The 57671-nt window shown below is 58.1% G+C and carries 40 protein-coding genes, 8 tRNA genes and 7 rRNA genes (2 of these 55 cut by a window edge); 37 read left to right on the forward strand and 18 right to left on the reverse strand.

Features of this window, described 5'->3' with window-relative positions; all coding sequences use genetic code 11:
* The 3 genes from D3791_RS10870 to D3791_RS10880 form a co-directional block, all read left to right on the forward strand.
* Nucleotides 1–192, forward strand: the 3' end of a protein-coding gene (locus D3791_RS10870) for a carbohydrate ABC transporter permease (RefSeq protein WP_172512210.1). The gene continues 696 nt to the left of window position 1, outside the view; the window shows 192 of its 888 coding nt (coding positions 697–888); the start codon falls outside the window, past its left edge; the stop codon is at nt 190–192.
* Entirely contained in the window at nt 192–1610 is a 1419-nt protein-coding gene (locus D3791_RS10875; protein ID WP_172512211.1) for a GH1 family beta-glucosidase, read from the forward strand. Before D3791_RS10870 ends, D3791_RS10875 begins: the two co-directional genes overlap by 1 nt.
* Before the next feature lie 98 nt (nt 1611–1708).
* Entirely contained in the window at nt 1709–2728 is a 1020-nt protein-coding gene (locus D3791_RS10880) for a LacI family DNA-binding transcriptional regulator (protein ID WP_022875572.1), read from the forward strand.
* A gap of 66 nt (nt 2729–2794) precedes the next feature.
* Here the strand turns inward: D3791_RS10880 and D3791_RS10885 are convergent.
* The 3 genes from D3791_RS10885 to D3791_RS10895 all read right to left on the reverse strand — a co-directional run bounded on the left by D3791_RS10885 (nt 2795) and on the right by D3791_RS10895 (nt 3702).
* Nucleotides 2795–2868, reverse strand: a tRNA-Arg gene (locus D3791_RS10885).
* Between the two features lie 163 nt (nt 2869–3031).
* Nucleotides 3032–3571, reverse strand: coding sequence for a GNAT family N-acetyltransferase (locus tag D3791_RS10890; protein ID WP_172512212.1), 540 nt, complete (start codon nt 3569–3571; stop codon nt 3032–3034).
* Nucleotides 3572–3628: 57 nt separating this feature from the next.
* A tRNA-Arg gene (locus D3791_RS10895) sits at nt 3629–3702 on the reverse strand.
* A 316-nt stretch (nt 3703–4018) separates the two neighbouring features.
* Between D3791_RS10895 and D3791_RS10900 the strand changes: the two genes are divergently transcribed.
* The 3 genes from D3791_RS10900 (at nt 4019) to D3791_RS10910 (ending at nt 7626) form a co-directional block, all read left to right on the forward strand.
* Nucleotides 4019–5851, forward strand: a complete 1833-nt coding sequence (locus tag D3791_RS10900) for a phosphoenolpyruvate carboxykinase (GTP) (protein WP_172512213.1) — start codon at nt 4019–4021, stop codon at nt 5849–5851.
* A 168-nt stretch (nt 5852–6019) separates the two neighbouring features.
* Nucleotides 6020–6547, forward strand: coding sequence for a PadR family transcriptional regulator (locus D3791_RS10905; RefSeq protein ID WP_172512214.1), 528 nt, complete (start codon nt 6020–6022; stop codon nt 6545–6547).
* A complete protein-coding gene (locus tag D3791_RS10910) occupies nt 6544–7626 on the forward strand; it encodes an alpha/beta fold hydrolase (protein ID WP_172512215.1) in 1083 nt (360 codons plus the stop codon). The genes D3791_RS10905 and D3791_RS10910 overlap by 4 nt, the downstream gene beginning before the upstream one ends.
* A 67-nt stretch (nt 7627–7693) precedes the next feature.
* Here the strand turns inward: D3791_RS10910 and D3791_RS10915 are convergent, their stop codons facing one another.
* The 4 genes from D3791_RS10915 to D3791_RS10930 form a co-directional block, all read right to left on the reverse strand.
* Nucleotides 7694–8869, reverse strand: coding sequence for a globin domain-containing protein (locus D3791_RS10915; protein ID WP_172512216.1), 1176 nt, complete (start codon nt 8867–8869; stop codon nt 7694–7696).
* 144 nt (nt 8870–9013) lie between these two features.
* On the reverse strand, nt 9014–9472 hold the full coding sequence (locus D3791_RS10920) for an RrF2 family transcriptional regulator (protein WP_172512217.1): 459 nt from the start codon (nt 9470–9472) through the stop codon (nt 9014–9016).
* Nucleotides 9473–9549: 77 nt separating this feature from the next.
* Nucleotides 9550–10020, reverse strand: a complete 471-nt coding sequence (locus D3791_RS10925; protein WP_022877112.1) for a hypothetical protein — start codon at nt 10018–10020, stop codon at nt 9550–9552.
* Between the two features lie 12 nt (nt 10021–10032).
* The gene (locus tag D3791_RS10930) at nt 10033–11466 is read right to left on the reverse strand and encodes a phosphomannomutase/phosphoglucomutase (protein WP_425483162.1); all 1434 of its coding nucleotides are present in this window, start codon (nt 11464–11466) and stop codon (nt 10033–10035) included.
* Nucleotides 11467–11632: 166 nt separating this feature from the next.
* Here D3791_RS10930 and D3791_RS10935 point away from each other — a divergent pair, with 166 nt between their 5' ends.
* Both D3791_RS10935 and D3791_RS10940 read left to right on the forward strand, forming a co-directional pair.
* Nucleotides 11633–13753: a RecQ family ATP-dependent DNA helicase gene (locus D3791_RS10935; RefSeq protein ID WP_172512219.1), complete on the forward strand. Its 2121-nt coding sequence runs from the start codon at nt 11633–11635 to the stop codon at nt 13751–13753.
* Nucleotides 13754–13783: 30 nt separating this feature from the next.
* A complete protein-coding gene (locus D3791_RS10940) occupies nt 13784–14698 on the forward strand; it encodes a hypothetical protein (protein WP_022877109.1) in 915 nt (304 codons plus the stop codon).
* 217 nt (nt 14699–14915) lie between these two features.
* Here the strand turns inward: D3791_RS10940 and D3791_RS10945 are convergent.
* Nucleotides 14916–15007, reverse strand: a tRNA-Ser gene (locus D3791_RS10945).
* Nucleotides 15008–15070: 63 nt separating this feature from the next.
* A complete protein-coding gene (locus D3791_RS10950; RefSeq protein WP_172512220.1) occupies nt 15071–17158 on the reverse strand; it encodes a prolyl oligopeptidase family serine peptidase in 2088 nt (695 codons plus the stop codon).
* 57 nt (nt 17159–17215) lie between these two features.
* On the opposite strand from D3791_RS10950, the gene D3791_RS10955 reads away from it, so the two are divergent.
* A complete protein-coding gene (locus tag D3791_RS10955) occupies nt 17216–19231 on the forward strand; it encodes an FAD/NAD(P)-binding protein (RefSeq protein ID WP_172512221.1) in 2016 nt (671 codons plus the stop codon).
* A gap of 47 nt (nt 19232–19278) precedes the next feature.
* Here D3791_RS10955 and D3791_RS10960 read toward each other — a convergent pair.
* Nucleotides 19279–19366: transfer RNA gene (locus tag D3791_RS10960), tRNA-Ser, on the reverse strand.
* A 62-nt stretch (nt 19367–19428) separates the two neighbouring features.
* Here D3791_RS10960 and D3791_RS10965 point away from each other — a divergent pair.
* The 6 genes from D3791_RS10965 to D3791_RS10990 all read left to right on the forward strand — a co-directional run bounded on the left by D3791_RS10965 (nt 19429) and on the right by D3791_RS10990 (nt 24867).
* Nucleotides 19429–20406, forward strand: a complete 978-nt coding sequence (locus D3791_RS10965; RefSeq protein ID WP_022877106.1) for an NAD(P)H-quinone oxidoreductase — start codon at nt 19429–19431, stop codon at nt 20404–20406.
* A gap of 101 nt (nt 20407–20507) precedes the next feature.
* Nucleotides 20508–22751 carry a carbon starvation CstA family protein gene (locus D3791_RS10970; RefSeq protein ID WP_172512222.1) on the forward strand — a complete coding sequence of 748 codons (2244 nt, stop codon included), beginning with the start codon at nt 20508–20510 and terminating at the stop codon, nt 22749–22751.
* 2 nt (nt 22752–22753) lie between these two features.
* Nucleotides 22754–22945, forward strand: a complete 192-nt coding sequence (locus tag D3791_RS10975) for a YbdD/YjiX family protein (RefSeq protein ID WP_028268910.1) — start codon at nt 22754–22756, stop codon at nt 22943–22945.
* Between the two features lie 149 nt (nt 22946–23094).
* A complete protein-coding gene (locus D3791_RS10980; protein WP_022877103.1) occupies nt 23095–23544 on the forward strand; it encodes a hypothetical protein in 450 nt (149 codons plus the stop codon).
* A gap of 68 nt (nt 23545–23612) precedes the next feature.
* Entirely contained in the window at nt 23613–24455 is an 843-nt protein-coding gene (locus tag D3791_RS10985; protein ID WP_022877102.1) for an aldo/keto reductase, read from the forward strand.
* Between the two features lie 91 nt (nt 24456–24546).
* Complete coding sequence (locus D3791_RS10990; RefSeq protein ID WP_172512223.1) at nt 24547–24867, forward strand: EthD family reductase; 321 nt, start codon at nt 24547–24549, stop codon at nt 24865–24867.
* Nucleotides 24868–24924: 57 nt separating this feature from the next.
* Here the strand turns inward: D3791_RS10990 and D3791_RS10995 are convergent.
* From D3791_RS10995 to tmk, 4 genes are all read right to left on the reverse strand, one after another.
* Nucleotides 24925–24996 (reverse strand) — tRNA-Thr (locus D3791_RS10995).
* Nucleotides 24997–25078: 82 nt separating this feature from the next.
* On the reverse strand, nt 25079–26617 hold the full coding sequence (locus tag D3791_RS11000) for an alpha/beta hydrolase (RefSeq protein WP_172512224.1): 1539 nt from the start codon (nt 26615–26617) through the stop codon (nt 25079–25081).
* Between the two features lie 22 nt (nt 26618–26639).
* On the reverse strand, nt 26640–27794 hold the full coding sequence (locus D3791_RS11005; RefSeq protein WP_172512225.1) for a DNA polymerase III subunit delta': 1155 nt from the start codon (nt 27792–27794) through the stop codon (nt 26640–26642).
* Entirely contained in the window at nt 27791–28444 is a 654-nt protein-coding gene (gene tmk, locus D3791_RS11010) for a dTMP kinase (RefSeq protein ID WP_172512226.1), read from the reverse strand. The genes D3791_RS11005 and tmk overlap by 4 nt, the downstream gene beginning before the upstream one ends.
* Nucleotides 28445–28590: 146 nt before the next feature.
* Between tmk and D3791_RS11015 the strand changes: the two genes are divergently transcribed.
* The 4 genes from D3791_RS11015 to D3791_RS11030 all read left to right on the forward strand — a co-directional run bounded on the left by D3791_RS11015 (nt 28591) and on the right by D3791_RS11030 (nt 31491).
* Nucleotides 28591–29748 (forward strand): trans-sulfuration enzyme family protein, encoded by a 1158-nt coding sequence (locus tag D3791_RS11015; protein ID WP_246242027.1) that lies wholly within the window; start codon nt 28591–28593, stop codon nt 29746–29748.
* 53 nt (nt 29749–29801) lie between these two features.
* Nucleotides 29802–30113 (forward strand): DUF2516 family protein, encoded by a 312-nt coding sequence (locus D3791_RS11020; protein ID WP_319019213.1) that lies wholly within the window; start codon nt 29802–29804, stop codon nt 30111–30113.
* Between the two features lie 130 nt (nt 30114–30243).
* Nucleotides 30244–30990: a phosphoglyceromutase gene (locus D3791_RS11025; RefSeq protein WP_022877095.1), complete on the forward strand. Its 747-nt coding sequence runs from the start codon at nt 30244–30246 to the stop codon at nt 30988–30990.
* 198 nt (nt 30991–31188) lie between these two features.
* A complete protein-coding gene (locus D3791_RS11030) occupies nt 31189–31491 on the forward strand; it encodes a DUF4193 domain-containing protein (protein ID WP_022877094.1) in 303 nt (100 codons plus the stop codon).
* Nucleotides 31492–31668: 177 nt separating this feature from the next.
* Here D3791_RS11030 and phoU read toward each other — a convergent pair whose 3' ends face one another.
* Complete coding sequence (gene phoU / locus D3791_RS11035) at nt 31669–32322, reverse strand: phosphate signaling complex protein PhoU (RefSeq protein ID WP_172512227.1); 654 nt, start codon at nt 32320–32322, stop codon at nt 31669–31671.
* A 226-nt stretch (nt 32323–32548) separates the two neighbouring features.
* On the opposite strand from phoU, the gene D3791_RS11040 reads away from it, so the two are divergent.
* Both D3791_RS11040 and D3791_RS11045 read left to right on the forward strand, forming a co-directional pair.
* Nucleotides 32549–33763 carry a sensor histidine kinase gene (locus D3791_RS11040; protein ID WP_246242031.1) on the forward strand — a complete coding sequence of 405 codons (1215 nt, stop codon included), beginning with the start codon at nt 32549–32551 and terminating at the stop codon, nt 33761–33763.
* Nucleotides 33760–34440, forward strand: a complete 681-nt coding sequence (locus D3791_RS11045; protein WP_058256319.1) for a response regulator transcription factor — start codon at nt 33760–33762, stop codon at nt 34438–34440. The genes D3791_RS11040 and D3791_RS11045 overlap by 4 nt, the downstream gene beginning before the upstream one ends.
* A 74-nt stretch (nt 34441–34514) precedes the next feature.
* Here D3791_RS11045 and D3791_RS11050 read toward each other — a convergent pair whose 3' ends face one another.
* Complete coding sequence (locus tag D3791_RS11050; RefSeq protein ID WP_022877090.1) at nt 34515–35054, reverse strand: hypothetical protein; 540 nt, start codon at nt 35052–35054, stop codon at nt 34515–34517.
* A 353-nt stretch (nt 35055–35407) separates the two neighbouring features.
* Between D3791_RS11050 and D3791_RS11055 the strand changes: the two genes are divergently transcribed.
* From D3791_RS11055 to rrf (D3791_RS11120), 14 genes are all read left to right on the forward strand, one after another.
* On the forward strand, nt 35408–35893 hold the full coding sequence (locus tag D3791_RS11055) for a CarD family transcriptional regulator (protein WP_022877089.1): 486 nt from the start codon (nt 35408–35410) through the stop codon (nt 35891–35893).
* 105 nt (nt 35894–35998) lie between these two features.
* On the forward strand, nt 35999–37237 hold the full coding sequence (gene ispD / locus D3791_RS11060; RefSeq protein WP_172512229.1) for a 2-C-methyl-D-erythritol 4-phosphate cytidylyltransferase: 1239 nt from the start codon (nt 35999–36001) through the stop codon (nt 37235–37237).
* Nucleotides 37238–37324: 87 nt separating this feature from the next.
* Nucleotides 37325–38776: a cysteine--tRNA ligase gene (gene cysS, locus D3791_RS11065; RefSeq protein ID WP_172512230.1), complete on the forward strand. Its 1452-nt coding sequence runs from the start codon at nt 37325–37327 to the stop codon at nt 38774–38776.
* 43 nt (nt 38777–38819) lie between these two features.
* Nucleotides 38820–39767: a 23S rRNA (guanosine(2251)-2'-O)-methyltransferase RlmB gene (gene rlmB / locus D3791_RS11070; protein ID WP_022877086.1), complete on the forward strand. Its 948-nt coding sequence runs from the start codon at nt 38820–38822 to the stop codon at nt 39765–39767.
* Nucleotides 39768–40327: 560 nt separating this feature from the next.
* Nucleotides 40328–41853, forward strand: a 16S ribosomal RNA gene (locus D3791_RS11075).
* A gap of 620 nt (nt 41854–42473) precedes the next feature.
* Nucleotides 42474–45610, forward strand: a 23S ribosomal RNA gene (locus tag D3791_RS11080).
* Between the two features lie 155 nt (nt 45611–45765).
* Nucleotides 45766–45882, forward strand: a 5S ribosomal RNA gene (rrf, locus tag D3791_RS11085).
* Together the 16S, 23S and 5S rRNA genes form the textbook arrangement of a ribosomal RNA operon.
* Before the next feature lie 358 nt (nt 45883–46240).
* On the forward strand, nt 46241–47617 hold the full coding sequence (locus D3791_RS11090) for an FAD-binding oxidoreductase (protein ID WP_172512231.1): 1377 nt from the start codon (nt 46241–46243) through the stop codon (nt 47615–47617).
* A 103-nt stretch (nt 47618–47720) separates the two neighbouring features.
* Nucleotides 47721–47797: transfer RNA gene (locus tag D3791_RS11095), tRNA-Pro, on the forward strand.
* A 278-nt stretch (nt 47798–48075) separates the two neighbouring features.
* Nucleotides 48076–48147: transfer RNA gene (locus D3791_RS11100), tRNA-Gln, on the forward strand.
* 48 nt (nt 48148–48195) lie between these two features.
* Nucleotides 48196–48268, forward strand: a tRNA-Glu gene (locus D3791_RS11105).
* A 1991-nt stretch (nt 48269–50259) separates the two neighbouring features.
* Nucleotides 50260–51785: ribosomal RNA gene (locus D3791_RS11110) — 16S ribosomal RNA — on the forward strand.
* Nucleotides 51786–52405: 620 nt separating this feature from the next.
* Nucleotides 52406–55542 (forward strand): 23S ribosomal RNA (locus D3791_RS11115).
* 155 nt (nt 55543–55697) lie between these two features.
* A 5S ribosomal RNA gene (gene rrf / locus D3791_RS11120) occupies nt 55698–55814 on the forward strand.
* Between the two features lie 147 nt (nt 55815–55961).
* On the opposite strand, the gene D3791_RS11125 is transcribed toward rrf (D3791_RS11120), so the two are convergent.
* The gene (locus tag D3791_RS11125; RefSeq protein WP_172512232.1) at nt 55962–56123 is read right to left on the reverse strand and encodes a hypothetical protein; all 162 of its coding nucleotides are present in this window, start codon (nt 56121–56123) and stop codon (nt 55962–55964) included.
* A 134-nt stretch (nt 56124–56257) separates the two neighbouring features.
* Here D3791_RS11125 and D3791_RS11130 point away from each other — a divergent pair, with 134 nt between their 5' ends.
* Together D3791_RS11130 and rrf (D3791_RS11135) are read left to right on the forward strand one after the other, a co-directional pair.
* A complete protein-coding gene (locus D3791_RS11130; RefSeq protein ID WP_172512233.1) occupies nt 56258–57043 on the forward strand; it encodes an SDR family oxidoreductase in 786 nt (261 codons plus the stop codon).
* 143 nt (nt 57044–57186) lie between these two features.
* Nucleotides 57187–57303 (forward strand): 5S ribosomal RNA (rrf, locus tag D3791_RS11135).
* A 116-nt stretch (nt 57304–57419) separates the two neighbouring features.
* On the opposite strand, the gene D3791_RS11140 is transcribed toward rrf (D3791_RS11135), so the two are convergent.
* Nucleotides 57420–57671, reverse strand: the end of a protein-coding gene (locus tag D3791_RS11140) for an ABC transporter ATP-binding protein (protein ID WP_022874745.1). Its footprint extends 816 nt past the window's final position; 252 of the gene's 1068 nt are visible here — the last part of the coding sequence; its start codon lies off the right edge, out of view; it ends in the stop codon at nt 57420–57422.

The raw sequence follows: 57671 nt of genomic DNA on the forward strand, positions 1-57671 counted from the left end.
TGGCCGATGCTCGTCGCCCCGCAAACACCTACCCTGCAGGTGGCATTGAGCCAGCTGCAATCTGCTCGATATGTCGACTACACCATCGTGATGACTGGCGCCCTGATGGCCACGATCCCGCTGCTGTTACTCTTCGTCATAGCAGGCAAACAACTTGTATCCGGAATTATGGCAGGAGCTGTAAAGGGTTAATGACTCACCATCTATCTCAAGAATTCGCCTGGCCCAAGCATTTCCTATTCGGCTCGGCCACCGCGGCGGCGCAAATTGAAGGCGCCGGCCACCTCTACGGCAAGGAAGACTCCGTCTGGGACGCCTTCGCCCGCAAGCAAGGGGCCATCGCCGGGGGAGAAAATCTCGAAGTCGCGGTAGACCACTACCACCGCTATCGCGAAGATGTTCAGCTGATGCGCGAACTGGGCCTGGACTCCTACCGCTTCTCCACCAGCTGGGCCCGCGTCGTGCCCGGCGGGCGCACCGTCAACGAGCAAGGCCTGGATTTCTATTCGCGCCTGGTCGATGAACTGCTCGAGAACGGCATCCTGCCCTGGCTGACCCTGTACCACTGGGATCTGCCGCAGGCGTTGGAAGAACGCGGCGGATGGACCAATCGCGAGACGGCCTACAAGTTTGTCGAGTATGCCGAGGCTGTATACGCAAAGCTCGGCGACCGGGTGCAGCATTGGACCACCTTTAATGAGCCGCTGTGCTCGTCGCTGATCGGATATGCCTCCGGCGAGCATGCGCCGGGCCGGCAAGAACCCGAGGCGGCCTTGGCCGCGATGCACCATCAGCACTTGGCCCACGGCCTGGCGACCCAGCGGCTGCGGGAGCTTGGCGCCAAGGAATTGGGAATTACACTCAACCTGACTAACGCTGTGCCCAACGACCCCACCGATCCGGTGGATCTGGAAGCCGCCCGCCGCATCGATGCACTGTGGAATCGCATGTACCTGGATCCGATCCTCAAGGGCAGCTATCCGCAGGACCTTTTGGAAGACGTAAGCCACTTGGGACTGGCCGAGGTGATCCAGCCAGGGGATCTGCAGATCATTCACCAGCCCATCGATTTCCTGGGTGTGAACCACTACCATGATGACAATGTCTCGGGCCATCCGCTGCCTGGACGACAGCCACCTGCGGTGGTTCCCACCGACTCCGCGAAGTCATCGCCATTCGTTGGCAGCGAGTACGTGAGCTTCCCAGCGCGAGACCTGCCCCGAACCGCAATGGGCTGGGAAGTGAATCCCCAGGGCTTGCGCGTGCTGTTGAACCGCTTGAAGAAGGACTACGAGAATCTCCCGGCGCTGTACATCACCGAAAACGGCGCGTCCTACACGGACGTGCTCAGCGAAGAGGGAACCATCGAGGATGAGGAGCGCAGCGAATACATCTTGAACCATCTTGATGAAGTTGCCCGATCCCTCGAAGATGGCGTGGATGTGCGCGGCTATTTCGTCTGGTCGCTGCTGGATAACTTCGAGTGGGCCTGGGGCTATGACAAGCGCTTTGGCATCATCTACGTGGATTACCAGACCCAAGAGCGAATCATTAAGAATAGTGGTCGCGCTTACGCAGGCCTGATCGCCTCCAATCGTACAATGGCTTAACACCTGAGCATGATGGTCCGCAGACCCATAGGGGGTAGCTGCGGGCCATCTTGCTTGCTTGGCTGATCTACAAACCCCCAGGACCTAGGCGCAGACGAATGAGCACGCAAGAACCACGCAAGCCGCAGGCAACACTGGAATTGGTGGCGCAGAGGGCTGGCGTCTCGCGCGCCACGGTCTCGCGAGTGGTCAATGGCTCGGATCGCGTCAAAGCGGATGCCAGGAAAGCGGTGGAACAGGCGATCCGGGAACTCAATTATGTGCCCAATCGGGCTGCTCGTTCCTTGGCTCAGGGGAGAACCAACTCGATTGCGCTTGTGGTCCCGGAAAACACCGCGAAGTTTTTCGCTGACCCCTATTTCGCCAAGGTCGTCCAGGGCGCAGCGCAATATGTCGCTGGCACCGAATTCATGTTGACCTTGCTGCTTTCTACCGAATCCGACCCGGCAAAAACCACTCGTTATCTCCAAGGCGGAAACGTTGACGGCGCCCTGGTCCTGTCGCACCATGCGGCCGACAGGTCTTATGCAGATCTGGGCTCCCTGCTCCCGATGGTTTACGGCGGGCGCACCATGAGTACCGACCAGAATGAAATCTACGTTGTCGACATCGACAATATTGCGGCTGCGCGCCAGGCGACCGAGGTCATCATTGCCCAAGGCCGGACCAAGCTGGCGATGATTGCCGGCCCCCAGGATATGGGTGCCGGGTTGGACCGTCTAACTGGATTCCAGCAAGCCGTTCGAAACGCGGGCCTGGAACCCGCGGCAGTCGAAATCGGAGATTTCACGCCAGCGAGCGGGCATCAGATCATGCAGCGGCTGATCGGGAACAACGTTGACTTTGACGGGCTGTTTACCGCCAGCGCCCAGATGGGCTTTGGTGCGTTGCAGGCCCTGGCCGAGGCAGGAATCAAAGTGCCCGAGGACGTGTCGGTGACAGCGGTGGATGACGATTCATTTGCGCGCAGCTCCACTCCACCGCTAACCACCATTGCGCAATTCCCCGAACGCCAGGGGGAGATCATGGCTGAATTGCTGATCAAGCGGATTCAAGGCGAGCAGGTTCCTGAATGGAGCATTATGGACACCCAGCTGGTGCTGCGCGACTCGCATTAACGAGCACATTGGTGCCGGAGAGAACATAAAAAATTCCCACTCATCTGAGTGGGAATTTTCAATTTGTGCGCCCAAAGGGATTCGAACCCCTGACCTTCTGTTCCGTAGACAGACGCTCTATCCAGCTGAGCTATGGGCGCATATTTATTTGTTGTCGCCTTGACGACTTGAATAACTTTACACGAGTTTGAGGCGGAGCAAAAACCAAAATAGACAAAAGTGCCGTGATTCACAAAATATCTAGTGGAACGTGCATTGCTGTCGTGATCCAAGCCGAATTTTGGGGCGGGCAGCGGCCAAGGCTCAGCCATGCAAGATGGCTTGGTAGAGGTTGTGGTCCTGCCAGCGGCCGGCGATCTTGAGGTATTTCGGTGCCATGCCGATCTGGGTGAAGCCGTTGTTGAGCAGTACTTGCTGCGAGGCGTGATTATCAACCAGGGTGCTTGCTTCGATCCGGTGCAGACCGAGATGCTCAGCTGCTTCAACAAGTATTGCAGCCACCGCGCGTGAAGCCAATCCTTGGCCAGTGCATTCATGATCGACCCAATAGCCGAGGCTCGCGCTTTGGAAGGCACCGCGAACCACGGAAACGATACTAAAGCGTCCAATTAATACGTCGTCGCGGAACAGTCCGTAGGGGTAGGCGAGACCTTGGGAGTTTGCGGCCAAGACCTGTGAAATATTCTGGGCCTGCCAAGCTTCGGTGAAAAACTCCTCGGCGCGTTCTGGTTCCCACCGCTTCAGATGCTCCCTGTTGCGCTGGTAGGAATGCGCGAGGTGCGTGGCGTCGCTGATGGCGAGCAGTCGAAGGGCGGTGTTCGAGTCAACGGGTAGCTGGCGCATAAACTTCTCCTGGGAAACAAAAAATTCCCACTCAAGTGAGTGGGAATTTTCAATTTGTGCGCCCAAAGGGATTCGAACCCCTGACCTTCTGTTCCGTAGACAGACGCTCTATCCAGCTGAGCTATGGGCGCATATTCTTTTGTTGATCCGTTCTCACGAACCTCGAATTACTATACAGGTCGTTTTGGGCATGTACAAATCGACGGGCAAAGCTACCGCGCCCAGGTGAACAAAAGGTTATGTGAAGCAAGTGAAAGGGTACCGGTATACGTGACCTTCATCACATATTTCAGTATTTGATTCCATCTTATCCCGCGGAATTTCGGGAATTTTGAACAAGCTGCTTTCGGGGAGCAGGAATTCTGAGGTCTCAATCACACCGAAGTGGCACGGTGCTCCGCCTAGCCTTGATTCATTGCTAGTTGAGCCCAATGGAGGGAACAAATAATGAGCACGAGCTCGGATCAGACCGTAATCGACGCAGCGGCGACTTCGCACAAGGAGTTGGCAAGCTGGGTCGAAGAAGTGGCCGCCCTGACGAAGCCGGATCGTGTTTATTGGGTAGACGGTTCAGCTGAAGAAGCCGATCGACTGACTGCAGAGTTGGTAGAGGCCGGAACGCTCGTTAAGCTGACTGATCCAAACTTCCCTAATTCCTACGCTGGCTTCTCGGACCCCAAGGACGTTGCGCGTGTAGAAGAGCGCACCTTCATCTGCTCGAAGAAGAAGGAAGACGCCGGCTTCACCAATAACTGGGAAGACCCGGACAAGATGAAGTCCATGCTCAATGGGCTGTTCGACGGCTCGATGCGCGGACGCACGATGTACGTGATCCCGTTTGTCATGGGACCACTGGACGCGGAAACTCCTGCCTACGGTGTGGAAATCACCGACTCCGCCTACGTGGTCGCATCCATGCGCATCATGGCCAGGATCGGCACCGAGGTCCTGCGCAAGATGGAAGCGGAGAACGCCTTCTTCGTGCCAGCCTTGCACTCGGTGGGCGCACCGCTCAAGCCGGGCCAGGAAGACGTTGCATGGCCATGCAATGAGAACAAGTGGATCGTACACTTCCCAGAAGAGCGCTCCATCATGTCCTACGGTTCGGGCTACGGCGGCAACGCGCTGCTGGGCAAGAAGTGCTACTCGCTGCGTATCGCTTCGGCGATGGCCCGCGATGAGGGCTGGCTTGCAGAGCACATGCTCATCTTGAAGCTGACCAGCCCGCAGAACAAGGCGTACCACATTGCCGCGGCCTTCCCATCGGCCTGCGGCAAGACCAACCTCGCGCTGCTGGATCCGACCATCGAAGGCTGGAAGGCCGAGACCCTGGGCGATGACATCAACTGGATGCGCATCGGCAAGGACGGCGAGCTGCGCGGCGTCAACCCTGAGTACGGCCTGTTCGGCGTGGCTCCAGGCACCGGCTGGTCCACCAATCCGAACGCCATGCGCGCCATCTCCAAGGGCAACAACATCTTCACCAACGTTGCGCTGACCGATGAGGGCGGCGTCTGGTGGGAAGGCATGACCGACGAGGCTCCAGCGCACCTGACCGACTGGCTGGGCAACGACTGGACCCCTGAGTCCGGCCGTCCCGCTGCGCACCCGAACTCGCGCTTCTGCACCCCGATCGATCAGGTCGACATGCTCTCCGAGGACTACTACTCGCCAAATGGCGTGAAGATCGACGCGATCCTGTTCGGCGGCCGCCGCAAGACCACCATCCCGCTGGTGACCGAAGCACGCAGCTGGACCAACGGCATCTTCATGGGTTCGACCCTGTCCTCGGAGACCACCGCGGCCGCTGCCGGCGCAACCGGCGTGATCCGCCGCGACCCAATGGCGATGCTGCCATTCATCGGCTACAACGCAGGCGACTACCTGAACCACTGGGACAAGATCTCGGACAAGCTCAACCCGGAGCAGATGCCGAAGATCTTCCTGGTCAACTGGTTCCGCCGCACCGCTGACGGCGGTTTCGCATGGCCAGGGTTCGGCGACAACTCGCGCGTGCTCAAGTGGGCCATCGAGCGCATTGAAGGCACCGCTGACGCCAAGGAGACCATCATCGGCAACGTGCCAACCGGCGAATCGTTGGACCTGACCGGTCTGGAAGGCTTCACCCCGGCCGACGTCGAGGTCGCAGTGGCCGTCAACAAGGATGAATGGGCCACCGAAGTCGAGGGCATCGAAGAATGGTACGCCAACTTCGGCGATGCTTTGCCAGCCTCGCTGCGTGCCGAGCTCGACGGCCTCAAGGAACGACTGGGCGCCTAGCAAAACTGGATCTCCCGCAGATCCGCGAATGGGAATGCCCCGGCCACTGGACTTCCAGTGGCCGGGGCATTCCCATGCCCAGCCAAGTAATTGTCACAATCTGGGTACAGTTTCCACACACCGGGTTGAAGTGGGTGCAAAATCAACTATGTGTGAAAAGATTGCCCTATGGTTTTGGCACGATTGATTCTCGGGCTGCTGTGCTTGTCGCCCATGACTGGCTACGAGCTCAAGAAGCACTTTGACTCCTCTATCAACCACTTCTGGAACGCAGACAAGGCGCAGATCTACCGCACGTTGGCGCAGCTGGTGGACAAGGGATACGCCACCGTGCGCACCGTCGCGCAATCGAACTACCCGGACCGCCAGGAGCACCACATCACCGAAACAGGACGCGAGGCCTTGGCCCAGTGGCTTTCTGCCGGGGCAGTGCAGTCTCCCGAACGGGATCCCTTCATGGGGCAGGTGTTCTTTGCCGCCGAACTCGAGCGCGATGAGATCCAGAATCTGCTGGAGGAACGCCGCCAAGCCACGCAGTACACCCTCGATGACTACCTTTCCCAGCGCGAAGGCATTGACATGCGCGCCGCTGCGGACCGTCGCAGCTTCCTGATGGCTGCCACACTTGACCATGCAATCCGACAACAAGCCGCAGAGCTGGAATGGCTCGACGCGGTATTGGAGTACTTGCCATGACTGCAGCCAAAGACCAGAACAAGACCCCTGCAAGCAGTGCGGCACGCGATGCCACCGATTATCCGGAAGTGCATCCCGGCCGGCATCACGATGCCCAGCGTTCGATGCAGACGCTGGTGTTCCTCCATGGCGGAAACGTCGGCAACTGGAGCTGGGACCCGCAGGTGCTGGCCTTTGGCGACTACAACATCCTGACCCTCCATCTGCCGGCCTTCGGCGCCCGGTTCGAGGAGACCTGGGAAGGCCTGGAATCCGCCGCCGATGACGTCGCGGCCTTGATCGCCGACGAAGTTTCCGAAGGCGGCGTGCACCTGGTGGGCATGTCCCTCGGTGGCGTCATCGCGCTGCACGTGGCGGCACGGCATCCGGAACTCGTTGACTCCGTGCTGATCACCGGAACACCGGTGACCGGTGTGGGCCAGGCAGCCAGGGCCTTCCAGAGGATGCAGCTCAAGCTCATCGGCAGCGAGTGGTACTGGCGTTTCCAAGCCGGAGCCTACGGCATGGTGGACGACGAGCGGGAACTGTTCACCGAGCACGGGGTGAAGCTGAAAGCCGAGAACCTGCGGGCCATCATGGACGAGATGGAGCCCGGGGGACTTCCGGAGAAGCTCGACTCCTACCAGGGTCCGGTGCTGGCCCTGGTCGGAGCCAAGGAGCCGAAGGTGGTGCAGAAATCCTTCGAGGCGCTGCGCGCCAAGCTCCCGCAGGTGATCACGCGCGTGGTCCCTGGCATGCACCACCAATGGAACATCGAGAACCCGATCCTGTTCAACTCGGTGCTGCGCAAGTGGATCTCAGAGGAAGGGCTGCACCAGATCCTGGTGGACCCGCAGGCCGCGAAACCGGCACGCGGCGCCAAGGCTGCGCCAGTCGAGCAGCCTGCCGAAGCTCCGGAATCCGAAGACCGCGATGCCGATCTGCCGGCACCGCCAGTCCAGGGGGCGGAGGCGAGGAAGCCTGGAAAGCTCGGCGGCAAAATCTATCCGCGGAAGCTGGATCCGAAGAAACTCGACTTCAAGAAGAAGGCCCCGCAGCAGGGCGATCACCCGGAATCTGCCGCGGATACCGGAAAATAGCGGCAAAAAAGTGCTGCAGGTGGATCCCCCATGATTCCACCTGCAGCGCAGTTGCAAGACCTGGATGCTAGGCGGCCAGCCACACATCCGGGCCGAAGACCTCATAGTGGATCCGCTCGGCTGGGATGCCGGCTTCCAGTGCCTGGCTGCGCACCGCATGCATGAATGGCAGCGGGCCGCACAGGTACACCTCAGCGTCCTCGGCCAGTGCATCGGTCAGATCCATGTAGCCGGCCTTGGCGTTCAGCTCTTCCGGCAGTTCGCCGCGTTCGAACCAGGTGCCCAGGGTGGCCTGGGGCAGCTTGGCGATGGAATCGAGCATCTGCTCGCGCAATGGCCAGGCGCCCACTTCCTGGTCTGCATGCAGCACGGTGACCTTGCGGTTGGAGCCGCGTGCGGCCAGGGTCTGCAGCGCGGCGGCGCTCGGGGTGCAGCCGATGCCAGCGGTAGCGATCACCAGCGGCGCGCCCTCCTCATCGATGACCAGATCGCCATACGGATTCGACAGCTCGAGCACGTCGCCGAGCTTCAGGTCGTTGTGGATGACCGGGGAGAATTCGCCGTTCACATCCAGCTTGACGGTGATGGTGCGGCGGTTGGCCTGCTCGATATCGCCGCTCAGGGTGTACTGGCGAACCTGGCGGACGCCGTCGGCCATCGGCATGCGGACCGAAATGAACTGCCCTGGCTTGGCGACCGTTGCCGGGGTGTCGTCAGCTGGCTCGAAGCTGAAGCTGACCGAATCGACACCGGTTTCGGTGCGTTCGACAAGCTTCCACGGGGTGTAGATCTCGGCGTTGGCCTGCTGCGCGTACAAGCCCTTCTCGATCTTGATCAGCGCATGGGCCATCAGCCAGTACACCTCGGTCCAGGCCTCGGCGATCTCCGGGGTCAGTGCATCGCCCAGGTCTTCGGCGATGGCATCGAAGAGGTGCTTGTAGACGATCGGGTACTGCTCCTCGATGACACCGAGGGAGGTGTGCTTGTGGGCCACGCGGGCGAGCATGGTTTCCGGGGTGACGCCCGGGTGCTTGACCAGGTAGGTTGCGAAGACCGCGATGGATCCTGCCAAGGCCTGTTGCTGGGTGCCGTTCTTCTGGTTCGAGCGGGAGAAGATTCCGTTGAGCAGTTCAGGGTGGGCGGCGAACAGGCGGTTGTAGAAGTTCGGGGTAATGCTGGAAATGCGCTCTGCGATGATCGGCAGCGTGGCTTCAATGACCGGGAAGGACTTGGTGGACAGCATCGGGTCTCCTTGGGCGTAGGGTATTACTTGTATCTGAAATACAAGATTTATGATTCATTTCTACGCTCAGTAGAAAAGGATTGCAAATCAATCGGCCGGTTTCGCAACAGAAGTGACCGGTATCACTTCATGGGTGAAGTGGAACTAGGAAATGCCGCGCACCGTAGGGAAGGGGAGCAGCGTGATGGGCTCCGCTGCTGACGTCGGGCAGATATCCCTGATAGTCAGCGGATCCAGCGAGGCGTAGAAGGCTTCGCGCGCCTGGCGGAAGACTGCCCGCAGGCGGCAGTTGCCCGAGAGCGGGCAGTTGGATTGCGCGTCATGATCGGTGCAGTCCACGATATCGGTGCGCTTGTCCAATTTGCGCAGCAGCCCGCCGAGGGAAAAATCCATCGCTTGGCTGCTCAGGGCGGCGCCGCCGTTGCGGCCGCGGGTGACCTGCAGGATGCCCAGCGTGCGCAGTTCCAGCACTGCCTTGGCAACGTGGTTGTAGGGAACCCCGACCGAATCGGCGATCTCGCGGCTGGTCAGTTGCCCGGTGCCGGGAGTTGCCAGGACCATCACGGTCCGCAGGCACACGTCGGTGAAGGCACTGAGTTTCATGCTTCCCACTCTACGCGGGAAAAGCGCTTCGGGGTCGGCATAGTGACTATGCCGACCCCGAAAGCACCCGATGCGGGCTAGAGCGCGTTGGCCCAGATGGCTTCCGCCGACTCCGCCGCCGGCTCATCGAAGTGCCATTCTCCGCCTGGCTCGGCAGGCATGGTGTATGGCTGGACGATCGCGAGGGCTGCGCCGATGCGGTGTTCGGCCACCACGTGGATCGCGTCGCGGTCGTTTTCCTGCAGCAGAACGTCCGAGGCAATAGCGATGGCCTCGAAGTGGGTGCCCTGCTGGTTCAGTACCTGGACCAGATCGGCAGCCATGGCTTCGGTGTCGATGTCGGCGTCCGGATCCTCCGGGTCATCCGTCGGCGGAACAGCGATCAGACGCAGCTCAGGCTCGTCCTCGCCGTCTTTGGGCTCCAGTGCGATGGCGAAGGGGAGGAACACACCCTGCTCTTCAAGCTGTTCGCGAGCCACGCCCAGGGCGGTGCCCAGAACCTTGTTCAGGGCGTCCTTGACGCCCTCATCCAATGATTCGAGATTCATGTCTTCCCTTTGCTAGTTGGTGACGTTTTCTCCGCGCACGATGGCCAAAACGGCATCGCGCAGGGGCTCAATAATTTCTGCGGTGCGGCCCTCGCCATTAAAGCGAAGGTACGGTTCGGTGTTGGACGGGCGCAGGTTGATCCACCAGCTGCCGTCGGTAGCCGAAATGGTCGTGCCATCCATGGTCATCACATCTACCGGCTGTCCGTCAAAGTGCTCGAGCACCCGGGCGGTGGCAGCTTCCTTGTCCTCGACCTGGGAATTGATCTCCCCGGTGGCAACGTAGGGCTCGTATTCGGCACCCAGTTCCGAGAGCGGAAGGTCCTGCTCGCCCAGCGCGGCCAGCACGTGCATGGCTGCGAGCATGCCGGTGTCGGCATTGTAGAAGTCGCGGAAGTAATAGTGGGCGGAGTGCTCGCCGCCGAAGACCGCGCCCTGGGCTGCCATCTCGGCCTTGATGAAGGAGTGTCCTACGCGGGTCATCACCGGGGTTCCGCCGGACTTCGTGACGAACTCCGGGACCGCCTTGGAAGTGATCAAGTTGTGGATGATTACCGGGTTCTGCTCTCCGGTAGCCTGGACGCGAGCGATTTCGCGGACCGCAACCAAGGCGGTGATGGCCGATGGGGACAGCGGAAGGCCGCGTTCGTCGATCACGAAGCAACGGTCGGCGTCGCCGTCGAAAGCCAGACCCAGATCGGCACCGTGCTCCAGCACGGCGGCCTGCAGGTCCTTCAGGTTTTCCGGTTCCAGCGGGTTGGCCGGGTGGTTAGGGAAGGTCCCGTCCAGTTCGAAGTACAGCGGGACGATTTCCAGCGGCAGGGCCGAAAGCACGGTGTCGCCAAGCACTGCTGGGGTGGTCATGCCACCCATGCCGTTGCCCGCGTCCACCACGATCTTCAACGGGCGAATGTCCGAGAGATCAACCAGCTCACGCAGGTAGGCGGCGTAATCGGCGAGGACATCGCGCTCGCTGATAGTTCCCTGCGGGGCATCGCCGGAAACCGGCAAGCCCTCATTGACGTATTGCTGGGCCAGATCGCGGATATCGAACAGGCCGGTGGCCGAAGAGATCGGGCGGGCGCCGGCCTTGGACATCTTGATGCCGTTGTACTGGGCCGGGTTGTGGCTGGCGGTGAAAACCACGCCGGCCGCATCCAGCTTGCCCGAGGCGAAGTAGAGCTCGTCGGTGGAAATCAATCCGAGCATGACGACGTTTGCGCCACGGTAGGTGGCACCTCGGGCGAAGGCCTGGGCGAATTCTGCTGAGGATGGGCGCATGTCGCCGCCAACCAAAACATCCTTGCCGGCCAGGGACAAGACATCAACAAAGGCTGCGCCGATAGCTTCTATCGCTTCGGCATTCAGGCTCTCGCCGACTACGCCACGAACGTCGTAGGCCTTAAAGCTCTGATTAAGATCAATTTCTTCACTCACACCTTTCAGCCTACCGGTTTGACTGATTCAAATCATCGAGAATGGCGCAATTGTGCATGGGAAATGCCTAACACTTCCGCTAAATATGGGTTCTACGCACCCTCAGATTCCTTGTTCTTGCACAAATCGGTGGGGCCGGGGCTAAATCCGGGGAGGAAACTGAAATACTTGAGCCATGGATGGCTCAATGCAAGTGGATCTGAAAACTCTCGCGCTGCAGAAATTGCGCGCCCTGGTGCAAAACCCGGAGGCCCAGTTCCACGACGGGCAGTATGAAGCGATCGAAGCTCTGGTCGCCCAACGCCGTCGCGCCTTGGTGGTCCAACGTACCGGCTGGGGCAAGTCGGCGGTGTACTTCATCGCATCCCTGCTTTTGCGGGAACAGGGCTACGGACCTACCCTGATCGTCTCCCCGCTCTTGGCATTGATGCGCGACCAGGTGGCCGCCGCCGAACGGGCCGGGGTGCGAGCCGCTGCCATCAACTCTGCCAATGTGCTTGAATGGCGCGAAATTCTTGAGAAGCTGCAACGCAACGAGATCGATGTATTGCTGGTGTCTCCCGAGCGGCTGAACAACCCGTCATTCCGGGAACAGCAGCTGCCCATGCTGATGCAGCGCCTGGGGCTGTTGGTGATCGATGAAGCCCACTGCATTTCGGACTGGGGCCACGATTTCCGTCCGGACTACCGCCGTATTCGCGATCTGATTGCCCGGCTGCCCCAAGGCCTGCCAGTGCTCGCCACCACCGCAACGGCTAACAGCCGCGTGGTCGAAGACGTCGCGGAACAACTTGCCGGCGGGAGAGAGCAGGTCTTCACCCTGCGCGGTACCCTGGCCCGTGATTCCTTGCGGCTGGGGGTGCTTCGCTTGCCCTCTCCGCGAATGCAGCTGGCCTGGCTGCTCAGCCACATCAACGATTTCAAAGGCTCCGGCATCATCTATACGCTCACGGTGTCGGCAGCCGAAGACATCGCCAGGCTCTTGCGGGAAGCCGGGCATGAGGTGGCTTCCTACACCGGGCGCACCGACTTGGAAGAACGCGAGCGGCTGGAACAAGCCCTGAAAAACAATGAGGTCAAGGCGCTGATTGCCACAAGCGCATTGGGCATGGGATTCGACAAGCCGGATCTGGGCTTCGTGTTGCACGTAGGCGCGCCGAGCTCGCCGGTGGCTTATTACCAGCAGGTGGGCCGTGCAGGCCGTGGCAGCATCAACGCCGACGTGCTCCTGCTGCCTGGACCCGATGATTCGGAAATCTGGGAGTACTTCGCCACCAGTTCCATGCCGGACCAAGTCCGTGCCACACAGGTGCTTGAAGCCCTAGGCGGCACTGATGGCGCCATGAGTGTTCCGGCGTTGGAAAGCGCGGTGAACTTGCGACGTTCGCCTTTGGAACTGTTGCTGAAAGTCCTGGCCGTCGATGGGGCAGTGGAGCGCGTAGCCGGCGGTTGGATGCGCACCGACATGCCATGGACCTACGACGCGGATCGCTACAAGCGCGTGGCTCAAAGCCGGATCCACGAGCAAAACCTGATGGTTAATTACGAAAACACCCGTGGCTGCCGAATGCAGTTCTTGACTGAAGCGCTGGATGACCCGCGCTCGGTGGCCTGCGGGCGTTGCGATAACTGTGCCGGCGTGTGGTTCGATGACCATATTCCAGAAGATTCCAAGGACAGCGCGCAAGCTGCGTTGGGCCGGGTTGGCATCCCGATCGAGCCTCGCAAGCTCTACCCTTCGGGACTGGACCGGCTGGGCTATTCGCTCAAGGGGAAGATCCCCGTGGATGAGCAGCTGGCCAACGGCAGGGCCTTGGCCAGGTTGACCGACCTCGGGTGGGGCAACCGCTTGCGCCAGCTCTTCGCTGATCCCGCCGACCAGCCAATCGACAAGGCGATGCTTGATGCGTGCGTCAAGGTGCTGGCGGAGTGGAACTGGGAAGAGCGCCCGGTAGGCGTTGTTGCCATGCCATCGAATAAGCGGCCGCAACTGATCACCTCCTTGGCTCAAAGCTTGGCCGAGGTGGGCCGGTTGCGCTATCTCGGGCAGCTCGAATACCGGGGTGCCGGACCGCAAAACGGCTCCGGAGGTAACTCAGCGTTCCGCGTAGCGGCGGTAGCCGATGCCTTTGAGCTTCCAGCTGCCCTGGAGCAACTGGCGGCCGGTGCTCCCGGTCCGATTTTGCTGGTTGATGACCTCGCGGATTCGCGCTGGTCACTGGCAATGGCCGGTCGTGCCTTGAGGATTGCCGGTGCGCCGGGTGTCCTGCCTTTCACTTTGGGCGTAGCAGGGTAATTGCACAGTTAAAAGAAGTAGTCTGGATGTATGGAAATTATCATCTGGCTCGTCGTCATCATCGCAGTGATTGCCCTGGGCTACTTCGGTCTGCAGGCATTACGGAAGAAGAATACTGCGCAAGTTGCGCAAGCGATCTCCCGTGAAGCAGCCGAGGCTGCTAACGCGAAGCTAGATGATTCTTCCCGTAATTCGGTGTACCGCAATCTGGCCAAGGGCGACGTCATGGGAGCCGTGCAGGTGTACCGTGCAGCCACCGGTGATTCGGTGAAGAACTGCGTCATCGCCGTACGCAGCCTCGATAAGTACCCGCAGGTGGCTCCAGCCAAGGAACTTCCTGTTGATGATGCCGAGATCAAGGCTTTGAGCGACAAGCTCGAAGCCCAGGTTGAGCGCGAAGACCGAGAGGCTACCGGCGAGCAGGCCCAGGAGTCCCAGCCGGGTTCCACCGATGACCTCTGGGTGGTTCCCCAGGAGTGGAGCGAGCAGTTCGGCTCCGAGAACGAGCCAAGCTCCACCCATTTCAAGATGGCCTTTGAAGTTGATGGCGAGAGCCGAGAATTCTCCAGCGAACAGCTGCCGCCGAACGAATACGACCAGTTGTTCTCCATGCTGCGTGATTCGAACTTCGAGGAAGCCGCAAAAATCTTGCATGGATACACCGGGTTGCCGGTGGAAGATCTCGAGCGGATGATCGCCACTTCGCCGATGTCCGGTGGGGCCGCCAATGGCAACGTCGCTGATTTCCGGTTTGAGGGCCAGGGGCCTGATGGTCCGGTGCACTTCGACGCGGCTGAATTGCCTGAAGCTGACCGCGAGGCGTTATTTGAAGCCATTGCCGATACCGATTTGGACCGCATATCGGAGATTATTGTGCGCCATACCTCGCTGCCCGAAGATATCGTGCAGAACATGCTGCAGACCTTCGTCAAGCGCAAGGACTAGCGCAAAGACCTGATCCACCTGGTGGATCCAAGATCGGCGCCCTGAGCATCACGCTCGGGGTGCCGTTTTTGTTGGCTACTGCCTAAAGGCGGGGCCGGTAACGCCCGCAAAAATCAATCTGCATGGCAATCCCGGGCGCTGTGGTTACAGGCAGTTTCAGCGCGGGGCGCGACGCTATGAGATAAAAAGAAAAACCCCTACCTGAGTAGGGGTTTTATGGCGGACACGGGGGGATTTGAACCCCCGGTCGAGTTTTAGCCCGACCCTTCATTAGCAGTGAAGTCCATTCGGCCGCTCTGGCACGTGTCCATCCGCTGTTTCCAGCAGAATCTAGCCTACCTGAAGATAGGCGCGTGTTCCAAAACGAGTCGGCTACTGCACATGTCGCCAGAGGAATTCGTAGCTGGTAGCCAGCATTTTCGCGGTTGACTCGTTGTCCGTCGAACCGGCATGGCCGCCGCCTTCTGGCTCGTGATACCGCACGTTTTCGATGCCCAGGTCCATCATCTTCGCTGCCATGATTCGGGCTTGCGATGGACCGACGCGGTCATCGGAAGTTGTGGTCCAAATCAAAGAAGCAGGATAGTCGTCGACTGGATGTGGTTGGTCGCTGAGGCGATGGACGGGCGAGAACGTTCGCAGGAACTTCCAATCCTCAGGGTCCTCGGGATCCCCGTACTCGGCAATCCACGAATGGCCCGCCGCAAGCTGCGTATACCGCTGCATGTCCAGCAGGGGAACACCGCAGGAGATGGCCCCGAACAGCTGGGGGTATCCGGCAATCATATTGCCCATCAGCAAACCGCCGTTGGATCGGCCGGTGGCTGCCAGATGTTCGCGCGAAGTCACGCCTCGCCGCACCAGGTCTTCGGCGATCGCGGCAAAATCTTCATAGGCGCGATGGCGATTCTCGCGCAGCGCCGCACGATGCCATGCCGGACCGTATTCTCCGCCGCCGCGGATATTGGACATCACATAGATCGCCCTGCGGCCTTGCTCGTTATGCCGGGTAAGCCAGCCGGTCCCCATTGCGGCTGCGTAGCCGGGAGTCATGCTGTGCTGGAATCCGCCATAACCATCCATGAGCACGGGATTCTGGCCATCCAGAAGCAGGTCTACTGCCGCGACCTGGAAGTAGGGGACACGGGTCCCGTCAGCTGAAGCCGCGAAATGCTGGGTGACGCTCAATCCTTCGGCGTTGAACCGCTCTGGAGATTTCTTCACCGCGGTGGCCGCGGAGCCGACCGTTCCACGCAACAACGTGGTGGGCGTCGTGAAACCGGTAACGGTCATCCAATAGTCATCGCCGGCAGCCTGGTCTTCATCATCGACAGCGCCCACCGAAACGCTCAGCATCGGATCCTCAAGCGGCATCTGGGATTCGCTGAAATCCTCGTGCAGGCTGATGACGCGGACCTGGGCTGCTACGTGGTGCAGTACGGTGAGCAGCAGGTAGTTCGCGGTGAAGCTCAAGGATTCCAAGGCGGTGCTGTCATCGGGGACGAAGAGCACTCGCTGGATGGTGCCGTCCTCTAGGAATTTATCCAGCTCGGCAATGGCCAGAGAGCCGGCAGCGATGACCTGGCCCTGATGTTCCCAGTCGGTCTGCGGCGCGAAAATCACCCATTGACGGTGGAGGCTTACCTGGACATCGGTAGGAACTTCAATGACTTGGTGCTCCCCGTTGAGGAAGACTCCGGTGACCGAATGGTAAAAATCGATAGCATCGGTGGTCACGACGCGTTCAAACCCTGGGGTCGAATCGAAGTAACCGAAAGCCGCCACATGCTCCTTGTCCACTTCAAAGAGCATCGGCGCTGCTTCGATGTCGAGGCCTCGACCTACACGCCGCAGGGTGTTGGCATAAGTGGAGCGCGTGGTGAATTGGTCGCTGGTGGCCGAGCCGACCAGCAAGGTATCACGGTCGATCCACGAAGCTTGGGTCTTGGCCACGGGCAAATCGAACCCGTCTTCAACAAAGCCCTTGCTGATCAGATCGAACTCCCGGATTCGCACCTGATCGCCTCCGTCGGGGCTCAACCGGATCAATGCTCGTTCATAGGGTTCGGATGCTTTCGGGCGAAGCAGGGTGGAACCGGCGAAATGCCATTCCTGTCCTTCCGACCTCGCCAAGGCATCTAGATCGAGTAAGATCTCCCACTGCGGGGCATCGGTGAGATAGGACTGCCACGTGGTTCGTCGCCAAAGCCCGAGGCGGTGCTCCGAATCGCGCCAGAAGTTGTAATAGTGCTCGCCGCGCTTGGTGACCATCGGAATGCGGTCTTGCGCATCGAGTACTGTTTTGATGCGCTGGACCTGTTCGCGGAACGAATCATCGTAGAGTTCGTCTTCGGTTCGCGCAGTCTGTTGCTGTACCCATTTAAGGGCCGACTCGTCGCGGGTGCCTTCTAGCCAAGAATATGGATCGGCGTCCGTCGCCATGGAAACATGCTCAGTCATGGGCATAGTCTATGCGGTAGGGCTCATGGCCTGCGATAAAGGTAATAACCTAGAGGGGTGAGCACCGTGATGGAGAACCCCAAGATTGAGTACAGCCTGGCTATAGTCGGGGCTGGCCCGCGCGGCACCAGCGTTGTCGAACGATTTGCTGACTTGTCGCTCAAGCTGGCGCCCAAGGGCAGCAAGCTGAACATCGTGGTTCTTGATCCGTACCGTCCCGGATCGGGGCACGTCTGGAATCCGCGGCAGTCGGAGAATTTCTGGATGAATACCCCCGCCTCTTTCCCCACGGTTGCGCCCGAACGAGTAACCGATGAGCCGGGTTTGAGCTTCAGGCAATTTGTCGCATTGCGGGGAGATGGACGACAGCTCACCGAGGAGCACGCCAAAGCCATCGAACATATCGGAGCGGGAACCTATCCATCACGCGCCATGTACGGCGAATACCTGGAGCATGTTTTTGACCGTAGCTGTGCCGTGCTCAAGGAGCATGAGTCATTCACGATCCAACATGTTCCCGCCGAAGTCCTCGCTGTGCGTCCACAGGGCAACGGGTACCAGCTGGAGTACAAGGCGTCTGCTCCAGGGGCCGAAGCGCAGCATCTGTCAGTAGACGCGGTGGTCCTGGCCTTGGGGCACCAGAGCGCGGAACTGAATCCCTGGCAGAAGCAGCTGCAGGAAGCCGCGACTAATTCGGGTGCCACCTATCTGCCGCCGAACATTCCCGCTGATCTTGATTTCAGCAAATTCGCGGACGGCCAGCCAGCGCTCATTCGAGGGCTGGGCCTGAACTTCTTTGACTGCATGGCTGAACTCACCCTGGGCCGGGGAGGAATCTTCCGGGAGGTGAGCAATGAACCGGGGCATCAGTTCGAGTACGTAGCCTCCGGCAGGGAACCTGAACTGATCGTGGCCTCGCGACGCGGAACCCCCTACTGGGGCAAGCCGGTCGTTGAGCAGTTCATCCCAGAAGAGATCGCACTGCGCTTCTTCGACGTCCAGGATCTGATTGGCCATCTTGCCGAGTTGCGCGCGACGAACCCGAATGCCACGCTGGAGTTTTCACGGCATATCTGGCCCAAGCTCCACCGCGACGTGCTCTTCGCGTACTACCGGCAGTGCGCGCGGAGCGCCGGGGCGCCTGAGGGCTTCTCAGCGGAAGAATTCATTGATCAGCTGGAATCGATCCTTCTGGCCGAGCACCGCGAAGGCAGCCAGGTGTGGCTGAGCGAGCTGCGCAAATTCATCTCGCAATTCCCGGAAATCCAATGGCTTGATGTTCCCAAGCTTGCCCGGCCGTTCGAAGAATTGGGATTTGCCTCCAATGAGGACTACCAGCAGGCAGTCCAGGATTATTTGATCAGCAATGCCCGGCACAGCACCGGTGGTCTGGAAGACCCGTTGTCCTGCGCCATCATGACGATGAATGCCGGCCGGATGCTGGTCAAGGAATTGATTGTCGCCGGTGTTATCGACGAACAGTCCAGGATTGAAGAGATCCAGGCGCACTTCGAACCACTGGTTGAAGGGCTGGCTTCCGGGCCTCCCCTGGAAAGAATCGAACAATTGCTGGCGCTATCCCGCGCCGGCATCGTGACCTTTATCGGCCCGGAACCGGAATTCGCCTTTGACGAAGTCTCGGGGCAGTTCACGGCCTCCTCGCCGTGGGTGGACGCCGAAGTGCACACAGCGAAAACGATGTGCGAAGCGATGATGCCGAGCAACCGCGTGCTGCAGAACGATACAACCCTCATCAAGCAATTGCTGAAGGACCACGTGGGCCGAGCCCACACGTGGCGCAATTCGGAAGGGGAGAGCCTTCCCGGCTCAGGCTTTGATGTTGTGGGTGAACCGTACCGCCTGGTCAACAGCGAGGGACTGGCCCACCGCGGGATTTTTGTGATGGGTCTGCAGCTATCGTCAGCGCAATGGGGAACGGCGATTGCAGCCCAGGCCGGCGACGTGAATAATCCTGCGGCGCGAACGCTCAAGGACGCCACGCATGTAGCCAACGAAGTGGCACGCCTGGCTGGTTTCCTGGTGGGCGAAGGGCTGCCTACAGAACGGCATTAAACAGTTTGGCGGGCTGATCAAAAGATCAGCCCGCCAAACTCATAACGCGGATGGTATGGGATTTGAACCCATGAGACGGGGTTGCCGCCTACTGGTTTTCAAGACCAGCTCCTTCGGCCGCTCGGACAACCATCCAACCCGAAAAAGTATACGGCATGAACCCCGATTGAAAGGAATTGAGATCCGTGAGCGAAACAATGAACGCCTACATCTACAACGCCGGTGGAGGGCCAGAGGTCATCGAGCTGACCGAACGGCCCATCCCTAGTCTTGGATCCGGGGAAGTGCTGGTCAAGGTGGAAGCCTTTGGGCTGAACCGTGCCGATGTGCAGCAGCGCAAAGGGGTTTATCCACCGCCTGAGGGAGCCAGTGATATACCCGGACTGGAGGTCGCAGGCAGCATCGTCGCGGTCGGTGACGGGGCCAGCGATTGGAGCGTTGGAACGCGCGTAGCGGCACTGCTAGCCGGAGGTGGATACGCGCAGTATGTGAACGTGCCGACCGAGTTGCTGATCCGGATCCCCGACGAGCTGTCGATCGAGGAAGCAGCCGCCCTGCCGGAAGTCTCGGCCACGGTGGTATCCAATCTCTTCATTGAAGGTGGGCTGGAGCAGGGTCAGACGATCCTGATTCACGGTGGGGCCGGCGGCATCGGGTCCATGGCCATTCAGCTGGCCAAGGCTGCGGGCGCTCGCGTGTTCGTCACTGCTTCGTCGGCCGAAAAGCTGGCCTACTGCCAAGAGCTGGGAGCTGATGAGGGGATCAACTACCGCGAGGAGGACTTCGAACAGCGGGTCGGCGAACTGACCAATGGGCAGGGCGTTGATCTGATCCTCGACGTCATCGGCGCGAAGTACCTTCAGCCGAATATCAATGCGCTCGCCGTGAACGGGCGGTTGGTCATCATCGGCCTGCAGGGCGGAACCAAGGCCGAAGTGAACTTGGGTGTGATGCTTGGAAAGCGTGCCCGGGTTATCGCCACGACGCTGCGTTCCCGACCGTTGGAGCAGAAGAACGAGATCATCAAGCAGACCATCGCACGAGTGATGCCGTTGGTCGATGAAGGAAAACTAGCCATCAACGTCTCCAAGATCTTCGATTTCTCGGATCTGACTAGTGCACATGAGTATTTTGATTCGGGTGAGCACACAGGAAAAATCGTTGTGAAGGCTTAGCGGGAAATGTTTCAGGCGCGTAAAGTGACACAGTAGTCTTAACCGCGTGATCGAGCTTATATAGTGCGATCGCGCACATCACTTGCCACGCCCTGAGGAGGATGCTCACCTTGAGTGCCCAGAATACGCTGCCCCCGGCAGGCGTTGATCCGGAGGTCGCCCAACGCGAAGAAACGCGTTGGACGCCTCTGCGGATCGCCGTCTGGATCGCCATTGCCCTAGTTGGTGGCATTGCTTGGTCCTTCCTTGCTTTTTCGAGAGGAGAAACCATCAATGCGATTTGGTTTGTCTTCGCAGCCGTCGCCACCTACCTGATTGCCTACCGTTTCTACGCGAAGTTCATCGAACGCAAGATCGTCCGGCCCGATGACTTCCGTGCGACGCCCGCCGAAACGGTGAACAACGGCCGCGACTTCGTTCCGACCGATCGCCGCGTGCTCTTCGGACACCACTTCGCCGCGATCGCCGGCGCCGGTCCTTTGGTCGGCCCGATCCTGGCCGCCCAGATGGGCTACCTGCCGGGAACCATCTGGATTATCGTCGGCGTTGTTTTGGCCGGAGCGGTCCAGGATTACCTGGTGATGTTCTTCTCCATGCGCCGCGGCGGCCGTTCCCTGGGCCAAATGGCCCGCGAAGAGCTTGGGCTGATCGGTGGCACCGCCGCCCTGATCGCCACGCTGACCATCATGATCATCATTACCGCCATCCTGGCGCTGGTCGTGGTCAACGCCCTGGGCGAATCCGCATGGGGCGTGTATTCGGTGGGCCTGACCATCCCGATCGCGCTCTTCATGGGCATCTACCTGCGCTTCATCCGCCCGGGCAAGGTCCTGGAGATCTCCATCATCGGCTTCATCCTGCTGATGTTCGCGATCATCTCCGGCCGCTGGATCGCCGAATCGCCATGGGGCGCCGAATTCTTCCACCTGGATCGCACCACCATCGCGTGGGCCATCATCATCTACGGCATTATCGCCGCAGTGCTTCCGGTCTGGCTGCTGCTGGCACCTCGTGACTACCTGTCGACGTTCATGAAGATCGGCGTCATCGCCCTTCTGGCCGTGGCCATCATCATCGTGCGCCCGGAAATCACCGTTCCAGCGTTCTCCGAGTTCGCCTCGCGCTCCGATGGCCCGGTGGTCTCCGGGCATATATTCCCGTTCCTGTTCGTGACCATTGCCTGTGGCGCGCTGTCGGGCTTCCACGCACTGATCTCCTCGGGCACCACCCCGAAGCTGGTTGAGAAGGAAAAGCAGACCCGCTTCCTGGGCTACGGCGGCATGCTCATGGAATCCATGGTGGCCATCATGGCGCTGGTGGCTGCGATCTCCATCGACCGCGGCGTGTACTTCGCGATGAACTCCTCGGCGGCCGCCACCGGCGGCACTGTGGAAACCGCGGTGGCCTTTGTGAACTCGCTGGGCCTTGCCGGCGTGAACCTGGAGCCGAATACGCTCACCGAACTGGCCACCAATGTGGGTGAGACCAGCGTGGTCTCGCGTACCGGTGGAGCTCCGACCCTGGCCGTGGGTATCGCCCACATCATGCACCAGTGGTTCGGCGGCACCGCGATGATGGGTTTCTGGTACCACTTCGCCATCATGTTCGAGGCGCTGTTCATCCTCACCGCTGTTGATGCCGGCACCCGCGTGGCCCGCTTCATGCTGCAGGACACCATTGGCAACTTCTTCCCGAAGTTCAAGGACACCTCTTGGCGTCCCGGGGTGTGGATCTGCACCCTGGTCATGGTGGCCGGATGGGGATACATCCTCATCCTGGGCGTGACCGACCCGCTGGGCGGCATCAACACCTTCTTCCCGCTGTTCGGCATCGCGAACCAGCTGCTGGCGGCCATCGCCCTAGCAGTTGTCATGTCCATCATCGCCAAGCGCAACAACTTCAAGTACCTGTGGGTTGTCGCCCTGCCACTGGCCTTCACCGTGGTGGTCACCTTCGTGGCCAGCTGGCAGAAGATCTCCTCGCCGGATACCAAGGTCGGATACTTCGCCAACCACAATGCCTACAAGGAAGCGCTGGCCAACGGCGAAACCTCGCTCGGTTCGGCCAAAAACGTCGAAGCCATGGAAGCTGTGGTGCGCAATACCGGCGTCCAGGGCTGGCTCTCGGTGCTCTTCCTGCTGCTGACCGCGGTGGTGATCGTTACCGCGATCATGGCAACGATCAAGGCCAAGAAGAACGGCGGCGGCAACAACACCGAGGATCCTGCAGTCCCTTCGAAGATGTACGCGCCGGCCGGACTGATTTCCACTCCTGCTGAAAAGCAGCTGGAGAAGGAATGGAAGCAGGTTCCTGCCTCATCGCGAGTCCAGCGCGGCGGCCACTAGCCATGGCAACGCTGATGGAACGCCTCTCGCAGGCCAAACGGTTTGTCGACGGGGTGCTGGGTGCCGATAAGTACCAGCACTATCTGGAACACCATCATCGCAATCATCCGGACCAATCTCCGATGAGTGAACGGGAGTTCTGGAAGGACTACACCGACTGGCAGGAAAAGAACCCCGAGGGGCGTTGCTGCTGAATGCACCGATCACCGGTCCCGAAACCACCCGCACCTGCGGGAGGTTTCGGGGCCGGTGTCGTTTTATGTCACATCCATGCGCTAACCGGTGCTGTAGCACCGGTAGGCTAGAGCTATCGTTTCTTGTACATCACCGGTAAAGAAGAGTCATGGCGTTCTTTTCACGACTTCGCGCTGAGCGCGCAGCCACTCGCGAACTTGGCGAGGGGGTCTGGCGCCGCGCCCACGATCGCTTCCAGCGTTCCCTGGATCGCGTGTTCCAGGTGATCGAGGGCATTGCCGATGACAAGGTCTATAACCAGCTGGTGAAGGAAGCCAATGAGATGGCTGACCTCCTGGCCACCGTGCGGCAGTTGTGCACGATGGCCCAGCGGATCACGCCGAGCAACGACGAGCATATTCCGCAATCCACGGCCGGGGTGCACCGCAGCCTCACCAAATCTGCCAATGACCTCGCAACCACCGCGCAGGTCATTGCGATGATGCGGATGCAGGCCGAAGCGGGGGAGTCGATCGACATCGAATCGGTGCGCCATCGTGCGCAGCTGGTCAAGGAAGATGTGGGCCGAGCCGCCCAGCTGCTCACCGACAGCGAATAATTGACAATTCCCGATCAGTTGCGTGGTGGTCCTAGAAATCGGGTCGGGCCGTGCACTAAATTGGTTGCATGACCCAAACAATACCCACAAGTAAGTTCCTCGACGGAAACACCATTGACCAGCTGGGCTATGGCGTGTGGCAGGTCAAGGACGACGAAGCGGAAATCGCGGTTGGCAAGGCCCTGAAGGCTGGCTACCGCCACATCGACACCGCGAAGATCTACGGCAACGAAGCAGGCGTCGGCCGCGCGGTTGCCGCCAGTGGCATTGCCCGCGAAGACCTGTTCATCACCACCAAGGTCTGGAATGCGGACCAGGGTTACGACAAGACCATCGCAGCAGCCGACGCATCGCTGGGGCGTCTGGGTCTGGAATACGTTGACCTGTACCTCATCCACTGGCTGCAGCCCAAGCGCGGCACCTACGTGGATACCTGGAAGGCGCTGATCCAGCTGCAGAAGGACGGCAAGGCCAAGTCCATCGGCGTCTGCAACTTCACCGTAGAAGCCCTCGAAGAGCTCTACACCGAAACCGGCGTCCGCCCGGTCATCAACCAGGTTGAAACCCACCCGTACTTCCCGCAAGCCGAACTGCGTGCCTACGAAGCCGAACACGGAATCCTGCACGAGTCGTGGTCGCCACTGGGACAGGGCGGAGACCTGCTCAAGGATCCAGTGCTTGAAGGCATTGCCAAGAAGCATGACGCCTCCGTGGCGCAGGTTGTCATCGCCTGGCATCTGGCCCTGGGCAACGTCGTTATTCCGAAGTCCGTGACCGATGCGCGCATCGTCGAGAACTTCGAATCGTTGAACGTGACCCTGGATGCTGAAGACATCGAAGCGATCGCTACCTTGGATCGCGGCGCAGAAGGACGCATTGCGGCTGACCCAGCCACTGCCGACTTCGAATAAGTCATAATATCGGCATCGGCCCCTCGGATTTTCCGGAATTCGAGGGGCCGTTGCGTACCCGAACAATGGCAACCCCTGAGGAGAAGCCGACATGCACAAGCTCACCGTTCTTTATCCCGAACCCGCTGACCGTGATGCCTTCGTCAAGTACTACGAACAGACCCACTTGCCGCTTGCGGCCCAGCTTCCAGGGCTTCGTTCGTGGCGCTACTCGACGAATATTTCCCCGGACGCGCAAGGCAACCCGGCGAAGTACTTCGCGATTTTCGAGGCCGAGTTCAGCGATGTCGATGCATTTCGCGCGGCCATGAGCTCGCCCGAGGGGCAGGCGGTGGCCGCGGATGTCCCCAACTACGCCACCGGGGGAGCGATAACGCTCGACTTCGAAATCACCGGCGGCAACGAGACTTGAGAAATGCGAAAATCCCCGGAACCACGCTTGCGTGATTCCGGGGATTTTCTTCACATGAGCCCCCTGCCGGATTTGAACCGGCGACCTGCTCTTTACGAGGGAGCTGCTCTACCCCTGAGCTAAGGAGGCCTGTGCCTGCAAACAGGCACCACGTCACTTTATCCGAGGAATTGTCTGATCGTCAAAACGAGGAAGACATCGTTGTTCCCTATCAGCACTGCGTGTCAGGTGCCGGGGCCTTCCCGTCAATCAGGTAGCCATCGACCGCATTGGTGATGCAGTCATTGGAGCGCCCATAAGCCGTGTGGCCATGACCCTGGTAGGTCAACAACGTGGCGTTATCCAATTGCTTGGCCAGCGACTGGGACCACTGGTACGGGGTGGCAGGATCGGACGTCGTGCCGACGACAAGGATCTCATTGGATCCCTTGGCATCCAGCGCGCCAGCCTTGCCCGTGGGCTTGTGATCCCATAGATCGCAGGCGATTTCACCGTAGGACAGGTACTTTCCCAACGTCGGAGCCACGCGCATCAACTCGGTGGCTTCCTTGCCCATCGCCTCTTCGCCGGCGTTCATTGGACGGTCCAGGCAGTTGATGGCCGTGAACGCGTCACTGGAATTCGAAGCGTAGGTTCCATCGCTCTGCCGATCAGCGGCCAGATCGGCGAATCCGAGAATGGTATCGACATCGCCGTCATTAACGGCGGAAGCCATGGCCTGCGTTAAGTAGGGCCAATTGGAATTGTCATACAGCGGCAGGATGAATCCGTTGACAAAATCGATGATCGGCACCGTTCGGCCGTCGCTGGAAACCATGGGCTCGTTCTCGACCTGGGCGAAGAACTGCTGAAGCTGCACCTTCGCTGATTCCACGGTGCCGCTGAAGGGGCAGCCCTCGGAATCGATGCATTGGGCAAGCCAGGCTTCGATTTCGTGCTCGAAGCCAACGGCCTGTGCCTTGGTCAAATCCGCGGCCTGGCTCTTGGGATCCATGGCGCCGTCAAGGACAAAACGCCCCACCTTTTGCGGGAACAAATCCGCATAGGTCGCACCGAGGAACGTGCCGTAGGAGAATCCCAGGTAGTCCAGCTGCTTGTCGCCCAGAACGGCGCGGATGACATCCATATCCTTGGCAGCCGAGACAGTGTCAACGTGGCCCAAGAGGTCGCCGGTGTTGGCAGCGCAGTCGGCCGCATAGTCCTCGGTTTCCTCGATGATCTGTTCCTGGTCCTCGGGCAACCAGGCACGGAGGTTTTCCTGGCGGCCCTCATCGGTTTTGGCGTCGCTCTGGCAAGTGACCGGGGAGCTTTCGCCCACGCCACGCGGGTCGAACCCGATGACGTTGTAGGACTTCTGCAGCTGATCGCTGAACATGGTCTGCACGGAAGACTCGACCATATCCAAGCCTGAGCCGCCGGGTCCGCCGGGATTCACCAGCAGGTTCCGGCTTGCGCCATCTGCTGCCCGGCGATTAATCGAAAGCTCGATGCTCTCGCCGGTGGGATCGCCATAGTCCAGCGGCACCTTGATGGTGGCGCATTCCAGGGCATCGCCACAGTTCTCCCAATCGACCTGCTGGGAGTAGTAGCTTTCCAGCCCGCGGGGAGTATCGGGGCTGCTGGCGCTGGGGTTCGCGTCCGTGCCTTCGGCGTCAGGGAGCGTGGATCCCGCGGAGCAACCGGTGAGCCCGGTCAGGGCCAGCAGGGTTCCCACCGCAAGCAAACGCAGTTTGGATGAGCGTACAGGCACGTTGAGTGTCTCCTTGCGTGGGTTAGCGTCGGCCGGGATTTGGCAAAAGGCGGGTCATCAATGCTTCCAAAGCCATGAGCTGATTGACGTTGGCGGCCAGGCGGCTGCGCGTCTGGTTGATCGCATCCAGCTGCGCCAACGATTTTTCCTTGCTCTGACCACGGGAATATGCCTCAAGCTTCTCGCGCAAATGCTCGTTGATCAGCTCGATGCCGGTTCCCAGCTGCAAGCTGAGCACATCCCGGAAAAAGGTGGTCAGGTCGGTCAGCGTCCGGTCCAAAGCATCAAAGCTGGCGCGTCGAGCGAAACGCTTGGCATCCTCTTCGAGGGCTTTGAACTGGCTGCGCAGGCCCGGGGGAATGGTTTCTTCAGGACCCAGGCCGTTGGCATGGCGTAGCTGTTCGGTCTTCTTCTGCAGGTCCGTGCCGGTGATGCTCTCAGCACGCTCGGTAGCCAATTTGGAGATTTCGGCGGCAGCAGCCATGGCCTGGGGCAGAGTCGTGGTGCGCAGTGGCAAGGTGACTACTTTTTCCCGCTGGATGCGGGCATGCTCGTCACGTGCCAGCAATCGGGCCACGCCAATATGCGACTGCGAGACCCGGGCGGCAAATAGCGCTTGCTGCGGATCAAGCCCGTCGCGGCGCACCAGCAGATCCGCCACGTCCGAGGTCGAAGGGACCGACAGGTTGACTGCGCGGCAGCGCGAACGGATGGTGACCAGGACGTCGGCTGGCGACGGGGCGCACAGGATCCAGATCATCTTCGCCGGCGGTTCCTCGATGGCTTTAAGCAGCACATTGGTGCTGCGTTCAGACATCCGGTCCGCGTCCTCGATGATGATGATGCGCCACCGCCCGGTGCTGGCGCTTTCCTGGGCGCGAGTGATCAGGTGGCGTACATCAGCAATCTGGTATTCGAATTTATCCGTGGAGACGAACGAGACATCGGGATGGGAGGAGGCGAGGACTAATTTGCAGTTCTCGCACTCGCCGCAGCCGGCAGGGGTGTTCGTGCACTGCAGGGCCGCTGCAAAGGCGCGGGCCGCGGTGGTTCGCCCGGACCCGGGTGGGCCGGTGACCAGCCACGCGTGCGTGGGGTTGCCGCGGTCGACTTCTGCGCACAGGTTATCGATGACACGCTGCTGGCCAGCAAGGTCGGCGAAGACCGGGCGGTTCACAGCAGGCCAGCCAAGTGCGTGGTGATGGACCGGTGCAGATCCTCAACGCTGTTATTGGCATCCAGGACAAGGTATCGCTGCGGATCGCGAGCGGCCAGTTCCAGGAATGCCTGGCGGATGCGTTCGTGGAAGTCGTCGGGCTCGGCTTCCAGCCGGTCAGCGGCCTCCACGCCACCACCGGCAGCAACCCGTCGTGCACGGCCATCGGCTGCGGAGATATCCAAGATGATGGTGACATCGGGCTTCAAGCCGTTGGTCGCGAAGTCATTGATGTTCGCGACGGCGTCGAAGCCCAAAGCTCGGCCCATGCCCTGGTATGCCAGCGAAGAATCGACAAAGCGATCGCAGATCACGTGGGTGCCGGCGGCCAGGGACGGGCTGATGACCTGCTGCACATGGGCAGCGCGGGCCGCGGAGTAGATCAGGGCTTCGGTGCGGGAATCGATGTCGCCGTGGCCGTGTTCCAGGACCAGCGAGCGCAAGGCTTCACTGATTTGGGTGCCACCGGGTTCGCGGGTGGTGATGACCTTGGACCCTTGTTCTTCCAGCCATTGCCGGGCCAGGGCGACCTGCGTGGATTTGCCCGCGCCGTCGCCGCCTTCAAAGACTATGAACAAGCCAGGGGCCGGCGCGCTCGATTCGTTATTCACCCCTCTAGCCTATCCAAGGAGTCGGCAAAACATTTGCGCAACCCCTGGCCTGGGCGCAACTAATCGCCCAGTGTGGTGGATTCGACGGATGAAATGTAGTGAAACCCATCCGCGGCCAGACGGCGGCTGCGCGTAAAGTTTTTTCCATGAACTCCAGCAGCATGCCATCAGCTCCACGCCCCGAATGGGATCCGAAGACTCTTATCGTGGCAGGTGGCCGTCCGGCCCATGACACCGATGCGCCGGTGAACTACCCGGTGACTTTCACCTCGACCTATCACTCCCAGGGGCAGGCGGCCGCGGACGAACGTGTTTATGCGCGATTCTCCAATCCCACATGGGATCCGTTCGAAGAGGTCCTGGGACAGCTCGAAGTTGCAGCTTTGCCCGCTCTGGTTTTCTCTTCGGGCATGGCCGCCATCGCCGCGGCCTTGAGCCTGGTTCCTGCCGGGGGAGTGCTTGTCATGCCCAAGCACTCCTATAACGGTTCCTTGGCGCTGAGCTCGGAACTGCAGGCTGCTGGCCGGTTGGACATCCGCCCGGTGGATATCGCCGACGCCGAAGAAGTGATTGCTGCCCTTGAGGGAGCCGACGTGCTCTGGGTGGAATCGCCGACCAACCCGATGCTGGAGGTAGCCGATCTGCCGGTGCTGTTGGAACAAGCCAAGAACCGCGGCGTGCTGAGCATCGTGGATAACACCTTCGCCACCCCGTTGCTGCAACGCCCGTTGACCGCGGGCGCCGACCTGGTGGTCCACTCGGTGACCAAGTATCTTTCGGGGCACTCGGACATCATCATGGGCGCGCTGGTGACCAGTGATGAATCGCTGCGCCAAAAGCTGCATGGCTACCGAACCTTGCACGGAGCGATCAGCTCCCCGATGGACACCTTCCTGGCCTTGCGCGGCGTGCGGACCATGGCCGTGCGCATCGATCGTTCGCAGGCGAACAGCCAAGTGCTGGCTGAACGCCTGGCGGTGCATCCCAAGGTGCAAGCAGTGCGCTACCCGGGGCTGGCACAGGATCCAGGCCATGAGCGCGCTGCGCGGCTGATGGATGGCTTTGGCTCGGTGATCGCTTTCCAAGCCGGGCAGAACGCCGAAGACGCAGATCAAGTTGTCGCCGGCTTCAACATCATTACCGGTGCCACGTCGCTGGGCGGGGTGGAAACCTTGGCCGAGCGTCGAGCCCGCCATGCATCGGAACCCGCGACAGTCCCGGATAACCTGATCCGCTTGTCGGTGGGTATCGAAGAGGTCGAAGACCTGTGGTCCGATTTGGAGCAGGCCCTGGAACAGCTTTAGCGCGTGGCAGTTCCAAAAACGTGAAGTCTCATAGGTAGAGTGAAGATATGTCCATGATGAATGTTGCCCACCTGATCGAGTACTACTTGATGCTGGCTCTGAGCGTCATCATTCTGGTGCTCGCCGTCTGGGCGCTGGTTGACTGCCTGCGCCACGGAGCCCAGCGCTTCGCGCAAGAAGGCAAACGCACCAAAGGCTTTTGGACTGGCCTGACCGCGGCGAGTGCTGTCGTGTCCTTGCTGGGCATCCTCAGCGGTGGCGGAATTGGCTTCCTGCAGCTCATCGGCGCCTGCATTGCCTGTGTCTACCTTGCAGATGTCAAGCCTGCAGTCAGCGGACAAGGCGGCGGCTGGTACAACTACTAGGCCGCCAAGAACCGCATTGAACTTTTGATGACCCGCACTCGTGTTCTAAGTCGAGTGCGGGTCTTCTCAATTAATGGACACTCCTTAACTTTGGTGCTTCGGCGCTGGTGCATTGGATAGGATGGATCGTATGAGTCACACTTTGATCTTGCTTCGCCATGGGCAGAGCGAATGGAACGAAAAGAATCTGTTCACCGGCTGGTACGACGTATCGCTGACCGAACAGGGCCGTGCTGAAGCTTCCCGCGGCGGACAGCTGCTGGCCGAAGCCGGTTACAAGCCAGAGGTGCTGCACACCTCGCTGCTGACCCGCGCGATCGTCACTGCCAACCTGGCATTGGAAGCCGCCGGCCGCTCGTGGATCCCAGTGAACCGCGACTGGCGCCTGAACGAGCGCCACTACGGCGCGCTTCAGGGCAAGGACAAGGCCCAGACCTTGGCCGAATTCGGCGAAGAGCAGTTCATGGAATGGCGCCGCAGCTACGACACCCCGCCACCGGTTCTGGATGACTCCTCGGAATTCAGCCAGATCAACGATGAGCGCTACGCCGCGCTGGGCGATTCCGCTCCACGCACCGAGTGCCTCAAGGACGTGCTTGAGCGCATGCTTCCTTACTGGGAAGAGAACATCAAGGCGGACCTGTCGGCTGGCAAGACCGTTATGGTTACCGCTCACGGCAACTCGCTGCGCGCTCTGGTCAAGCACCTTGACGGCATCAGCGACGAAGATATCGCCAACCTGAACATCCCGACCGGCATCCCGCTGGTTTATGAGTTGGACGACAACTTCCAGCCGATCACTAAGGGCGGAACCTACCTGGATCCTGCTGCTGCAGCCGACGCCATCAAGGCTGTTGCAAACCAGGGACGCAAGTAAGACCTGCTTTTCGGCGGCACCAGAACCCCAAGCTTTGAGCTTGGAAGTTCTGGTGCCGCTGTTTTGTATTTAACCTTCAAAATGGGCCCGCTATATGGCTGTGAGCGAAACAACTGCGCACGATTGTATTTTTGGCATTAGTATGCTGTAATCTCCTATTTCGAATAGGCTCAATGGCTCACGTTAGGAATGCAATTCGTGGCAACTGATTACGATGAAGTCCGCCCAGACGTTGCTGAGGCACGTAAGGCTTCTCTGGATGCGGTTAAGTCCGCAAACGCACCGGACGCCAAGTCCGTCGTGCGCGAGCTCGACGAAGCCGATCACACTGATGGCATGGATCTGCCGGGTGCAGATTTGTCCAACGAGGAACTGACGGTCACCGTCATTCCACAGAAAGACGACGAGTTCATCTGTGGCTCGTGCTTCTTGATTCGCCACCGCTCGCAGCTGGTTCGCGAAGAAGGCAATGTAGGTTTCTGCGTAGAGTGCGAAGGCTAAGAAGCCGCTGTACGCTGGCGCCGATTTCGCGCCGAAAATTTCAAGGGCAGCCCGCCAACTGGTGGGCTGCCCTTTGCCGTTAAGGCTTCATTAAACAATTGGCTAAATAAGCAGTGCCTGCACCCGGAAGGTTTCCGGGTGCAGGCACTGGCTTATGATCTTGATGCCGTGATCGGCTTAGGCGTCCGATGGATCCCATTCGCCGGTGACCAGGTAGGTGACCTTCCGGGCCACGGAAACACCGTGATCGCCGAAGCGCTCAAGGTAGCGGCTGGTCAAGGAAACATCCACGGTGGTCGGGGCCGAAGCATCCCAATCCGCTTCGGCGATGCGAGCGAATACGCTGGAGTGAAGGCGATCGACTTCGTGGTTCAATTCAATAATTTCGGCGGCGATATTCAGATCGCGGGTATCGAGCAGGCGGGCCACGGCCTGAGCGATCTGGATGTCGATCTTCGCCATTTCAGCGAAGGTCGTGGAGATCCTCTCTGGAATTGCCGGCTGCGGGAAACGCAAGCGGGCTAGCTGCGCCAAGTGGCGGGCGAGGTCGCCCATGCGTTCCAGGGAAGCACTCATGCGCAACGAGCCGACGATCATGCGCAGGTCGCTGGCCACAGGGCCCTGTAGTGCCAGGGTATCGATAGCGCGTTCATCCAGCTGGTTCTGCAGGAAATCAATTTTCGCGTCTGCCGCGATGACTTCCTGGGCTAGCTCAACGTCGGCATTCGCCAATGAATCCCATGCGCGATCCATGGCGGTCGCGACCTGGTTGGCCATCTCAATAAGTTCTTCGCCAATTTGTTGTAGATCTGCCTGAAAAACCTTACGCACAGCAGTTCCTTTCGAGTGTCGGTTCCCATGCCAGCTGGCCTTCCGCCGTAGCGGCAAGCCACCCCAAACAGATTTATGGCATGGTGGAGGGTCTTACTCCAGCCTGTCAGCGGGTGATTAACGAATATGCCACGAAACGTGAACGTTTGGTGAACAGCGCGCCGATTTGGCCATTTTCGCGTCATTTAGGAACGAAGGTGCCCGGTGGGGAAGTTACGCTAAAAGGGTGAACGATGTGATCTCGACTCTGATAGCCGGTGTCCTCGGTCTGGCCCTGGGCATCGTTGGCGTGATCGCTTTCAGGATTTCCCAACGCCGGACCGCCCGACTGCCGCAGGTGGACGAGCCTCTGCTCCCTGAAGGCGCAGCTGCCGTCCTGTCCGTCATCGGACGCGCCTTCGTGATCCTCGATGATGTTGACGGTGTAGTGCGGGCTAATCCCGCTTCCTATGCCTACGGCCTAGTCCGAGGCCATACGCTCGTTCACAACGAGCTTCTGGCCCTGGTCCGCCAGGTGCGCGCAGACGGCGTGATCGCTGAGAGCCAGTATGAATTGCAGCGCTCAACGCTCGGCGCCGGACAGCTGATTGTCCACGTGCGCGTCGCGCCATTGGGCGACGAATACATTTTGCTGCTGGCTGATGACCGCACCGAGATCACGCGTACCGAAGCCATGCGCAATGACTTCGTGGCCAACGTTTCACACGAGCTGAAAACGCCGGTCGGCGCCATCTCCCTGCTGGCTGAGGCCATTACCGAAGCGGCCGATGACCCGACCGCGGTGCGCCGTTTCTCCACCCGCATGGACAAGGAATCACGACGGCTTGCCGCGCTCGTCCAGGACATTATCGAGCTTTCCCGTCTGCAGGCCAGCGATGCCATTGTGCAGGGCAAGGAAGTGAATATCGATTCCGTTGTCGCCGAAGCGGTGGATCGCAGCCACCTGATTGCCGAGGAAAAAGGCATCGACATCACTGTCGGCGGGCACCTGGATGAGCCGATTCTGGGCGATCCCGATCTGCTGATGACCGCAGTGCGCAACCTGATCGACAATGCGATCCGGTACTCCCCGGAGAACACCAAGGTGGGCGTGGGGATCCGCCAACGCGATGGCTATGCGCAGATCTCGGTCACCGATCAGGGCCCGGGCATTTCGCCCGAGGAGCAGGAGCGCGTCTTCGAGCGTTTCTACCGCGTGGACTCCGCGCGTTCACGGCAAACCGGTGGTACCGGATTGGGGCTGAGCATCGTCAAGCACGTGCTGGCCAACCACGGTGGCGAGGTGTCGCTGTGGTCGCAGCCCGGGCAGGGCTCCACTTTTACCCTTAGACTTCCCCTAGCGGATGAAGAACGGGCAGGCACTGATGGTGCTGCCGACGAGATGATGAAGGAACGATCGGTCGAGGCGAGAACCTCCGATCGCGAAGGAGGACGACGATGACCAGAATTTTGATCGTAGAGGATGAGGAATCGCTTTCTGATCCGCTGTCTTTCCTGCTGGAACGCGAAGGATTTGAAGTACGGATCGCGGAGGACGGGCTGGTTGCGGTCACCGAGTTTGAACGCCACGGTGCCGATCTGGTGCTCTTGGACCTGATGCTGCCAGGACAGCCCGGAACCGAGGTGATCCGCCAGATCCGGTTGAACAGCCAGGTCCCGGTCATCATGCTCACCGCCAAGGATTCGGAAATCGACAAGGTGGTTGGCCTCGAGTTGGGAGCCGATGACTACGTTACCAAGCCATATTCGTCCCGCGAGCTGCTCGCTCGCATCCGCGCCGTCCTGCGTCGCCAGGGCGAGGGTGAAGAGCTGATCAGCAATGTGGTCACCGCCGGCCCGGTACGCATGGACGTAGAGCGCCACATGGTTTCGGTCGACAACACCGAGGTCTCCATGCCGCTCAAGGAATTCGAGCTGCTGGAGATGCTCCTGCGCAATGCCGGCCGTGTGCTCACCCGCGGACAGTTGATCGACCGTGTCTGGGGCAGCGACTACGTGGGGGATACCAAGACCCTCGACGTTCACGTCAAGCGCCTGCGCTCGAAGATCGAGCCGGACCCGGCCTCGCCCGAACACCTGGTGACTGTGCGCGGCTTGGGCTACAAGTTCGTGGTCTAGCTGGCCAAGGCTTAAAAACCAGGGAGCCTGGGAGCGAATCAATTGATTCGCTCCCAGGCTCCCTGGTTTTTTGCTTAGTGCTCCGAGGTCGAGTGGCTCTCGGTCTTCTTCAGGTGATCGGTAACCGATGCATCGGATCCGCCTGGTACAAAATCGCGGTATTCGGCAAGGGTGCCATCGACGACAGGAACGCTGAAGTCCACGGTCTCGCCGCCCGAAGTGAAGGTGGTCTCTGCGTGCTCGCCGGCAGCGATGTTCAAGCCGGAGACGACCTTCTGGTTCGCATCATCTTCCAGCTTGACGCTCTTCTCGGCTGGAACCGAGATGGTCACTGGCTTGGTGCTGGCTGCCTCGACGGTCAGGGTCAGCGAGGAATCGCTGTCGTTGACAACAGAGCCGATCAGACGCGCCTTGGAGCCGTCGCTGTTGGTAACCAACAGCAGGTTGCGAACCTGTGCGTCGGCGACGTCGACATGCACGCCATCGCTGGCAGCGTAGTCGGTGTTGGTGGCCTGCTCGTTGATGGCGCCACAGCTGGTGACACCGAATGCCAGGGCAGCCACAGCGAGGGACGCGGCAATGCGACGTCCAGCGGTCATGCGTGCGGTGATCACGACACTAACTCCTCGGTGAGAATAATGAGTTGCTTCGGTTCATGGCTATCGGCTCGTCTGCACCCAGAGCAGGGGCAACCCAAGATTTAGACCATGATTACCTCTAAGCCTAGCTGTTTTTCACGCAAAGACGCGATTTAGCGACGTGCAACACACACTTTTCGACAAGAAGTAGAGAACCGGGTTTGGGATAAAGAGGTATGCATTCTAGCTGAACCTACCTTTTTCCTACCATGTTTCTCTTGCGAATGGAAGAGGTGAATCCGCGTGAATTCGCGGTTATATCGGGCACAATCGAGGCTTCGCGGATGGCAAACATGTTAGACTAGGTTGTGGGAAAGGGGTTTATCCACATGGTTTTTGAGGTTGGCGAGACTGTTGTCTACCCGCACCACGGCGCCGCAATGATCGAAGAGATCAAGATGCGCAAGATCAAGGGCGAAGAGAAAATGTATCTCAAGCTCAAGGTGGCTCAGGGCGACCTGACCATTGAAGTTCCTGCAGAGAACGTTGATCTGGTTGGCGTACGTGACGTGGTAGGTCAGGAAGGCTTGGACCATGTGTTCGATGTCCTTCGTGCTGAATTTACCGAAGAGCCGACCAACTGGTCGCGCCGCTACAAGGCAAATGTCGAGAAGCTAGCTTCCGGCGATGTCATCAAGGTTGCCGAGGTCGTTCGCGATCTCTGGCGCCGAGAAAATGATCGTGGTCTGTCGGCAGGCGAAAAGCGCATGCTGGCCAAGGCCCGTCAGGTCCTGATCAGCGAATTGGCTCTGGCCAAGGACCTCGATGAGACCAAGGCCGAGGGCCTGCTGGATGAGGTTTTGGCTTCGGCCTAAGCAAAACTCCCGATTGCATCTTGCCGTGGAGCGCTGAAAAGCGTTTCACGGCTGTTGCCGTTAAAAGCCCGATCAATCCCGGATGAACACGATAAGCTGGGCGCTGTGAAGCAAACCCCATCGCATACTTCGAGCCTGATCCTGGTTGCCGCCGGAATGGGCACCCGGCTCGGAGCCGGCATTCCCAAAGCACTGGTTCAGGTAGCTGGCAAGTCTTTGGTGGAACACGCTATCGACCGCATCCTCAAGGTCGAGCAGATCACTGAAATCATTGTGGTCACTCCCGCAGATGACCACCGCATGGCCGAAGTCCTGGCCCCCTACGGCACCGCGTTGCGCACTGTTCCTGGCGGAAGCAGCCGTGCCGATTCGGTACGCCGCGGACTTGGCGCCGTGAGCCCGAACGCCGCGAACATCCTGGTCCATGACGCCGCCCGCGCCTTTGCCCCGGTCGATCTCTACCAGCGCGTGATCCAGGCGCTGGATCGAGGCCAAGCCGCCGCGGTCATTCCGGCCCTGGCCGTGACCGACACGATCTGCGTGGTGGAACCCGGAGCGCAGGATGGCACCGAATACATCGAGCACACCCCGGCACGATCTACCCTGCGCGCGGTGCAGACCCCGCAGGGATTCAACGCCTCGGTGCTGCGCCAAGCGCACGCCCAGCTGGACCACTACACCGAGGCGGAACTGGAAAAAGTCACCGATGATGCCTCGATCGTGCGCGCCTGCGGCGAAAAAGTGCAAGTGGTCGCCGGAGCGCAGCAAGCCTTGAAGGTCACCCACCCCGAGGACCTCGATACCGTCAACCAGCTCATCAGCACCCAGAGCAGCTCCGCCAACCCCGCGAAGGAACCAATGATCCTGCCACGCATCGGAAACGGTATCGACGTTCACGCCGTGAGCACCGACCCCGCCCGGCCGATGTGGCTGGCCGGCCTGCACTTCCCCGAGGATATCGGCCTGTCGGGGCATTCGGACGGCGACGCGGTTGCCCATGCAGCCTGCGATGCGCTTTTCAGCGCGGCCGGGATCGGCGATCTGGGAACCCACTTCGGGGTGGACCGGCCGGAATTCGCCGGGGCCAGCGGTGTGAAACTGCTTGCAGAAGCCGCGCGTTTGGTTCGCGCGGCCGGGTTCGAAATCGGCAATGTCGCGGTGCAGTTCGTGGGACGCCGCCCGCGCTTCTCGGCACGGCGCGAAGAGGCCAGCCAGGTGCTCAGCGATGCGATCGGCGCCCCAGTCAGCGTCATTGCGACCACCAGCGACGGGCTGGGCTACGAGGGCGAAGGAACCGGTATTACCGCCTACGCCACGGCGCTGGTGTACGCCGCGCAGAACTGACGGCCGGGGAGCCGGTGAAAACCCCAGATCAGCGAGCGCATCACAAGTGAAGTACAAAGGGTGCATCCATCGGATAACCTTAAAGGCGTGAGCCTGCGATTCTATGACACCAAAACAGCATCAGTACGTGACTTCCAGCCGTTAACCGAAGGCGAAGTCAAGCTGTATTACTGCGGCGCCACCGTGCAGGGCATGCCGCATGTGGGCCATGTTCGCAGCGCCATCGTCTTCGATGTACTCTCCCGCTGGCTGGAGTACCGCGGCTTCGCGGTCACCACGGTCCGCAACGTCACCGACATCGACGACAAGATCCTGGAAAAGTCCGCCAACTCCTTCGCCGCGGATTTCCAGGCCGACGAACACTACAAGCCTCGCGAAGAATGGTTCGCGCTGGCCTACCGCTTTGAGCAGGAATTCGCCCGCGCCTATGAAGCGCTCGGCGTGCGCCGGCCGACCTATGAGCCACGGGCCACCGGGCACATCACTGAAATGCACGAGTTGATCACCGAGCTGATCAACCTCGGGCACGCCTACCCGGCGGCCGATGGCTCCGGCGATGTGTACTTCGACGTGCGCTCCTACAAGCAGTACGGTGCGCTGACCCGCCAGAAGATCGACGACATGCAGGATGCCGCCGACTCGGACCCACGCGGCAAGAAGGACCCTCGGGACTTCGCCCTGTGGAAGGGGCACAAGAACTCCGATCCGCTCACCGCTTCCTGGCCAAGCCCATGGGGCCGAGGCCGTCCGGGCTGGCACTTGGAATGCTCGGCCATGGCCGGCAAGTACCTGGGCAGTGAATTCGACATCCATGGCGGCGGGCTGGACCTGCGCTTCCCGCACCACGAAAACGAGATGGCTCAGTCCAACGCGGCCGGGCACGGATTCGCGAACTTCTGGATGCACAACGGCATGGTCACCTATGAGGGCGAGAAGATGTCCAAGTCCGTGGGCAACACCATTTCCCCCGAGGAAATGCTTGCCCTGGCCGACGCCCGCGTGGTGCGCTACTTCCTGGGCCAGGCCCAGTACCGCTCCATGCTGGACTACCGCCCGGACTCGCTGACCGAAGCTGGCGCTGCGGTGGAACGCATCGACACTTTCATCTCCAACGCGCGCTATCGCTTGGGCTCCGCGGCAGAAGCGATTGCTGCCACGCAGGTGCCGGAAGCTTTTGCCTCCGCGATGGATGACGACCTGAACGTTCCAATGGCCTTGGCCGCGTTGCATGAAACTGTGCGCCACGGCAACGCTTCGCTGGATAAGCACGAGGATGCAGCCGTTGCCGCAGCCCTTGGACAGGTGCTGGCAATGACGCAGGTGCTCGGCTTGGACGATGCCGGCGACCAGCAGAACTCCGACGCATCCGCAGAGCACGAAGTGCTGGACCAGCTGATCCAGGCACAGCTGGCAGAACGCGCTCAAGCACGGTCCGCCAAGGACTGGTCACGTTCGGATGCGATCCGCGACGCCTTGGCCGCCGCAGGTATCACGGTGCTCGACTCCGCAGACGGCGCCCGCTGGACACTGAACAATTAGCCGCTGATCGGCTACCGCAAACTCAACTTTAAGGACACATACCATGAGCAAAAAGGGCCCAACCAAGGGCAGTGGCGGCAAGGGACGACGTTCCCTCGAGGGCAAGGGCCCGACCCCCAAAGCTGAAGATCGCCCGTATCACAAGGCTTACCGCGCCAAGCAGCTCTCCGAGCGCTCGGCCGCTAAGCGCAGCACCGGCAAGCGCACCGACCGGATCAAGGTCAACGCGGAATTCGTGACCGGCCGCAACTCGGTTGTCGAGGCACTGCGTGCTGGCATCCCTGCCAAGGCGCTGCACGTAGCCATCCGCATCGACGTGGATGACCGCGTGCGTGAGTCCCTCAAGCTTGCTGCCGCTCAGGGCATCCCTTTGATGGAAGCATCGAAGCAGGAACTTGACCGCATGACCGACGACGCGATTCACCAGGGCCTTGCCCTGCAGATCCCGCCGTACGAATACAAGGACGCTGTGCAGCTGGCGACCAAAGCCGTCAAGGACTACGACCGCGGCTACACCACGTCGCAGCCGCTGTTCCTGGCTTTGGACGGTATCACCGATCCGCGTAACCTCGGCGCGATCGTTCGCTCGGCTTCCGCATTCGGCGCCGACGGTGTCATCATCCCTGAGCGTCGAAGTGTCGGCATGACCGCCTCGGCATGGAAGACCAGTGCTGGCGCAGCAGTGCGCGTTCCGGTTGCCAAGTGCACCAACCTCACCAGCGCCCTGAAGGAAATCAAGGCTGCCGGCATCTTCGTGATCGGCCTTGACGCCGGCGGCGACATGGAGCTCCCGAACTTCGAGCTGGCCACCGGCCCGCTGTGCATCGTGGTTGGTTCCGAGGGCAAGGGCCTCTCGCGCCTGGTTCGCGAGAACTGCGACGCGATCGTCTCGATCCCGATCGACTCCGCTATGGAATCGCTGAACGCATCGATGGCCGTGGGTATTTCGCTCTACGAAGTCTCCCGCCTGCGTAACCAGAGCGCCAAGTAGCACCCGACGTTCTTCAATGGGCCGCCACCTGTCCCCGGACAGGTGGCGGCCCATTTTTGTAGAGTGACCCGATTCATAACAACAAATTTCAGTTGTTTTTGACCAGAATTCATATGGGCGGCCCAAAAATCCGCGTAGTTACGGTGTTTTCGAGGCGATGACGGACTGTACAGGCCGATTTTGCGTCTGGTGGGAACCCGTGTAAAGTTTTATCTCGCGCCGCTGATCTGGACGGGCCGAAAAGGCTTGGAAGAAGCAGTGGGGTGAACGAGCTGGAAACGTCGAGTTGACTTTGGTTGACTTGGTGGTAAGCTTGAAAAGTTGCTCCGGAGCGAAGCAGTCACTGGTTTTTTGGTGGTTGTGGTGTCGAGAGTGTTTGTTGTTTGAGAACTCAATAGTGTGCCAAGTTTGTTGATACCGAATTATTTTTATTTGGTGAATACATAACATTTGCTTGAGGCATTGCACCCCCGTGTAGTGTTCTTGAGTGTTTTTTATTCGCCAGGATTTTTTCATTGATTCTCCCTTATTTTCCGAGGGGTTTCGGTGGCTTTTTGTTTTTTATGGAGAGTTTGATCCTGGCTCAGGATGAACGCTGGCGGCGTGCTTAACACATGCAAGTCGAACGATGAAGCCCTGCTTGCAGGGTGGATTAGTGGCGAACGGGTGAGTAACACGTGAGTAACCTGCCCCTGACTCTGGGATAAGCCCGGGAAACTGGGTCTAATACCGGATATGACTTCCTACTGCATGGTGGGTTGTTGAAAGATTTATCGGTGGGGGATGGACTCGCGGCCTATCAGCTTGTTGGTGAGGTAATGGCTCACCAAGGCGACGACGGGTAGCCGGCCTGAGAGGGTGACCGGCCACACTGGGACTGAGACACGGCCCAGACTCCTACGGGAGGCAGCAGTGGGGAATATTGCACAATGGGCGGAAGCCTGATGCAGCGACGCCGCGTGAGGGATGACGGCCTTCGGGTTGTAAACCTCTTTCAGTAGGGAAGAAGCGAAAGTGACGGTACCTGCAGAAGAAGCGCCGGCTAACTACGTGCCAGCAGCCGCGGTAATACGTAGGGCGCAAGCGTTATCCGGATTTATTGGGCGTAAAGAGCTCGTAGGCGGTTTGTCGCGTCTGCCGTGAAAGTCCGAGGCTCAACCTCGGATCTGCGGTGGGTACGGGCAGACTAGAGTGATGTAGGGGAGACTGGAATTCCTGGTGTAGCGGTGAAATGCGCAGATATCAGGAGGAACACCGATGGCGAAGGCAGGTCTCTGGGCATTTACTGACGCTGAGGAGCGAAAGCATGGGGAGCGAACAGGATTAGATACCCTGGTAGTCCATGCCGTAAACGTTGGGCACTAGGTGTGGGGGACATTCCACGTTTTCCGCGCCGTAGCTAACGCATTAAGTGCCCCGCCTGGGGAGTACGGCCGCAAGGCTAAAACTCAAAGGAATTGACGGGGGCCCGCACAAGCGGCGGAGCATGCGGATTAATTCGATGCAACGCGAAGAACCTTACCAAGGCTTGACATGTGCCAGACCGCTCCAGAGATGGGGTTTCCCTTCGGGGCTGGTTCACAGGTGGTGCATGGTTGTCGTCAGCTCGTGTCGTGAGATGTTGGGTTAAGTCCCGCAACGAGCGCAACCCTCGTTCCATGTTGCCAGCACGTAGTGGTGGGGACTCATGGGAGACTGCCGGGGTCAACTCGGAGGAAGGTGGGGATGACGTCAAATCATCATGCCCCTTATGTCTTGGGCTTCACGCATGCTACAATGGCCGGTACAATGGGTTGCGATACTGTGAGGTGGAGCTAATCCCTAAAAGCCGGTCTCAGTTCGGATTGGGGTCTGCAACTCGACCCCATGAAGTCGGAGTCGCTAGTAATCGCAGATCAGCAACGCTGCGGTGAATACGTTCCCGGGCCTTGTACACACCGCCCGTCAAGTCACGAAAGTTGGTAACACCCGAAGCCGATGGCCTAACCACCTTGTGTGGGGGGAGTCGTCGAAGGTGGGACTGGCGATTGGGACTAAGTCGTAACAAGGTAGCCGTACCGGAAGGTGCGGCTGGATCACCTCCTTTCTAAGGAGCTAACCATTATTATGGTTGCCCATGTCTGTGCCCGAGTGTGGTACGGGTGGGTTGCTCATGGGTGGAATATCAATGAACTCAGTACTGGAAAGCATGCATGCCTGATTGATCCTTTGTGGGGTTGTGTGGTGTGTGTGGGGTACTGGCTGTGGCTGCATGGTGTTGTTGCTGGTGAGTACGCAGCATGATGATCCTTTGGGTTGTTGTGGTGTTGGAAAAGCGGTGGTGGTGTTGTGTGGTTTGTATGGTTTGGCATGCTGTTGGGTTTTGAGGCAACAAGCCTCCGTCCCTGGTGGATGATGTGATCGGTTGTTGTGGTGCTGGCCCTTGTGGGGTTGGTGTTGTGATGGTTGGTTGTTTCTCTTCTTGGGTGGCGGGGTTCTTGGTGTTTCGGTGTTTGTCCTGTGTTTGCCGTGGACGTGCCGCCTTTGTTGGTGGTGTGGTTGCGGGGGTGTGGGGTTGTTGTTTGGGAACTGTATAGTGAACGCGAGCATCTTGCAGATGAGATGAGTCTGGTGGCCCTTTTCCTTGGGTCATCTAGGTGTTTGAGTCTTGTCTGCGTGATTTTGTTAGATTGTTTTATTGCTCATATCTTGAGACTTTGATGTTGTGTTGAAGTTTTTAAGGGCGCACGGTGGATGCCTTGGCATCAAGAGCCGATGAAGGACGTGGGAATCTGCGATAAGCCTGGTGGAGTCGATAACCGGACGTTGATACCAGGATTTCCGAATGGGGGAACCCCGCACCATGTTATGTGGTGTGACCTGCAGCTGAATGTATAGGCTGTGTGGAGGGAACGCGGGGAAGTGAAACATCTCAGTACCCGCAGGAAGAGAAAACAATAGTGATTCCGTTAGTAGTGGCGAGCGAACGCGGATGGGGCTAAACCGGTTGGTGTGTGATAGCGGATAGGCGTTGCATCATCGGGGTTGTGGGGTTGACATGTACCAGTGCTATCTTGCTGGTGGGATGAGGTGCAGGCGTATAGGTGAATCGGTTGGAATGCCGGACCATAGAGGGTGATAGTCCCGTAGGTGTAATGCGTGTCTGCCGTTCTAGTGTTGATACCCGAGTAGCACGGGGCCCGTGAAACCTTGTGTGAATCTGCCAGGACCACCTGGTAAGCCTGAATACTACTTGATGACCGATAGTGAATCAGTACCGTGAGGGAATGGTGAAAAGTACCCCGGGAGGGGAGTGAAATAGTACCTGAAACCGTGCGCTTACAATCCGTTAGAGCCTGGGACTTGTTCCTGGGTGATGGCGTGCCTTTTGAAGAATGAGCCTGCGAGTTAGTGCTGTGTCGCGAGGTTAACCCGTGTGGGGTAGCCGTAGCGAAAGCGAGTCTGAATAGGGCGTTTGAGTGGCACGGTCTAGACCCGAAGCGAAGTGATCTACCCATGGCCAGGTTGAAGCGCGTGTAAGAGCGTGTGGAGGACCGAACCCACTTCAGTTGAAAATGGAGGGGATGAGCTGTGGGTAGGGGTGAAAGGCCAATCAAACTTCGTGATAGCTGGTTCTCCCCGAAATGCATTTAGGTGCAGCGTTACGTGTTTCTTGCTGGAGGTAGAGCTACTGGATAGGCGATGGGCCCTACAAGGTTACTGACCTTAGCCAAACTCCGAATGCCGGTAAGTGAGAGCGTAGCAGTGAGACTGTGGGGGATAAGCTTCATAGTCGAGAGGGAAACAGCCCAGAACGCCAACTAAGGCCCCTAAGCGTGTGCTAAGTGGGAAAGGATGTGGAGTTGCTGTGACAACCAGGAGGTTGGCTTAGAAGCAGCCACCCTTGAAAGAGTGCGTAATAGCTCACTGGTCAAGTGATTCCGCGCCGATAATGTAGCGGGGCTCAAGCACACCGCCGAAGTTGCGTCATTCAAATATTTGCCTGGCTTTTGTTGGGCGTTTGGATGGGTAGGGGAGCGTCGTATAGCGGGTGAAGTCGCGGTGGAAACCAGCGGTGGACGCTATACGAGTGAGAATGCAGGCATGAGTAGCGAATGACGGGTGAGAAACCCGTCCGCCGAATGATCAAGGGTTCCAGGGTTAAGCTAATCTGCCCTGGGTTAGTCGGGGCCTAAGGCGAGGCCGACAGGCGTAGTCGATGGATAACGGGTTGATATTCCCGTACCGGCGAAGGACCGCCCATACTGAGCTGTGGATGCTAACCATGACGGATTCCAGTGTTGATGCCTTCGGGTGTCTTGTTGGTTGATGTGGTGGGAACCGATGCAGTGAGGTCAGCGTATTAACAGGTGTGACGCAGGAAGGTAGCCGAGCCAGGCAATGGAATTGACCTGGTCCAAGGGTGTAGGAAGAGTGGTTGGCAAATCCGCCGCTCAATTGTTTCTGAGACCTGATAGGCGCCCCATTTTTTGGGGTGATTCGGTGATCCTATGCTGCCTAGAAAAGCATCGGCGCGAGGTCCCAGTCCGCCCGTACCCCAAACCGACACAGGTGATCAGGTAGAGAATACTAAGGCGATCGAGAGAATCATGGTTAAGGAACTCGGCAAAATGCCCCCGTAACTTCGGAAGAAGGGGGGCCTGCCTCGTGATCAGCTCTTGCAGTTGTGAGCGGGTGTGGGCCGCAGAGACCAGGGGGAAGCGACTGTTTACTAAAAACACAGGTCCGTGCGAAGTCGCAAGACGATGTATACGGACTGACTCCTGCCCGGTGCTGGAAGGTTAAGAGGACTGGTTAGTCACTTTTGTGGCGAAGCTGAGAATTTAAGCCCCAGTAAACGGCGGTGGTAACTATAACCATCCTAAGGTAGCGAAATTCCTTGTCGGGTAAGTTCCGACCTGCACGAATGGAGTAACGACTTCCCCGCTGTCTCAACCATGAACTCGGCGAAATTGCAGTACGAGTAAAGATGCTCGTTACGCGCAGCAGGACGGAAAGACCCCGAGACCTTTACTATAGTTTGGTATTGGTGTTCGGTGCAGCTTGTGTAGGATAGGTGGGAGACTTTGAAGCTTGGACGCTAGTTCAGGTGGAGTCATCGTTGAAATACCACTCTGGCTGTACCGGTCACCTAACTTCGGACCATGATCTGGTTCAGGGACAGTGCCTGATGGGTAGTTTAACTGGGGCGGTTGCCTCCTAAAATGTAACGGAGGCGCCCAAAGGTTCCCTCAGCCTGGTTGGCAATCAGGTGTTGAGTGTAAGTGCACAAGGGAGCTTGACTGTGAGAGTGACAGCTCGAGCAGGGACGAAAGTCGGGACTAGTGATCCGGCGGCACCTCGTGGAAGGGCCGTCGCTCAACGGATAAAAGGTACCTCGGGGATAACAGGCTGATCTTGCCCAAGAGTCCATATCGACGGCATGGTTTGGCACCTCGATGTCGGCTCGTCGCATCCTGGGGCTGGAGTAGGTCCCAAGGGTTGGGCTGTTCGCCCATTAAAGCGGTACGCGAGCTGGGTTTAGAACGTCGTGAGACAGTTCGGTCCCTATCCGCTGCGCGCGTTGGAAATTTGAGAAGGGCTGTCCTTAGTACGAGAGGACCGGGACGGACTAACCTCTGGTGTGTCAGTTGTACTGCCAAGTGCATCGCTGATTAGCTACGTTGGGAAGGGATAACCGCTGAAAGCATCTAAGCGGGAAGCCTGCTTCGAGATGAGATTTCCATGCACCTTGAGTGTGTGAGGCCCCCAGCTAGACCACTGGGTTGATAGGCAGGATGTGGAAGCAAGGACTGAAGACTTGTGTAGCTGACCTGTACTAATAGGCCGATGACTTTCAACACACAATATAACAATATTTGAACTAATGATTTCAATGCTGTTCGCGTTCACTATGCGGTTACGAGACAACAACCCGTAATCACCTGAAAACAAATATAAGACGTTTTAACACCGGAAAACATGACCAAGATGTTTGGTTTGTGTGCTTCGTGATTGTTACGGCGGTCATAGCGTGGGGGAAACGCCCGGTCCCATACCGAACCCGGAAGCTAAGGCCCATTGCGCCGATGGTACTGCACTCGTGAGGGTGTGGGAGAGTAGGTCACCGCCGGACTTAACCTGAAAATGGTTTGAGGCCCTGACACAGTGTGTTGGGGCCTCACCTGTTTAACCAGTACTGCTGGCCTGGTATTAGTTGGTGCCGGTTTGGGCTGGCCTGGTGTTGGCGGGGTGGGCTATCAGCTCGCCCCTTGTTCTTGTTTAAGAGCTCAGATCAGTGGGTTGCTGGGTGTTGGTGTTGGTGGGGGAGTTCGGGTTGTTGGGCCTGGTTCCCTTGTTTTGTTTAAGCGGTGCGTGCTTGCCGGCCTGCACCAACCAAACCAGCAACGAGCACAGTCACGATTTCTCTGTCTAAGGTCTTTGATCGTAGGGTCTAGGGTAAGTTCAAATCCCCTGCGACTGTGGAGACAAAGATGTCTAATAAGCAACTGGCTTTTCTTGATCGCCTCACTGAGGTTCTTCCCGAAGAAGCACTAGTCCATGATGAATCCGTTCTGTCGGAAAACTCAAGAGATTTTGGGCAGCTCGCCGAAGAGCCAATTCGTCCCATTGCCGTCGTTGTACCGACGGAAGTGGAACAAGTTCAGCGGGTAATGCGGCTGGCTACAGAATTTGGTGTCCCAGTAATTAGTCGTGGAGCCGGAACAGGGGTATCGGGCGGAGTCCATGTTTTAGGCCCAGCTATTGTTCTGAACCTGAGCAAAATGAACCGGATCCTGGAGATTCGTCCTGACGATGAAATAGCAATCGTGGAACCGGGCGTCATCAATCACGACTTGAACACGGCCGTCGCCGAATTCGGTTTGATGTACGCCCCTGATCCGGCAAGCTACAAGATGTCTACCCTCGGCGGGAACGTTGCTACTAATGCGGGTGGTCTGCGCTGTGCAAAATATGGCGTTACGCGTGAGTCAGTACTGTCGCTGGATGTGGTTCTTGCTGATGGTCGTTTGATACGGGTTGGAAAGAATACGTTCAAGGGAGTAGCCGGCTATGACCTAGCGGCGCTATTTACAGGTTCTGAGGGAACCTTGGGGATTGTGGTGCGAGCTGTGATTCGATTGCGTTACTTGCCTGTCGACCAGCGCGACATCTCCTTAGTATTCCCCTCTTTGGAAGAAGCAGTACACGGCGTGCAGCTCATCGCTAGAGCCAGGATCCAGCCGGCGATTCTGGAACTCGTCGACCATGCAACCATGCAGGTATTGGACGAGCAGTATTCAACAAATCTGTCTGCATCAGGTGGCGCGATGTTGTTAGCCAGGCTTGATGGATATGGCGCGCTTCGTGAAGAAGACGCGATCCGAGATGTATTTGCCGAGCGTGATGTCGAAGTAAGTCCTTCGGGAAGCAATGGCGCTACTGAACTAATTGAAATGAGGCGTACGAGTAGAGGCGACACCAAGGATGATGCCTATAGGACCGGTGAGGACGTCGCGATTCCCAAGAGCAAGATGGTGGAGTATGTTCACCGGCTTCAAGCGACTGCCAAACAAGAGCGAGTAGACATGCGAATGATTTCCCATGTCGGCGACGGCAATCTTCATCCTACTTTTTCTGTCGAACCTGATGATGGTGATGATCCTTTGGGACGCTTGCATCGTGCGGTTGAGAGCTCAGTTCGCATTGCTTTGGAGATGGGAGGAACGATTACGGGCGAACACGGTGTTGGACTAATCAAGAAGGACTGGCTGCCTTGGGAACAATCGGCTGATGTGCTTGAACTGCAACGGAGCATCAAAGGTCTGTTGGACCCGCTGAATATTCTGAATCCTGGCAAAGGCATATAGCTGACTCGGCTTTTCGCCATATCCATTTCCTTCTCGGGCTCCTGACTCAGATGGATTATGAGATCAGAATGCTCCGGGTGTAGAGTAAAAACGTTCTTGATCACGGGATATGGCGCAGTTTGGTAGCGCGCGTCGTTCGGGACGACGAGGTCGCAGGTTCAAATCCTGTTATCCCGACCAATAACAAATGCGAAGGACCCAGCTCAATGAGCTGGGTCCTTCGTTCATTCTGCGACGGTCTGCTTACCGCTGGAGCTCTACTTCAGTGGCCTGGACAGGTGTTCAGGATCGGAGCAGCCATGTATTTCGTCGTTGTTATAGCTAACGAGCTGTAGATCACTCGAGTATCCGGGCTCTGGATGTGCGTTCGAGGAACTTTTTAGGTATAGTTATATCTCGTGCTAAGGCATTCATTGCTGATCGGTTATCTGATCTAGCTAATGAATAGCAAGTCATATTGGGATATGGTGTAATTGGCAACACAACGGTTTCTGGTTCCGTCATTCTAGGTTCGAGTCCTGGTATCCCAGCGCTTCATCAAAGCAATTTGGTGAGCTGAAGATTATTCTTCAGCATACGGCCCCATCGTATAGCGGCCTAGTACTCCGCCCTCTCACGGCGGCAACACGGGTTCGAATCCCGTTGGGGTCACAAATATCGCGGAACTTCGGTTCCGCGATTTTTTTATGCCCAGAAATAAGATCCAGGCAGCGCTCGTAGGGCTATAGGGCCTTCAGATCATAAATGGTGCCTGGCGCTCGAATATTGATCCGCTTTGCGCTTCTTGACCGTGATTTACTCGTTGCCCCTACGGCTGCAACATTTGGGCAGTGCACCGACGGATGCGTCCAGCCGGTGCAGTATTTTTCGTTCCTGCTGGCTACAGGTCCGGACGCTTTCGTTTTTGAAGCTAATCCATAGATTTTTCGGCGTCGCCGAACCTTGTCGCAGTCGTATTCGTAAGATACACGCGTCTCCTATCTTGGCGCTCCCACAACCAACACCTCTGTATTTCACATGGGCAGTACTGGGAGAGACAAAGGGCGCGGAGCATCGGCTTTCTGCTTTGTTCCTGGCTTTCCGCGTAAGACAGATAACTCAGACACCCGATCTTGCCTCTAAGAGTTCATTGCCGGCTGCTGCGCAAGCGGATCTCGTGATCCAGATGCGGTAGGGCGGTGCGGGGTTGCCGAGTATGTAAACCTAACCACTTGTTTGACGACTCTAGAGCAGATCACCGTCGCAGGAGCTGTCGGAACTAGCAAGTATGTTCCACTATTTGCGGACTGGACCCGTCGGGTACTTCTTGATGGCCATGACTTCTCCGTCCTGGACGGGGCTGCGAATACTATTCGGCGTCTCGGGTTATGACTGCATAGAAGGAAACGCAATTCCAAGCTGGGTTGCAGCCGTCGGGGCAGGTCGAGAAGGAGCAGCGTTCACGGAACGAAATTGCCACAACATGGCTGGGGCGGCAGTGACAAAAAGGAATCGTTGGTGTCGTAGCAATAGAACTTCATAAGAAGTCTGGTACCGCCGCCCTTTATTGAACGAAGGCTAAAACCACTACATACGGGCGTGACCTTTCAGAGGGCGCGCACGAGCGGGTGTTATTCGAACGCGCAGGGCTTTCGGTTGTCCTGGACGCGAGATTGGGAATGGTCTTTTGACCATATGACTTCAACTCGAGCACGACGCGCTGAGCTCCAGGCGGCGAAGCACGGTGGTAGCGATGCAGGGATTGTTCTAGCGGGCGCTCAAACATGTCATTTCAAATAGTGATTTTGTGGAGGTTTCGTATTCTGAAGGCTGAGGAGCTTTCACTTTTGTACGCGCCAAGTCCTTAGTCGATGCGTCTGTCCTGAACTGATACATACCTTTTACGTCCTCCTAAAGGGACGGCCCGATTCATCAACAAAGTTTGTCTCGACGGGAATGGCGCAACTTGCTGTTCGGACTATCGAGGAGTGGAGCAGCTTCGTGGAGCACCGCATCGCAGGCAGATGTAGGTATGCAGAGTTAAAGAAGTCAGTGGGGTAGTCCGAGGCAATCTAATCAAAATGTCTTAGACGTAGAGCCCAGGGGTGTCAGATCGTAGAAGTCTGACGGATGGGCATGAGCTGGGTGCCGAGGATGTAGAACCGACCTTGCGGATTCCGGCCCGTTGGCAACCACCCGAATCGTGGACGGACGAGAGGTTCCAAACGCACTCCGAAGCTGAGATTTATGGATGTAACCACAGTCACCTCCAAAAGTAGCAATCTGATTTGTAACTCTCCGAAAACCTGTGTATAGTTTTTATCTGTCGCCGCAACGAGGTCAGCTTGAAGCTGACACCAAATCTGGCGACAATCACTCAGAAAAAGCTCAAGTAATTTTGAGCGGAATAAATAACTGAGATTATAACGCTGGACGAAATCATTGCCTGAATTGTTGGGTAATGGAGAACCGGTAAGTGTTTGTTGTTTGAGAACTCAATAGTGTGCCAAGTTTGTTGATACCGAATTATTTTTATTTGGTGAATACATAACATTTGCTTGAGGCATTGCACCCCCGTGCAGTGTTCTTGAGTGTTTTTTATTCGCCAGGATTTTTCATTGATTCTCCCTTATTTTCCGAGGGGTTTCGGTGGCTTTTTGTTTTTTATGGAGAGTTTGATCCTGGCTCAGGATGAACGCTGGCGGCGTGCTTAACACATGCAAGTCGAACGATGAAGCCCTGCTTGCAGGGTGGATTAGTGGCGAACGGGTGAGTAACACGTGAGTAACCTGCCCCTGACTCTGGGATAAGCCCGGGAAACTGGGTCTAATACCGGATATGACTTCCTACTGCATGGTGGGTTGTTGAAAGATTTATCGGTGGGGGATGGACTCGCGGCCTATCAGCTTGTTGGTGAGGTAATGGCTCACCAAGGCGACGACGGGTAGCCGGCCTGAGAGGGTGACCGGCCACACTGGGACTGAGACACGGCCCAGACTCCTACGGGAGGCAGCAGTGGGGAATATTGCACAATGGGCGGAAGCCTGATGCAGCGACGCCGCGTGAGGGATGACGGCCTTCGGGTTGTAAACCTCTTTCAGTAGGGAAGAAGCGAAAGTGACGGTACCTGCAGAAGAAGCGCCGGCTAACTACGTGCCAGCAGCCGCGGTAATACGTAGGGCGCAAGCGTTATCCGGATTTATTGGGCGTAAAGAGCTCGTAGGCGGTTTGTCGCGTCTGCCGTGAAAGTCCGAGGCTCAACCTCGGATCTGCGGTGGGTACGGGCAGACTAGAGTGATGTAGGGGAGACTGGAATTCCTGGTGTAGCGGTGAAATGCGCAGATATCAGGAGGAACACCGATGGCGAAGGCAGGTCTCTGGGCATTTACTGACGCTGAGGAGCGAAAGCATGGGGAGCGAACAGGATTAGATACCCTGGTAGTCCATGCCGTAAACGTTGGGCACTAGGTGTGGGGGACATTCCACGTTTTCCGCGCCGTAGCTAACGCATTAAGTGCCCCGCCTGGGGAGTACGGCCGCAAGGCTAAAACTCAAAGGAATTGACGGGGGCCCGCACAAGCGGCGGAGCATGCGGATTAATTCGATGCAACGCGAAGAACCTTACCAAGGCTTGACATGTGCCAGACCGCTCCAGAGATGGGGTTTCCCTTCGGGGCTGGTTCACAGGTGGTGCATGGTTGTCGTCAGCTCGTGTCGTGAGATGTTGGGTTAAGTCCCGCAACGAGCGCAACCCTCGTTCCATGTTGCCAGCACGTAGTGGTGGGGACTCATGGGAGACTGCCGGGGTCAACTCGGAGGAAGGTGGGGATGACGTCAAATCATCATGCCCCTTATGTCTTGGGCTTCACGCATGCTACAATGGCCGGTACAATGGGTTGCGATACTGTGAGGTGGAGCTAATCCCTAAAAGCCGGTCTCAGTTCGGATTGGGGTCTGCAACTCGACCCCATGAAGTCGGAGTCGCTAGTAATCGCAGATCAGCAACGCTGCGGTGAATACGTTCCCGGGCCTTGTACACACCGCCCGTCAAGTCACGAAAGTTGGTAACACCCGAAGCCGATGGCCTAACCACCTTGTGTGGGGGGAGTCGTCGAAGGTGGGACTGGCGATTGGGACTAAGTCGTAACAAGGTAGCCGTACCGGAAGGTGCGGCTGGATCACCTCCTTTCTAAGGAGCTAACCATTATTATGGTTGCCCATGTCTGTGCCCGAGTGTGGTACGGGTGGGTTGCTCATGGGTGGAATATCAATGAACTCAGTACTGGAAAGCATGCATGCCTGATTGATCCTTTGTGGGGTTGTGTGGTGTGTGTGGGGTACTGGCTGTGGCTGCATGGTGTTGTTGCTGGTGAGTACGCAGCATGATGATCCTTTGGGTTGTTGTGGTGTTGGAAAAGCGGTGGTGGTGTTGTGTGGTTTGTATGGTTTGGCATGCTGTTGGGTTTTGAGGCAACAAGCCTCCGTCCCTGGTGGATGATGTGATCGGTTGTTGTGGTGCTGGCCCTTGTGGGGTTGGTGTTGTGATGGTTGGTTGTTTCTCTTCTTGGGTGGCGGGGTTCTTGGTGTTTCGGTGTTTGTCCTGTGTTTGCCGTGGACGTGCCGCCTTTGTTGGTGGTGTGGTTGCGGGGGTGTGGGGTTGTTGTTTGGGAACTGTATAGTGAACGCGAGCATCTTGCAGATGAGATGAGTCTGGTGGCCCTTTTCCTTGGGTCATCTAGGTGTTTGAGTCTTGTCTGCGTGATTTTGTTAGATTGTTTTATTGCTCATATCTTGAGACTTTGATGTTGTGTTGAAGTTTTTAAGGGCGCACGGTGGATGCCTTGGCATCAAGAGCCGATGAAGGACGTGGGAATCTGCGATAAGCCTGGTGGAGTCGATAACCGGACGTTGATACCAGGATTTCCGAATGGGGGAACCCCGCACCATGTTATGTGGTGTGACCTGCAGCTGAATGTATAGGCTGTGTGGAGGGAACGCGGGGAAGTGAAACATCTCAGTACCCGCAGGAAGAGAAAACAATAGTGATTCCGTTAGTAGTGGCGAGCGAACGCGGATGGGGCTAAACCGGTTGGTGTGTGATAGCGGATAGGCGTTGCATCATCGGGGTTGTGGGGTTGACATGTACCAGTGCTATCTTGCTGGTGGGATGAGGTGCAGGCGTATAGGTGAATCGGTTGGAATGCCGGACCATAGAGGGTGATAGTCCCGTAGGTGTAATGCGTGTCTGCCGTTCTAGTGTTGATACCCGAGTAGCACGGGGCCCGTGAAACCTTGTGTGAATCTGCCAGGACCACCTGGTAAGCCTGAATACTACTTGATGACCGATAGTGAATCAGTACCGTGAGGGAATGGTGAAAAGTACCCCGGGAGGGGAGTGAAATAGTACCTGAAACCGTGCGCTTACAATCCGTTAGAGCCTGGGACTTGTTCCTGGGTGATGGCGTGCCTTTTGAAGAATGAGCCTGCGAGTTAGTGCTGTGTCGCGAGGTTAACCCGTGTGGGGTAGCCGTAGCGAAAGCGAGTCTGAATAGGGCGTTTGAGTGGCACGGTCTAGACCCGAAGCGAAGTGATCTACCCATGGCCAGGTTGAAGCGCGTGTAAGAGCGTGTGGAGGACCGAACCCACTTCAGTTGAAAATGGAGGGGATGAGCTGTGGGTAGGGGTGAAAGGCCAATCAAACTTCGTGATAGCTGGTTCTCCCCGAAATGCATTTAGGTGCAGCGTTACGTGTTTCTTGCTGGAGGTAGAGCTACTGGATAGGCGATGGGCCCTACAAGGTTACTGACCTTAGCCAAACTCCGAATGCCGGTAAGTGAGAGCGTAGCAGTGAGACTGTGGGGGATAAGCTTCATAGTCGAGAGGGAAACAGCCCAGAACGCCAACTAAGGCCCCTAAGCGTGTGCTAAGTGGGAAAGGATGTGGAGTTGCTGTGACAACCAGGAGGTTGGCTTAGAAGCAGCCACCCTTGAAAGAGTGCGTAATAGCTCACTGGTCAAGTGATTCCGCGCCGATAATGTAGCGGGGCTCAAGCACACCGCCGAAGTTGCGTCATTCAAATATTTGCCTGGCTTTTGTTGGGCGTTTGGATGGGTAGGGGAGCGTCGTATAGCGGGTGAAGTCGCGGTGGAAACCAGCGGTGGACGCTATACGAGTGAGAATGCAGGCATGAGTAGCGAATGACGGGTGAGAAACCCGTCCGCCGAATGATCAAGGGTTCCAGGGTTAAGCTAATCTGCCCTGGGTTAGTCGGGGCCTAAGGCGAGGCCGACAGGCGTAGTCGATGGATAACGGGTTGATATTCCCGTACCGGCGAAGGACCGCCCATACTGAGCTGTGGATGCTAACCATGACGGATTCCAGTGTTGATGCCTTCGGGTGTCTTGTTGGTTGATGTGGTGGGAACCGATGCAGTGAGGTCAGCGTATTAACAGGTGTGACGCAGGAAGGTAGCCGAGCCAGGCAATGGAATTGACCTGGTCCAAGGGTGTAGGAAGAGTGGTTGGCAAATCCGCCGCTCAATTGTTTCTGAGACCTGATAGGCGCCCCATTTTTTGGGGTGATTCGGTGATCCTATGCTGCCTAGAAAAGCATCGGCGCGAGGTCCCAGTCCGCCCGTACCCCAAACCGACACAGGTGATCAGGTAGAGAATACTAAGGCGATCGAGAGAATCATGGTTAAGGAACTCGGCAAAATGCCCCCGTAACTTCGGAAGAAGGGGGGCCTGCCTCGTGATCAGCTCTTGCAGTTGTGAGCGGGTGTGGGCCGCAGAGACCAGGGGGAAGCGACTGTTTACTAAAAACACAGGTCCGTGCGAAGTCGCAAGACGATGTATACGGACTGACTCCTGCCCGGTGCTGGAAGGTTAAGAGGACTGGTTAGTCACTTTTGTGGCGAAGCTGAGAATTTAAGCCCCAGTAAACGGCGGTGGTAACTATAACCATCCTAAGGTAGCGAAATTCCTTGTCGGGTAAGTTCCGACCTGCACGAATGGAGTAACGACTTCCCCGCTGTCTCAACCATGAACTCGGCGAAATTGCAGTACGAGTAAAGATGCTCGTTACGCGCAGCAGGACGGAAAGACCCCGAGACCTTTACTATAGTTTGGTATTGGTGTTCGGTGCAGCTTGTGTAGGATAGGTGGGAGACTTTGAAGCTTGGACGCTAGTTCAGGTGGAGTCATCGTTGAAATACCACTCTGGCTGTACCGGTCACCTAACTTCGGACCATGATCTGGTTCAGGGACAGTGCCTGATGGGTAGTTTAACTGGGGCGGTTGCCTCCTAAAATGTAACGGAGGCGCCCAAAGGTTCCCTCAGCCTGGTTGGCAATCAGGTGTTGAGTGTAAGTGCACAAGGGAGCTTGACTGTGAGAGTGACAGCTCGAGCAGGGACGAAAGTCGGGACTAGTGATCCGGCGGCACCTCGTGGAAGGGCCGTCGCTCAACGGATAAAAGGTACCTCGGGGATAACAGGCTGATCTTGCCCAAGAGTCCATATCGACGGCATGGTTTGGCACCTCGATGTCGGCTCGTCGCATCCTGGGGCTGGAGTAGGTCCCAAGGGTTGGGCTGTTCGCCCATTAAAGCGGTACGCGAGCTGGGTTTAGAACGTCGTGAGACAGTTCGGTCCCTATCCGCTGCGCGCGTTGGAAATTTGAGAAGGGCTGTCCTTAGTACGAGAGGACCGGGACGGACTAACCTCTGGTGTGTCAGTTGTACTGCCAAGTGCATCGCTGATTAGCTACGTTGGGAAGGGATAACCGCTGAAAGCATCTAAGCGGGAAGCCTGCTTCGAGATGAGATTTCCATGCACCTTGAGTGTGTGAGGCCCCCAGCTAGACCACTGGGTTGATAGGCAGGATGTGGAAGCAAGGACTGAAGACTTGTGTAGCTGACCTGTACTAATAGGCCGATGACTTTCAACACACAATATAACAATATTTGAACTAATGATTTCAATGCTGTTCGCGTTCACTATGCGGTTACGAGACAACAACCCGTAATCACCTGAAAACAAATATAAGACGTTTTAACACCGGAAAACATGACCAAGTTGTTTGGTTTGTGTGCTTCGTGATTGTTACGGCGGTCATAGCGTGGGGGAAACGCCCGGTCCCATACCGAACCCGGAAGCTAAGGCCCATTGCGCCGATGGTACTGCACTCGTGAGGGTGTGGGAGAGTAGGTCACCGCCGGACTTAACCTAATATGGTTTGAGGCCCTGACACAGTGTGTTGGGGCCTCACCTGTTTAACCAGTGCTGCTGCTGGCCTGGTATTAGTTGGTGCCGGTTTGGGCTGGCCTGGTGTTGGCGGGGTGGGCTATCAGCTCGCCCCTTTTCTTGTTTAAGAGCTCAGTTCAGTGGGTTGCTGGGTGTTGGTGTTGGTGGGGGAGTTCGGGTTGTTGGGCCTGGTTCCCTTGTTTTGTTTAAGCGGTGCGTGCTTGCCGGCCTGCACCAACCAAACCAGCAGCATGATGATCGGCTTGAAAAAGATTCGGCGTCGCATAGTCCTTGCCTAAGTCAACGTTGTTCGAGCCCCTTTCGCGAATCGCCATACTCTGGAAGTACAGCACATTCACGTTTCGGCTGTGCGTCCGAATGAGCGACTACCGTGAACGGTCTAGGGAGAGAGTAGTAAATATGCGGACTTACGTTGTGACCGGAGCTGCCTCTGGCATTGGTGCGACGACAGCTGAGATGATCGCGTCCCGTGGCGACCGCGTCATTGGAGTAGACCTGAACGAATCGGATGTCGTTGCAGATCTGTCTACGCCTGAGGGACGCAAGGAGGCCGTCAGGAAGACTTTAGAGAAGGCGCAGGGCACTGCTATCGACGCAGTAATCGCTGCGGCTGGCATTTCGGCTCCCAAGGCCTTGACCGTTGCTGTCAACTATTTCGGCGTGACCCAGTTCCTGGAGGGACTTGCCCCTGCAATGGCCAAGGCTAATGCTCCAAGGGCGGTTGTTGTTTCCTCGATGGCTTCAGTCCAGCAGAATTCTCCGAAGCTCGTGGACGCAATGCTAGACGGTGACGAATCGACTGCTCTTGCTATCGGTGCTCAGCTGGAAGCCGCGGGACCACGAGAAGGCTACCTCAACTACCCATCTTCGAAGCGGGCCTTGAGCCGTTGGGTTCGCCGTGAGTGCATCATGCCACGATGGGCTGGCGCTGGCATTCCGTTGAATGCAGTGGCACCTGGCACCGTCATTACCAATATGACGCGCTCGATGCTGGCCACGGAGGAAGGGCGTGCAATGGTGGACTCCAACGTCCCCATGCCACTGAATTACCACTCGGAGGCATCTGTTATTGCGAAGCTGCTTCTATGGCTCACGAGTGAAGAAAACACCCACGTGACAGGCCAGACGATTTACTGCGATGGCGGGGCAGAAGTCACCCTGCGTGGTGAGAATATCTGGAGCTGAACGCTACTGGCGGTATGGCGAAGGACACCCTCTGCTACGCCCTCTGGATTGGCACGTGAACGGCACGCCTGATATAGTTATGGAGTTGTCGCAATCGCGAATGACACCGTAGTTTTCCCATGGTTAGCCATGAGGTATAGAGTTACGGCGATCATAGCGTGGGGGAAACGCCCGGTCCCATACCGAACCCGGAAGCTAAGACCCACAGCGCCGATGGTACTGCACTCGGGAGGGTGTGGGAGAGTAGGTCATCGCCGGGCATAATTTGCCGAAGGCCCCGAACGCAAGTTCGGGGCCTTCGATGTTTAACACAGTAGTTAAAGCCAAAAGCTGAGGGGCAGAAAAGATAGTTTTCTGCCCCTCAGCTTTACTGTTCCTAGGCTTCGTCTAGACGCAGACCGCTCTCTGTATCAAACAGGTGAACGTGCTGCAGAAGAGGTGCAATGTTCAGCTTCTGGCCTCGAGCTGGTGGCGTACGGCCATCAACACGAACCACGATCATCTGGGTTTCGCCGGCTAGTTCAGCAGAACCATAGATGTAAGCATCAGCGCCGAGTTCTTCGACGACATCGACGACGATCTCTACGCCTTCGCCAGCACCTACAATCTCGATATCTTCTGGACGGAA

The sequence above is a fragment of the Glutamicibacter mishrai genome, assembly GCF_012221945.1.
Classification (GTDB): domain Bacteria; phylum Actinomycetota; class Actinomycetes; order Actinomycetales; family Micrococcaceae; genus Glutamicibacter; species Glutamicibacter mishrai.

What these genes read in the sequence shown, in the direction of transcription:
- D3791_RS10975 (WP_028268910.1), top strand. Translation starts at nt 22,754, where the DNA reads ATGGCAACGCTGATGGAACGCCTCTCGCAGGCCAAACGGTTTGTCGAC.
- D3791_RS11090 (WP_172512231.1), top strand. Translation starts at nt 46,241, where the DNA reads ATGTCTAATAAGCAACTGGCTTTTCTTGATCGCCTCACTGAGGTTCTT.
- D3791_RS10935 (WP_172512219.1), top strand. Translation starts at nt 11,633, where the DNA reads ATGGATGGCTCAATGCAAGTGGATCTGAAAACTCTCGCGCTGCAGAAA.
- D3791_RS10900 (WP_172512213.1), top strand. Translation starts at nt 4,019, where the DNA reads ATGAGCACGAGCTCGGATCAGACCGTAATCGACGCAGCGGCGACTTCG.
- D3791_RS10915 (WP_172512216.1), bottom strand. Translation starts at nt 8,869, where the DNA reads ATGCTGTCCACCAAGTCCTTCCCGGTCATTGAAGCCACGCTGCCGATC.
- D3791_RS10910 (WP_172512215.1), top strand. Translation starts at nt 6,544, where the DNA reads ATGACTGCAGCCAAAGACCAGAACAAGACCCCTGCAAGCAGTGCGGCA.
- D3791_RS11125 (WP_172512232.1), bottom strand. Translation starts at nt 56,123, where the DNA reads ATGCGACGCCGAATCTTTTTCAAGCCGATCATCATGCTGCTGGTTTGG.
- D3791_RS11025 (WP_022877095.1), top strand. Translation starts at nt 30,244, where the DNA reads ATGAGTCACACTTTGATCTTGCTTCGCCATGGGCAGAGCGAATGGAAC.
- D3791_RS10985 (WP_022877102.1), top strand. Translation starts at nt 23,613, where the DNA reads ATGACCCAAACAATACCCACAAGTAAGTTCCTCGACGGAAACACCATT.
- D3791_RS10925 (WP_022877112.1), bottom strand. Translation starts at nt 10,020, where the DNA reads ATGAATCTCGAATCATTGGATGAGGGCGTCAAGGACGCCCTGAACAAG.
- D3791_RS10970 (WP_172512222.1), top strand. Translation starts at nt 20,508, where the DNA reads ATGCTCACCTTGAGTGCCCAGAATACGCTGCCCCCGGCAGGCGTTGAT.
- D3791_RS11055 (WP_022877089.1), top strand. Translation starts at nt 35,408, where the DNA reads ATGGTTTTTGAGGTTGGCGAGACTGTTGTCTACCCGCACCACGGCGCC.
- D3791_RS10950 (WP_172512220.1), bottom strand. Translation starts at nt 17,158, where the DNA reads ATGACTGAGCATGTTTCCATGGCGACGGACGCCGATCCATATTCTTGG.
- D3791_RS10880 (WP_022875572.1), top strand. Translation starts at nt 1,709, where the DNA reads ATGAGCACGCAAGAACCACGCAAGCCGCAGGCAACACTGGAATTGGTG.
- D3791_RS11020 (WP_319019213.1), top strand. Translation starts at nt 29,802, where the DNA reads ATGATGAATGTTGCCCACCTGATCGAGTACTACTTGATGCTGGCTCTG.
- D3791_RS11130 (WP_172512233.1), top strand. Translation starts at nt 56,258, where the DNA reads ATGCGGACTTACGTTGTGACCGGAGCTGCCTCTGGCATTGGTGCGACG.
- D3791_RS10890 (WP_172512212.1), bottom strand. Translation starts at nt 3,571, where the DNA reads ATGCGCCAGCTACCCGTTGACTCGAACACCGCCCTTCGACTGCTCGCC.
- D3791_RS10990 (WP_172512223.1), top strand. Translation starts at nt 24,547, where the DNA reads ATGCACAAGCTCACCGTTCTTTATCCCGAACCCGCTGACCGTGATGCC.
- D3791_RS11045 (WP_058256319.1), top strand. Translation starts at nt 33,760, where the DNA reads ATGACCAGAATTTTGATCGTAGAGGATGAGGAATCGCTTTCTGATCCG.
- D3791_RS11015 (WP_246242027.1), top strand. Translation starts at nt 28,591, where the DNA reads ATGAACTCCAGCAGCATGCCATCAGCTCCACGCCCCGAATGGGATCCG.
- D3791_RS10965 (WP_022877106.1), top strand. Translation starts at nt 19,429, where the DNA reads ATGAACGCCTACATCTACAACGCCGGTGGAGGGCCAGAGGTCATCGAG.
- D3791_RS10940 (WP_022877109.1), top strand. Translation starts at nt 13,784, where the DNA reads ATGGAAATTATCATCTGGCTCGTCGTCATCATCGCAGTGATTGCCCTG.
- D3791_RS10875 (WP_172512211.1), top strand. Translation starts at nt 192, where the DNA reads ATGACTCACCATCTATCTCAAGAATTCGCCTGGCCCAAGCATTTCCTA.
- rlmB (WP_022877086.1), top strand. Translation starts at nt 38,820, where the DNA reads ATGAGCAAAAAGGGCCCAACCAAGGGCAGTGGCGGCAAGGGACGACGT.
- D3791_RS10920 (WP_172512217.1), bottom strand. Translation starts at nt 9,472, where the DNA reads ATGAAACTCAGTGCCTTCACCGACGTGTGCCTGCGGACCGTGATGGTC.
- D3791_RS10980 (WP_022877103.1), top strand. Translation starts at nt 23,095, where the DNA reads ATGGCGTTCTTTTCACGACTTCGCGCTGAGCGCGCAGCCACTCGCGAA.
- D3791_RS10905 (WP_172512214.1), top strand. Translation starts at nt 6,020, where the DNA reads ATGGTTTTGGCACGATTGATTCTCGGGCTGCTGTGCTTGTCGCCCATG.